This is a genomic window from Mucilaginibacter sp. FW306-07-L (assembly GCF_058782065.1).
In genome coordinates this window covers 784,415-842,085 of the sequence record NZ_JBYSXI010000002.1, presented here as the reverse complement: position 1 = coordinate 842,085, position 57,671 = coordinate 784,415, and the positions used below count along the sequence as shown (strand labels likewise).

Sequence of the window (57,671 nt, the reverse complement as noted above, 5' to 3'; positions counted from 1 at the left end):
CAGTCGAACGAAAATCACTATCAATCACAGTTTAGTTCGATGAAATTTGTAATTGGTACGGTGTCGTATAATGTTAACACAGGGAGACTAAATCCTTCTCTAACTGACAGAAAGACCTTTACAATTAATTTATGCAAAGAGTAGATAATGGATCAATATAATATTTCAACTGTACATTTATCTGTTTATAGAGTAGCATATTGTTTTGTAATAGCTTTCATTATTGGATTGCCTAGTTTCTCTTGGCTTAGCAGCGATTTTGACTTGTTTTTCGATCCTCCACATGCAAGTGTTGCTGGTTTGATCGGACACTTCCCTAAGCATTCATTTTTTGTAATGCTAACTATCTTGAATTTATTCTTTTTTACCGGAATGTTTTTAGGATTTTCTACTAAAATTTCTTCAATATTATTCTCTATAACAGCAATTATAGGTCATAATTTTTGGTATTCATTTGGCAAAGTGGATCATTTGCTATTATGGCTATTAGCACCGATATTTATGTCTTTAGCTGGGTGGGGCGAGCACATATCTATACATAAGAAACAAGAGCTAAGCAAACAAGTAGACAATTCCCTTTATATATTATTGTTTGCTATTTGCATAGCTTTTTCCATGTTTACATCAGCTGTTCAAAAAGCGTGGGGGGGATGGTTGTCTTGGCACACGGAGGCCGTTCGATACCATTTAATTAAAAATTATTTCTCGTTAGATAGAGGAGATCTGTTGGCTCCGTTTTTTCTGCATGTAAAAAATCATCTGCTTTGGAAGTTTTTTGACTATAGTGCGCTTATCTTAGAATTCGGGTTTCTACCGAGCTTATTTAGAAAGCGATATTTTCAAACATTTCTGGCAGGTGGAGTCTTATTTCACATACTTGTGTTACTAATGTTTAACATACCATTTTATTCTAATTTGTTAGCCTATATAGTTTTCGTCAATTGGTCGTCAATAAATAAGCTCTTTAACACCAAAAGATTTAAACTACGTTTACATTTATCTCAGATTTATGGTATCCTCTTTTGCTTCGGAGGAGTTATGGGGATATTTTGGATTATATATCAAATTAATAATCAGCGAATATTTAGATTACCTAGTGTTGTCGATCTTTTTCGAGGTGTTCAACAAGCACCTTCAAATTTGTCGATGTACATATTGTTTGGCCTCGCTTTTTTAATTTTACTCATATGTATAATTGCATTCATTAACGAAAAGTTTCATGAAAAACGCTTGCGAGAATCATAGATCTCAATGGACTTCAGTAGTCTTAATTTTGTTTTGCATTCTATTGCCGCAATTTGGGCAAACACAGGTAAAAACATCATTAATTAGTTTAGATATAAATGTTAATGATAAATATTCCTTTTCTCAAATCGTTGGGGGGAACTTATCGCACTATGGTAACCGAGTTAATAATTGGAATAGTACGGCCTTTTCGCAAATTAAAGATATTGGCATTAAAGATATCAGAACTCATGACATAAAGGTTTTTGATTGGGACTTGATTTTTAAAGATTGGAATGCCGATGAGAATATTGCTGAAAGTTACGACTTCAAAGCAGCGGACTCTGTTATGAGTGGGATAATTAAACTGGGTTTTTATCCTTTTTTTCGTATTGGCGTAAGTTACGGAGTCGCTAAAGCAAATAGAATTATTGGAACAAATCCTCCAAACCCTCAAAAATTTGCAAGGATCGCGGAACGAATCATCGCCCATTATGTCGCCAATTGGGCAAATGGCTTTGAATATCCAATCAAATATGTAGAAATTTGGAATGAACCCGATCTGAAATTTTTCACTGGGACAGACGATCAATTTAAACAGCTGTTTGTATCAACATTAAGATATATTAAGGAAAAACATCCTCTATTAAAAGTTGGGGGATGCGGAGTCGCGAATTTTTCTTTACATGATAATTATGGAGAGAAATTTATCTCTTATTTGTCAAATCCCGATGGTGATAACAGAACTAACGATCGTGTGCCGTTGGATTTTTTTTCATGGCATGTTTATGAACAACGGAAAGGTAGTTATATTTTCATCAAATTTGCCAACATGGTCAGAGCGAGTTTAGATAGAAACGGTTTTAGTGACACGGAAAGCATTTGCTCTGAATGGAATGTGTCCTTGCCGTCGAATTATAACAATTCGATCAATGCAGCTAACGATGTTTTATGTACGCTTATAAATGCGGAGAAATTGATGGTCAGTAGGACTTATTTTTATCCTTTAATTGAAACGTGGGGACTATTTAAAATAAAGAATTTTGGAACCAGTGCTTACTCAAAAAATAACGTAGATTTCTATTGGACCCCAATGGCTCGCGCCTTCGATATGTATTATTCATTCAAAAAGGAAATGTCAAAACCGTTATTGGTTAACTTTAAAAATGACCAGAATTTGCAAGTTTTAGCCGGCACATCCATTGTTGGTAACGTAAATATTCTACTTGCGTATTCTAAAATGGCATCGAATTCCGTATTGTGTATTTTAAAGCTTAAATCGAATACAAAATATAAAGTACTTCAAAGCACTTTAACCGGTGTCGGGCTTCAATCGATACGACATGATGTGATAATTACAGATAAACATGGTTTAGCCAGAATATCATCTTATACTAAAGATGGAAGTGCATTATTGATAAAGATTGTTAAAAGTTCGTAAATATTTACGATCTATTTTCGATTTAAATCGATTGTTTGATTTCAGCGGGTAGAAATCGCTGCAACACCTACCACGTTACCCAAAACCTTAGCTGCAGTGTAATTCTATTTAACTATTTTGTAACATATTTTAAATATCGGATTGCTTAACAACTCTTCTTCAGTAAAATATAATTTTTATTGTTAAACATTTAAGGTTAAAATAAGCAATTCAATTTTAAAAGGGTGCGCATATAGACAATTGTATGTCTTCAATATTTGTATATTATGGCAAACAATACTATCAAATTTTGAAATTTAGCAAATATTTGCCCAAGTTGGTGCATTATTCATGATATTTGCTTGTAATAATTTAGCGTAGAATGGAGCATAAATACAGTCTTTTCATAAAGACAATTAATCTTTCTTTTGATTATATTATTTTAAACGTAAGTATGATAGCATCCTACTATTTGGTCGATCCGTCATATCAATTTTGGTTGAGAAATAAAAGCTATCTACCTGTCGTACTTATATTTAACTTAATATGGCTATTATCTACAAATTTAACAGGTCTTTATGAACAGGTCCTTAATAAGGATTCTGTAAGAACTTTCAAGGGGGTTATTCAAACTTATATGTTTTTTGTTAGTATTATTTGCTTTACAATTATTTTTGTAGTAGGCACCAAATCTTATTATACAACAAGAGAATATTTGTTTTTTTCATTAGCAATTTTTGGAGGATTATTAGGCATATGGAAAATAATCTTTTTAAGTATTAGATATAGCGATCGAGCTTCGCTTATTGAATCACGAAAGGCTGTCATTATAGGCGGTGGTAAGAGAGGAAGAGATCTAAAAAAATTTCTCGATAACAATCCAGATAGAGGGTATAAAATCTTAGGCTTCTTTGACGATGCAAAATATGCTAATTATCAAGATATAAATATTAAACATCTGGGTCAAACTTCAGATTGTCTCGCTTACGCAATCACAAATCAAGTTAGTGAGGTGTTTTGTACTCTTCCAAGTACTGAGCAAGTCATAATTCAGCAGTTGATGATGGAAGCAGATAAGCATTTAATTCGATTTAAGTTCATTCCGGACTATTACGATGTAGGAATCAAACCTACTTTTATCAGCAGTTTTGGACATATGCCTATAATATCTATCAGGCCTGAGCCATTAGAAAACATTCTAAATAGATGTCTTAAACGGACTTTTGATATCGTTTTTTCTTTTTTTGTTATAGTTTTCTTATTTAGTTGGCTTTTCCCAGTTTTAGCAATTTTGATTAAAATGCAGTCAAAGGGCCCTGTCTTTTTTGTTCAAGAGCGCTCAGGGCGAGATAACCAATCCTTTAATTGCTTTAAATTTAGAAGCATGAAAGTAAATGAATTATCAAATAGTAAGCAGGCAACTAAAAATGATGACAGAATTACTCCTATCGGGCGATTTATGCGTAAGACTAGCATAGATGAATTGCCCCAATTTTTTAATGTTTTATTAGGCAATATGTCAGTAGTAGGGCCCAGACCGCATATGATCAAACACACTGAAAAATATTCAGAGTTAATCGATAAGTTTATGGTTCGTCATTTTCTTAAACCAGGAATAACCGGATGGGCACAAGTAAATGGATTTCGCGGTGAAACAAAAACCACTGATGATATGTTAGGTAGAATAGAAGCTGATGTATGGTATTTAGAAAATTGGTCGTTTTTGCTGGATTTGAAAATTGTTTTTCTTACATTCTGGAATGCTGTCAACGGCGAAGAGAATGCATATTAACACTAAAAGAGTTTGTATATGATGATTATGAAAAAATTGTTAATCTTCATTGGTAATGAGTTTCAATCTCTAAATAAGTAATCTTCATTAGGTAGTAATTAAGTCAATGAATGAACTCCCTTAGTAAAGGCCAAGAAATGCATTGGAATGAGGCCTTTTAAAACTTCGCTATCTTAATTAAAATATCCTTTAAAGCGCGCTTGGCGGCATTATAACCGCACATGGCATGTACGCCTCCACCCGGCGGGTTTGATGATGAACAAATATAAAGGCCTTTGGTTGATGTTTTATAAGTCGACCAGCGTCGGGCCGGGCGGATATATAACTCGCCAAGATCAATGATGCCACCGTTATATCGCCGCCAATATAGTTGGGGTTATGCTCATGCATCTGGCCGGTATTAAGGGTATGACATGCCAGTATCCTATCCTTAAAACCGGGCCAAAGCGCTCTACCTGCTTAACAATAATGGACGTCATATCTTTTATGGATTCATTAGGCACATGGCAATACGCCAAACGGTGTGTTTGCCTTCCGGCGCACGTGTAGGGTCGTACAACTTTGCTGAGCCGACAATACGTAAGGTTTTTCACAATGGATGCCTGCCGCTGATGCTTTTTCGAAGATTTCGATTTCTTCTATTGTATCGCCTAAATGCACGGTACCTGCCTTGCGGCAATCTTCGGCGGTAAAAGGTGTACCCCCCTTAGTTCGGACGGGTATTTTATAGACGTATTAATTCAAGAATATCTACACAGTTTAGCCGCTTATATAGGTCTGCCGTCATACCTCCCGATGCTTCATGCGGTCTAGTGTAATTGTAATCTTCCATCCATTCATCAGCTAGTACCTGCACCTGGTTGATGTCTTCAAATAAGTAAGCATCCAGTATGTTTTACCTGAACGTTCTATTGAACCGTTCGATATAGCCGTTTTGCATGGGCTTTCCGGTTTCGTGAATTGCACAGTTATACCTCTACTTTCACACCAATCCTTAAATTCCTTGCTGTTAAAGTCCGGCCGGTTATCCACTCTGATACAGTTTGGTTTACCTTGCTCATGAATGGTTCGCTCCAATATCTGAATTACCCGCACGTCTGGTATAGTATAGGCAGCTTCCACGGCAATAGCTTCTCGATTATAGTCATCGATAATATTCAGCGTTCGGAACATTCTCTTGTTCATCAGCACATCGCACATAAAATCCATCGACCCAGATATCTCAATTCTGTTCAGGCACAACCAATGGCACTTTAACGCGTGCGGGCACGCGTCTGCGCATCTTTTGGCGGCGATTCATGCCTGGCAGCAGGTAAACTCGTCTTACACGCTTATAGTACCATAGCAACCCTTGCTGGCGGATTCGGCTGTAATACAGATCCTGGCCCTCTGTGGGTTGCTTTTCAGACAATTCCAGCACTTATCAATCGTCTCTGAGTCATCTCGACGTTCATGATAATACATGGATTTGGGCAGCTTTACTACCCGGCAAGCCCTACTAATCCTTACTGACGGAACCCTATTAAGTAAGCACATGTCCTTGCGCTGGCAAGGCTTAGAACTTTTTTGAAAGTACGTCTTTTAAAAATGCTATGATCTAAAGCCAGCTCAGCGTACATATGCTTCAGCTTCCGGTTCTCTTCCTCCAGCTCTTTTAGTCGCTTCAATTCTTGGCTGTCCATACCGGCATACTTTTTACGCCAGTTGTAAAATGCAGATTTGTGTACGCCTAATTCGCGGCATACGTCGTTTAGCTCACGGCCACCTTCATACTCTTTGATGGCCTTGACAATCTGTGCTTCGGTAATAATAGAGTTCTTAATCGTTTGACTGTTTAAAGTTAAGACTTTTTGTCCTTTAAACAGTTCGGTTTTTAGGAGGGGTTACGCGACAATTTATACAGTCTTGATTCTTGGAAGCATACTACTGTAATCAGAATGATTAAAGCCAGCTTTTAGGATGAAGAGGTTAGGGTGCTGTAAGGCCACAAAATACAAGCAGCTTTCGAGGCTTGCAAGCGTGATCTAGATGTCGATAAGAGTCACGTAATGAAGGGTAGCAATTGATTTTTAAAACTTTAAAGTTGGTTGCCTGTATTTCATTTTATGGATTCACTACTTTATCGGTTTAGGTAATGAATGTGGCAAGTAGTGTCAAGCGCAAGTAACCTAGAGGTAGAAATCTGGGAGTTATTACGGCATCCATTACTGGATACTTTAGATTTAGATATTGATGATGAACCTGCGGGAGACATTAGTTTAACAATGATTACAGTGACAGGTAATATGACGGCACACTGAACAGCTATGACCAAAAAGAAATTGCCCGCGAAATACAACCTGTATACAAGTGAAGAAAACAATAATTTAACCGGTTCCGAAGGCTTTATTTTTCTATGGGCACAAAACGAAGAAACCACCGTAGTTGAAGTGGTTCCGAACGAAAGCCATTTTGGAATTAAGATAAAGGTGAGTATATTGTTGACATCCAACGGGATGATGAAACTGAAACTTGGTCAATGGTAAACTACGAGCTTGATACTGCCTTGATTCAGGAGATTGGTAGGAAGATCGATGAGATTGGTAGGAAGATCGATGACAAGTTTATATAATAATTAATTATACAGATGAAAATAAAATTAAAACTATTATGTGTTATTACTTGCATTATTTCCTCTTGCGGAAAAAACCACGAAGCACCAAAATATAAAGTGACTGTTGAAGCCTATCTTGACAGTGTGAAAATCAACGCCAATATTGCTTTTCTCCCAGAAACTCAAGCAGCTTTTAACAACACTAAACTTGATTTATCATCGTATTTTACTGATGGTTACAACCCCAGCAATGGTTATAATGTAAGTTCTAGAACCGTAGAATTACAAGCAGGAACTTATGATATTTCCATACAAATTGTAAAGGGCACTTCAAAGCTAGCGGCCGGGACATATGCAGTCAAAAGGATAGCCTTAAACGATACAACTAAAAATTTGACTTATAAGATGCTGTTTGATTCTAATCTTTCTGGAGATAGACAACCTTGGAAAGATCTCGAGCCTTTAGATTAGGTCATCACTATAAAAAAGCTCGATCAATTTACGGTAGCTATTGTTAAAAGATAAACCTGTGTGTGCACGTTACATCCTTTCAGAAAGATATCTTAGAAGCTTATGCTGCTGAGCTTGCCGAGCCTTTTACCCCCGACCATTAGCGCATGGAGAACCGAACCAATGCCGGTAATTACTACTGACGAACGGGATTTAATTTAAATGATGCACTTTCAAAATGCTGAAGCGGAATATTTTGCACTTAAGCGAAAAGTAGTACGACACGTCACAACGCAATAGCCAGTGAGTTAACGAGCCTGATGCACAAGAAAGTTTTAACCAGGTATACAGCTGGTTAATTGAATATAGGGATATTTAGTTATAAAATAAGAAATGTGTATCTTAGTAACTCAAAGTCGGGTTAGATGTCAATTAACCTTTCTAAGATTTAAGCAAAAAGCCCGGCACAGCGAGTGTTCCGGGCTTTTATTTTACTTTAGATACCCAGATGTATAAGTATGAAGGAGGAAAATAACTCAAAATATTTACCTTTACCTCATAATAAGGTTGTTGGGGAACAACCTGGCTAATTTCAATAATGGGAAAGCCCTGGCAGCGAGTGTCCGGGGCTTTATTATTATCAACCTTTAGGCTTTCCAAATCGTTGATTTACGAGAAGTATTATACCGACAATTAGCATTGGCAGCCAAGTGATGTAAGCATAAAAACTAAAGTCTTGAATTTTTGAACTAATGCCCATTCGAATCAAGCGACCAGGAAAAAAAGCAACAGCGTGCAGGCAAACGCCTACTATAAAGATTATGATTCCTAAGACTCTAATGCCACTCATTCAAAACAAAATTACATAATTAAAATATTCTTCCTTCCAGATCAAGACTCAATTTTGCCTCGGAATTCATGTAAGGTTAATTTTGAATATGTATAATTGTGAGAGTAATAAAAAATTTAGTGTGCGGATTACGGCAGCGATTGCTTAGTGACCCTTTTTTAAGAAGAGTGTTTTGAAATTACCTACCTTAGCACCGTAAGATATCCATTCTTACGTGATAAGGTTTAGGTTTGAAAGCCCCGGCAGCAAGTGTTGGGGGCTTTCTATTTTACTTCGAATTAATTTGCACAATTGTATTGATACGAAGGGATTGTTATGCAACTCTACCGTCGGACACCTTGACGGATATATACCCATTCACTTCCACATAACACGCTTTTTGCAGTCTTACTATATGGCTTTTGCTTGTGCCAATTTCATTTTGTAGTTTTACTTCATGGGTTAAGAATTTACTGTAACAGATTCGCGAGGCATAGAATAGACGGTACAAAATATTTCAAGCAGTGGGAAATCATTTGTACTCTCTCGAAGAAGCTATAGTCATTATTCGGAGCTGACATTTCATTCTTTGATAGGATTTGCACTATAGTTTGGCAAAGAGCCATGGTGGCGCCTTATGATTTCAACCTAAAAGAAATCGCTAATTTAATTCGCACACATCTCAACTTTTAGAGATTTTCCTCAACAATCTTTCCAAGTACAATACACCTGGTACCATCTTCAAGATGCTTTAATAAACTCATATCAATATACTATAGATTGTAATTGGCGTTTCAAACTTCCAAGGCTTTTAAAACCTCCCTTAGATTGAATCATAGTCACTTTAAACAATCATAAATGCTATTGGGCTATAATAAAATGGTTCTTTATGGAAAGCTTAAACTATTATTTTTCACTATGATACTTAATCTTTGCGCTCAATTAGTGCAGGGGCAAATCATAAGAGGCAAAGTATATGAATTAGGTACAAAAAATACAATCGCATCTGCCAAAATCACAATAGAACACAAAGTTGAATATACGGACACTGACCGTGTAGGCAGTTTTCAATTGATGGCATCTATTAATGATTTATTTATTATTTCCGCAGCGGCTATAAGCCCGACACTGTACTGCTTTTTAAATTCAAGCAAATTTACTTGCAGCAAATTGAACGTCTGCTTTCAGAGGTAAAGGGTACTGCAAACTACGCATCAAACTTAAACCACTGAAAGATCAAGATCCTGATTTTCATAACCAAACGGTAAAAAAACAAATGGATGATGACGGCAAATATAAAAGGTGAATTGATGTTCCGCGTATGATATTGGAAAAAAGATAAGAAAAAAAAGAAAAAGATTAAAAAAATTATTGACGACTTAGAGACAGATATAGATAAAATATTTTGCAAGGACACGGTGCAAAAATAGATACATGTTGTCGATAAAGAAATTAATAGTTTTATAGACAAAAATAAGCCAAGTTTGGCGGTTTGTAGAGACAACGCGTTCAACATACTGTCTTATTTAAATACCGCCTATAAAAGCTTTAACAGGCTCTCGGCAGAGGAGCGAATGCAATTCAAGGTCTTCTTACCATATAATTACCTGCTGCTTTATCATAAAGGTGGATAGTATCGTCCTTTAAATCTAACCGATATGAGTAATTGCCGCAACACCATTGCGGCCGCGGATGCACTTACCGTTAGGCTTGCGCACCGCGCTGCATAATTTGTTTTAAGATGTGGTGATGTAAGGCGATCTCCGCGGTAAAGATATTCCATTGTATGGTATCATTGAACAAGGTAAGGCTCTCACTGAAAGAGATAGCCTTACTATACAACCAATGTGCTATACCGACTGATTGTTGGTTACATAAGTGTTTGTGCTATTGGCAACATTGATGTCGTAAACTGTAGCGTCAATAAAACTGTTATATGTTATAATCAAACGGTCAACGGCCCTTTTTGACCAAACAACTATTGATACATCTTTAACCGTGTTTCCGCAGAAAAATATATCTTTAGTATTAGTGCTGTCCATTAAAAATGCATTCCCTTTTTTGTTCGCCACTATTACATCACTCATGATCTGGCCGCCTTTATTTGTATCCGGATCGTACGGCTGTGAAGCAACAACTTCTCCACCGTCGAAGGTGTTATCAAGAATGAAGAGTTTTTGCATTAAAGGATCTCCGGAGGTAGATCTGATGGACTTAAATTGAATGGCATAGTAAGGAAAAGTACTGTCCGCGTTGGGATCAGGAATTTCATTATAGTACTGGAAACTATTGCCTGCAATGTTCAGGTTCTCTACCGCAGTGGTAGTGTCAAACGTGATCCCGGTTTGTATAATCCCATTAATTTGGTTATAAAGGATATTGAGGTTATTGATCTTAGCGTAGCTACCAGGAATAGATGGTATGCCTGATTTAATGTAAATAGATCGGCGAGTTGATTTGATATATCAACCTGCACCGGGGTTCCATTTTTATCCAAGCCAGGCAAAATGGTGTGTGCTTAGTATTCCCTTCAATGGTCAAATTGTCAATGTTGTTATCTATTGCCTGCACTACAAGGCCGGCAAAGTACAGAGAAACCATTTGATCTTGCGTATCCTGGATTGGCAGTTTTAGAACGTTGAGTTGGTGATTGTACAAACAGCTACACACTCAAAATACAAGGCCTCATTATAAGTGTTTTTTAACAACAACCTTGTCAATAACAATACCGGTACTTACTATAGCTGGAGTTGGATCTGGAGGGGTGTCACAGGGCACGTAAATGCCATACAGTTGTTTGTAATATCCGGCTGAATAATTCCTGATGTAGCTTTGAGGAATCGTATACGGGTTTGATGGATAGCCGGATCATAACTGACTTAATTACCATCAAGGGTTAGATCTTAAATTCTGACGCCCACGGTACCAGCCGTTACTCTTAGTATTTGGCAAGATTGGGGAATTTGATGCGCCACTGAACATCGTTTTCCTTAACGTAGCTTTACCTTTTATTGTTATAGATCTTCTGATAATTAGGTTCGATACAGAATACATCTTACCATCTGAAAAGATTAAAGTTCCTCCAGCTACTACTGCGTTAAGAGCTCTGTTTATTGCCACGCTGGCTTCATCAGGAGAGGTATTACCGAAAAAGGATCTGATGGATTCGGGATTACCGGGGCATCAAACAACCTACGTAATAGGTTTTGTTTTCAACAATCCGTCGCCAAACGTAATTGTCCGAGTTTTTTAATATAGTTACCTCATTTGCGGTTGTGTTTGGCTCAGGAGATGAGGAGCGTTGCCAAAAGCCTGTTTTACCTGTGTCGGTAGAATAATAAAGGTCTGTTATGTGGTTGCTGCCGTAAGCGCTTTTATCTCGCTTATTGTTGCAGAGGTGATGCATTTGCCACAAATAAGTATTTTAAGTCTAATGATTGTAATGAAATTTATTAATGTTAAAGTCAGATGTAGGCTTATTAAGTTTAATGCCTTTTGGTATTTCAGATTCAGAATAACTGTTGCCAAAAAAGAGCTACCTAATGAATGACTGTCGGTCATACTTAATAGGTTAGCCAAAATCCAAATGCTATATTTCTTTTGCCCTTGTCATCATTGTCGATGGCCTAGACAGACGAATGTCCGCGTACACAGTCAGTGATATTAACCTCTCCGAAAATAGCAGACTTGATGCCTTTGAAGTGCCACCCTAGAAATTCGTCAAAGCTATAAATTTGCTCACTTGCTACGATTTAGCGCCCTTTATAGCTTTATTGCAATCATCCGTCAATACGCCATTTCGGAGCTATGTTATGTATCATTATTCAGAAGTCTAATACACGTGCACCTGAACCGGATATTACCGCTGAAAGCCGTAAGCGAGAATGATAATAATTATTTTTACACAAATACCTAAAAGGTAAATGGAAACAATCGCAATTGCAGGGTTAAGTGTCGCGGTCTGGCTTCAGCAGGATATTGTCCATGTCATCAAGGAGAGCTTGTTTGTATTAATTGATAGTCTATTTGAATTGCATTCCATTCATACAAACACCTAAACTCTCCGATTTTATGTTTGATTATAACATCGCTGGCAACATAAAGAGGGAACCTAAAAATTTTCACCATATAAAAAATTTTATATCACAATATAGATTTAAAAAAATTGAGGATGGGCCAGGCGGCGTGAGGAACCTTTATAACTGCCGCTGCTATTTGCAGTACTCATGAAGCGCTTTAATCTATTTTAAATCGTTGGTATACCTCCTCAATCTTTTTTAATAAAAAACTAACCTTATCTTTCAATAGAATCACAGATTCTTCATCCGCTTTAAACTCGCTTTTGTATCGTGCTTCTGCGTAAACTGACTGAAGTATTGTAAATAATCTTACACCTTCGACGGTATCAAGTTCAAGCACATCTTTGATTTCATCTGTAAAGAGTAAGGTCATCTTTATTTTTCTTGCAAGGCTATGTCCGTTAGTACGGTAGCCAAGTACCGCCATTATAATTCCAATGAGGCTGCTTTCAGCTGCCTGATGTAAACAAAAGAGAGCTAAATTGTAATTTGCATCCTCAATATATGTTACCGCGCCTTTTATAAAAGCTTTACCCTGATTACCCCATCTGTTCCAATTAAGCTGTGCTCGCTCTATCCATACGGTGTTGTTTATGGCATGTACGTCTGTAAGTTCCACATCGGCTGCTCTATAAATATTAATGCTTTTGTGAAGCGTATTATGCCAGAAGCGTCTACCCTTAGTTAATGCCTCTTTAGCACTGGCAAGCTTATGGACTATAGCAAAAACTGATGCTAAGCATCGACAATTATCTTCTATTTTATTAGCAATCTCGTGTTCCGGCGTTTTCTCCTTGTCATCAATTAGTACCAGTAGATAATAAGTAAAGGGATCAGGATGTGTACCAATCAGGTACATCATGGATACCGAAGGCACACGTTCTATAATGAGATTCTTTACTTCCTCAATACCTAACTTTTCAGCTTTCGTCAATTCAGGGTTAATGCCTTTTAAGGGTGAAAGCCCTCCGGCATTAGTTGTAGTAGTCAAACCTTTATCAACTCTGCTTTTCCCTGAAGAATTGTGTGTTATAGTATCATCCGTTTCTCGCTGGTGAATAAGCCAAGCTGCCGAATAAAGCTTACGGATATTATCATAAACGTCTATGATCTTGCCAGCCATCATAGTTTCGTCAGCTGCACTGTTATACAATGCAGCGTGCAGCCATTCCTTCAAATAGTCACGATAATCCTGTGGGCTGATCCTCTTGAAGCACTTTTTGATTACCTTGTATGGATTAATCAGTTCTTTTGCAGAAAGGTTTTTTGGGAAATAGATCCAGTCCTTTTTTTCCTGCTCAATCTGCTCTTCGGTAACATCCTCCAATTTAGGCCACCTGTCACTATTTTTAAGCAATAATAGATGCATGGCTTCAATCAGTTGCACTGTTTGATCGTAGATGAATAACACATGACCAGGGCCGTGCCGGTCTTTATAGAACTTGTCATTTAATACGTAATACCGCCATTCCTTTAAATCCTGACGGTGATCTCTCGGCCAGCCAGAACTAAAGAAGTCGGTGATGACTTTCAATGGATTTACAATCTCACTAAAACGCAAATGTTTGGGATACTGCTCCCATGGTGTGATGGTGCCTAAATACATGGTCATGGTCTTTATGCCGCATTGTTGCTAACAAGACAAATGACCACATGAGCAGATTTCTAACCTATTCTATAGCTTTCTAACGAAGTACATCAGCGGAATAATTTATGCTTGTTTACCCGCATAAAATCAGGTAACTTGAAATTTTAAATTTTCATACATTTGCTTAACCAACCGTTTTGTCATGAGTACAGCTACCGATGCACCAAAAAATATTCACCAAGGCCGCAATGTGAAACGTTTTCGCGAAATGCTGGGGTTGAAGCAAGAGGCGCTTGCTATAGCGATGGGTGATGACTGGAGCCAAAAGAGAGTGTCCTTGTTAGAAGCAAAAGAAACTATAGAGGAAGATATTCTCGCTCAGGTAGCCGCTATACTTAAAGTACCCGTTGAAGCCATCAAAAACTTTGACGAGGAGACAGCTATTCATAACATACAAAATAACTATGATAATGCAGTTATCCACGGTGGTCCTACTGTTAACTACAACTGCACATTCAACCCTATAGATAAACTCATCGAATTATTTGAAGAAAATAAAAGGCTGTATGAGCAATTGTTAGCCAGCGAACGCGAAAAGGTTGAACTTTTAAAAAGCAAAAGTTAGTTTTTATATACGTGTAATTTGGCTTGAGAAATCCTATCAGTTGCCTTTAAGTTTATCAATGCTCAATGTCAGTTCTTCTTCCATTTTATCGCTGTAACCTTCGAATGTCGTTATAATAATCCCGTTTTTATCAATCAAGTATAAATCAGCCGTACCAAGGGTTCTACAGTTTTTTTGAGCTTAATGTCTCCTTTATAATTGGAGACTTAATTTTGTTGTCGTCTATGTAATCGCTGATCTGCTTTGCTTTTTCGTCGGAATAATTGCTAATAATTGTAATTTCAGAAGTTTAGTATTTTTCAGCCAGTCTGTTTAACATGGAAATAGCCAGAGGATTAGCGCCATAAGTGGTGGAGCCGAATTCTATAAGTAATATTATTTTGAATTCTTCAGGTGCAAGTTTTTTACCGGTCATATCACATAGATGGCCGGATCGAAGGAGCGACGCTTCCATTTCAAGCATATGCTTATTCTCCACGTCAAAACCACTCTTATTGAATTTAAATATATCAATGTTAGGGGCCTGACCAATTTTGAAATTTACGAAACGCCTTTCATTGAAAACGTTGACCCTGCCAAGGCTGTAACCACCCTTGCTGGCACTACCTGCACCCAATTCTATGTAGAAACCGGCAACAATGTTTTTTATAAAAGTGAAGTTAAGATGAGTAAAATCGTCATTGTTGTTCTCAACCGTATCATAATTTTGACAAACAAACTGTAGCGAAGCTTATGTCCGATTATAGTATCAGGCCGTTGATTAACCTCATGATTTTTGGAAAAGCACAGACTTAAGTTGTTCCAGATAATCGACTAGGGTACTTACAGTTTTTGGATGGACTTGGAATGAGTAAACACTATCTTCAAAATCGAGTGTGTAAAGCGTGTAGTGAATGAATACAGCAAAAACCGGGTGGCTAAAACAATCAACATTGGTCGGATTTTTGAGCCACAATCTTTTGCTGTGCGTTTCTGGTTAAAAATTCGCTGATTGGAATAACAGCGGTATCCTCATCGCTAAAAATGTTTTCGTTTACTTGTATTAGCTGTATAGCTGATAGAGCGAGCCTTTTCTCAAACCTCGTCAGCACGTTTCAAAAGTGACGCAGAATTTTGCTGATAAGGAATAGCCCGATAATCATTAACAAAAAGCTTCTCATACCGCAATTTATGGAAATAGACATTCCCAATTGACTGATATCGCAAATGTTACCTAAGAAATTAGTTCATTTTTATTTATTAATGAATCCGCTCTTGATAGGATACAAAGATTGGTGGTCATTACATCGCTTATACACCCGGACTTGAAAGAAGGTAAACTGTCAATTGCAACGGCGATCGCCGTTGTTTATATACTCTCTTAAGAAAATTCTTTTTTCATTTTTTCAGTTGTGAAGCATTATTTATCTTCTATTCTTCAACAAGCCTCGTCAAAGGAAATAAGATTTCAGTGGTATTAACTGCGCTGCCATAAAGATCACCCGATGTTTCTTATCTTCCTATTTGCGATCATTTAAAAGAAGTTGCCAGCATTAGTTATGGGTTTGCACAAAGGTGCTGACTACTTGACGTTGCAAACTAATTAGTTGCAGGATATACAATGCAGTCACCCTTTTTTTGCACAAAAGGTCTCTTGTATTATTGTTTGTCGTGTTAGTATGTGTGTAAACTCGGAGAGTTTTCCACATATTAACACGTAGGCGCTTTGCTATCCGGTTCTTTACAACTCTCGCTATGTCCGTTTCTACAACCATCGCCTGATTTGATTACATGCCATATTCTTCTTAATATCTACGGGCTACCTTAACAATTATCTTATTTGGCTGTTTCCTAGCAAGTTTTGATAATAGATTTGCATTGTTGGATTTCTTCTTACAGAAACCAAGGGTGCTTTCAATCAAAATTTCTGATCAAAGTTTTACTTTTATAATTTAGTCCTCTTACCTGTACTATTTCTCCGTGCTGTAATTGCTCGGGATTAATCGCACAAAACTGGCTAACTGATCAAACTTCCGAAACCTCCTTATATTACCAAGTTCAGCAAGTATACCACTAGCAATGATTGGGCGTATTTCAGGTATGGTTATTAGTAATTGAAAATAGGTTATAAAGGACTTGGCTACATACTGCCGAAGCTCCCTATTGATCTCTAACCATTCCTGTCTCATAAAGGTAAAGTATCTAAGTTTACTTTGCAAGCTTGATTTTACCGGTAAAATACTTCCATTCAAGATTACCTAGCCACGTGGTCATCCCCTTGCTCCGAGTAGCGTTGTCAAACTTCAAGGGTAACTTTATGCCGTAATTATAATAGCTCACCTTAATCTGGCTTTTAAGTTTACGCATGACTTTGGCTATGTCGTTCTTCTGCCTGAAAGACTTCTAAATTGCTCCTGCGTGCTCATTAGTATGTAGATTCTGGTCAGGTGACCGGATTGTAACTGTTTGGCCAAATTTCTGCAATCCATCCGATCGTTCTTTTGATCTTTGTTTTAGCACTGGTTGGTAGGTCAAAAGAATTAAGCACTTTAACGTTCCAGCCAGCCTATGTTAATCGCCGATGAGAAATAAAACCACAGCAGCATGCATCATAATAACATTCTACAGGATAGTTATAAAGTGCTGATTCACTTATCCAATTAGCGTATCAGGTTCCGATGACATGTTGAACGTTCTAAGCTCGAAGAGGTCCGTCTTGATACTAACCGCCCAGCTCTTTTTATGAACGTCTATTCCGATAAACAACTGTGGTGTCTGCATAAGCTTAATGTCTGGTTTTAAACAAAGCTACTACATAAATACTTGACGGTTTTCCTGCGTAGCAACCTTTGTGATGGCGGTGCTGTGACCTTTTCGTTATATATGTGCAGGGGCTGGCAAACGTTAATGAGTTACGAATACTCGCTGCGTGAGGGTGGGAGAGACTGATCGCGCAATGAAACCCGGCGCGAAGCGTGGTGCAATGTAGTAATCTGCCGTAGATACAAGGGATGACATTCAAACTTCTACTTACCTGACTTTACCTTTTCCAGCCTTTGCCTAGCCTCTCTTTGTTGCAGGCCGGCTTGATGTGCTTCCGCTTCGGCTGCTCGGATTGCCTGTTGTCTAGCCATAGCCTTTTCTGCTTGCTGTATAAACCCATTGGGGTCTTTAGTTAGCTTCGCTTCAATGGTTTTCGAAACTTGGGGATATAATGCTCGCACCAACCAAAAGTTATAAGCCTCACTGTTTAACCGGCTATTCTGATGATTGAAGTAAAGCGCTATTCCTACAGAACCGGTAGTTATCAAAAAGGCGATCACGACACCAATGATTAAGCTCTTTGACCAGGCACCGAAATGGTGCGTATTCCTGATAGTAATAACCTTGGGCATATTGGCAACTATCTTTGTCACCTCATCTATGTTGGCCTGTATCTTACTTTCATCGTAACGTCGATTTGCAGTTTCTACACGAGCAGCGATATTTTCCAACACATTTAGGTATTGTTCTAAAAAGGTCTTCAGGAATTCTGCCATACCAGTCTCAAGTATGTCCATCCTGCCTACTAGGCCTTGGAATAACTCTTCCATCATCGTTACTTTTCTTCTATTTCTTGGTGTTGCATAACATTTTGTTTAAAGCTGATTGTCTATGTTATTCATTTCAGCCGCGGCCTTTTTGTCTGCTGCTGCCGTTACGGTATTTATAGGCTATTGCAATACCTTGCTTAACCAGCTTTGCTTCCAATTCTTTATAGTTGTTGGCTGTTTTCATAATGTTCCTGTAGTTCTGCCCTTACTGCATCTCGGATGCAGCGGCTCAGGGCTTCGTCGTTTATGATCGTCATGTCGCAAATAAAAGTAATAAAGAGGCGCGGTGATGACCACGCAGGTTTGCGTGGTTAAATTGATGAAGTTTACAGTAAGAAATTATCCCCCTAACAACTTGTGAAAAAAGAACTATAGCTGTTTAGTTCAAGTTAAAGTAAAGCATCACATAAGGCCATATCAAATCCTCCGCTTCTTCGCAGGTACGATATTAAACAGTTGCAAATCTGCTGGTATAGGGGAATACTTCGTCAGCGGCTTTTTTCGGTTTGCAGGAAAATACCGGCGGATAGTTTCGTGATTAATTTCCTTTCCGCCTTCCCGGAAATTTTTAGCAATCATTTTGGTCCACACAATCTCGGTTTGGGAAAAGATCAGTTCTTTACCTTCATCGGGTAAGATCAGTTCGCGCATCTTCTGACATAGGTCTAGGAAGGTTAACACGTACCCATCGGCAATGTTAATGAATTCCTTAGTCTCCAGTTTTCGTGCATCTGTCAATTCTTTTTTCAAGGCTTTGATTTCCAGTGACTGCTGTTGTATCTGGTCATATTGCTCCGCAATAATCTCCGGCAAGGTTTTCTCCGTATGCCAGCGGTCAATGGAGTTCAGGTATTTCTGAAACCTAGTGAGTATCGCGACCAACTCTACATCCAGTGCATGACTGGAATGAAAAGGATCTTTCTGCTCGATAAATTGGATACGTCGCTGCACGATCTGCCAGACGAATGTAAAAAACTCTTGCTCACCGTCCGGCTCCTTGGAAAGGAAGTATTCTAGATGATGCTTGTAATACGACGAATACTCTGGTTCCGGCAAATCCAGAAGTTTGCGGATAAAGAGGTTGTCTTCGTAGCCGCGTTTTAATCCGGTTAATATCCCTATGTCGTATTTGTGCGGATTCAAATCAAACGGTTGGCGTGCTTTGAAATATTGGTTAGGCATACGTAAACGATTATTGGAATAATTAGTAAGTCAAAAAATAGTTTCGTCTTAATTAAAAGGAAATTAGGACATTATTTCTACAACCAGTTAGCTTTACGGGAATCCATAATAACTTGTTTCAATTTTGTAGATATCTTTTTACCTATGGTTTGGTAATAAATTGTTTACATAATTGAAGCGTCTTGGTCAAATTTGAAAATACAAAAGCAATGATATATATTAAGATTATACCATAATAGAACTTAAATTGCATTCTATCACAATTGATTATACTAGACAAATTCATACAAAAGCGTGTTTTCTATATTACCTAGGAAAATACAGATCGACTTCAAATTGAACGTCTAATGACTTTGGTTGAAGGTCACCCGTATTTCAATAATATCACAAACGCCTTTGTAGCCCTTCCCTAGTTCAAATACTGTAGCCTTCGCACTGAACATGAATTTAAAAACAGGCAATCTCGAAAAATTTTTAAAGTTTCGTTAAAATGCCCCCCTGCCAATGCCATGACTGAAAAGAGTCGTAGCAATACAGATAAAAATGGATGAGTAGGATGGCGATACTAATAGCTGGGTAAAGTCGATCACTTTACGCTGCTTGTTCGTTTATGCGTTTGCTTTGAATTGTTCTTAAAATATAACCCTCATTTTCTTTTTCTCGTGAACTCATAAGTCGTTAACTTTTAGGGTCCCGATGTGCAAAAGGAATTGAGGAATGATTGATGCCCTAAAAGCTTTCGGCTAATTCTGGCAACCACACCTAGATTTGTAAATACAAAAGTAGTTACATCAGGATTGCAATTGCTCCGATGCTGTCCGAGTCGGAGTAAATTTTGTCCTATCTCTCGGAATTTGTGCCATCATTTTGAAAGGATAATCGTTGTGAGTTCATCTATAGACACTAATACTAAGCATCATTTACAAACCTTGCATCGATGTTAATTAAGCGTTAACGGCCTCTAAAATGGCATGTCTGGCTTTTTAATGGACAGAGCGGGTTTCGGTGTCGCCTATGTTTGTCTCCAATTGTGTTATTTGAGTCTTATTTCAAACATATTGATCTCAGTTATGGTAACAAGGTTGCCGTTACTTCAACCATATATCTGTCTATATCGTTTTACGCGACTTCGAAAAAGAATTTTGCAACAATGCTTGGAAAATCCACTCACCTCACTTCAAGTTATGACAAAGAAAGTGGTTTACACATTTTATCGGATGATGAATATAAAAGGGCGCCTTCATGTATTTCGGGCTTACGCGGCAAGGAACTGGCTGACATCACGAAAGCGACAGAACTAAGTTGAAGAATGGCGTATTCATTTTTAAAACTTTTTTGCTTCGTGAAAGTTATAAACTGCGATATCGCTGTTAGCTGAAGTAACCGTTTGAAACAAATTAACGACCCGAGAAGCATACGGTTGGTCGTTTTCATGATCAACGTATGTCAGTTTAAATAAGCCGCCGTTTTGGAATTTATCCAGTTTGGCATGATAAAAGACACCAACAGTCGGTACTTCCAAATATTCCTTGGGGTCTTTTTTCAATAATAGTACACGCATGCGCAAATATATAAAAGAACTCAACACAAATACTTAAAAGCACACGTATGACGCGGAGCATATACCGTCATGGGTATTAATTTGTCGCAGTTAGTGAAACAACCGTGAAGATTATTACATTATACTAAAGCATCTGTAAGAGCAGTGGTCACTTAGCTGAAATGATTGATTGACATTATGCCTTGGGCCACTATCATTGTTAAGCTATTAAGGGGTATAAGCTTATACTGAAGCTGCAATACGCCTGCGATCTCATAAATGCAGTACTTATCACGATATTCTTTACCGAAAATATACTTGAGCATATACCATTGACCAGCGATTGGCTTAAATTCCTGAACTGATTTGGCCTGAGTTAACATCGGGTCGATAGTTTTATCGTACACAATACGAGTTCCGACTGGTAACGTCTGCTTATTATTATCAATTGCATACAGAATGTCAGCCAGCCTTGATCCTTCATGGCCAAAAAATAAATAGTTATATGTATAAACGTCTAAATAATAAATTTTGATAAGCAGTGTCGTGTCTGCTGCAACGGCATGGGGCAAGCCCTGAGCTGTTTCTCTGTTGTAGCAAGGCCTTGAACCTAAAGGACACTTATGCCGTAACTGCACACTCGATCGTGTTGATCTTTATTGCTGCCTACTAGTTAGAGCTTGTTTAGCTTTTCTTTTTTCCTTTTTTTTTGATCCGGTATTCGGTTTTATATTGTTTTGAAACCCTGCGAATACGCCCGCTGTTTTTTTTGGTAAATTTCGGTTGATTCCTCTACCTCTTTATCCTTTGCTTCTGATAATATTGTGTTGGAATTGTGGCAGTATAGTAAGTTTATGGGTTCTTTGAGGCGGGATTGAATTTTGGGAAAGCTTAATTCTCGATCAAGAGCCGATCCCTTAATATGCAGAGAACCTTTTTTAAAGACGATGCCTCTTATAAAACCATCTCCTGTTGAAGTTACAAGAGTAAATGAGATATCGAGAGCCGAAAGTTTCTTGCTAAAATCTGGCCAGTCAATAGTGTCTTGAAGCGCAGAGTTGATAGCATCATATAAATCAAGTTTGGTCCGTTCCCAGCCCTTGACAGATTGGCGATTGATTAGCGCTTTACCTTCACCGGGCTGATATCCAAACCGATTATTCATTGCCTGACTTACTTGCAATGCCTTGATCCAGCCGAAAGAATGGCTGATAGTTTTGCCGTCGTTATTTACACGATTGTAAATCAGGTGTAAGTGTGGGTTAATTGAGTCATTATGTCGCACTACTACGAACTGAGTTTGTTGAATACCCAGTTCCCGCAAGTATTCCTTTGCCCTGTCCAGCATAACCTTATCGTTCAATAGCGGCAAATCAGCTAGGTTCCAACTAATGATCAGGTGGCCGACAACTTGATTCAACTCTGGCCGCATGCGACGTTGCAGATTAAAATCTTGGGTGAGGGTGCGTACGCTTTGAATGCGTACGCCTTCCGCGTATAAAATCCGAGCTCCGGTCTTGTTGACCACATAGCGTAGGCAGTTACCAAAATTACTACCGCGTTTAAGCTTGCCGATCATGTTTGATGAATTGATTAAATAAGTCGTTGATCTTAACGATGGTAGAATGACATTTTAGGGCGAAAGATGGTAACGCTGAAGCATCGGCTAAGCGTGCTAGCTGTAGTAACGCGTTTGATAGATCAGACAGTGAACGGAACCAACTTGCTTCCTCCGGTTTTAGCCGGGCAACAATCCTGGTTTTTTTCGCTGATTTACGGATCCATTCACTCTTACTAATTCCGGCATCTTTCGCTTTTTTGGCAATCAGTTGATATTCAAGATCCGTCACATAAAAAACAAGTTTTTTGTGTTTTATGACAGTTTTTTTCGGTCTGCCAGCTGAACGTTTCCGAGCAGGCCCAGCGTATAAATTGTTTGGGTTCATTTCTACCTCCCTGATGTGATGATATTGTCATTGGATCCACTTTTGTGTCTAATTTAATCTCCTTGGTGGAATTCTCTTTTTGTTCATTTGTTCTTGCTTTCATGCATCGCGCAGCTAATTTATCGTGATGCTGTAAAAACCACAAATTAAAGGAAAACGAACTTGTGGATTTGACCACGTAATTTCTCGTGGTCAAATTCATCGTTGATCAATCAATTATTATGAAATGATTTTGCCGAGTCATTATACTACGCAGAGTCGTACCTTGCTCTGGGCTTCATTTTCAGTCAGTTCGGAATGGGAGAATAGTTTATTGGTTAAGATTGTCAGGTATATATGAACTCCTTAAATTTAGAATATACTATGACAGAATACTTTATACAGCCTCACAATACATTCATAATACTAATGAGCTTGGCAAATCATAGTTGAATATGGAGTTGTTACTCGTGCCTTCAGACGCTCGTCGGGTAACAGGTTATTTATAAACTTCTTTGTTTAATATTTGAGGCATTTGTCGCTGGGAGAGTGCTGCGATAATATTGTTTGCAGCTAATATCGACATACGCGTCCTTGCTTCTACAGTTGCGGAACCGATATGTGGTAAAATGCAGACATTGTTCATATGAAGAAGCGGATTGTCAGGAGACATAGGCTCAGGGTTGGTAACATCTAGGCCGGCTCCCCAGATCATTTGCTGTTGCAAGGCGGTAATCAGAGCTCCTTCTTGATGAATGGCGCCTCTGGATGTATTGATAAAGATTGCGTTTCGTTTCATGCTGCGAAAGGCGTTTAAATCAAAGATTTCTCTAGTGTCTTGTGTCAGTGCGCTATGAACACTCAGAACATCACTATTGCCTAATAATTGACGAAATGGCACGAATTCAGCACCAGTTTCCTGTTCCAATGCCTCGTTTCTTGACCTATTATGATAAATCAAATTCATTTGGAAATAAGCTTTACATTTCATAGCCAAGTTACTGCCAATTCTGCCAAGTCCAAATACACCAAGAGTTTTGCCATATAGCTCTTGGCCAAGATTAGCCATTGGCTGGTAAAAGTCCCAACGGCCGTCCTTGATACGCTGATTCATGCAATGTGCGTTTCTGGAGACGGAAAGCAGCAGGAGGAACGCTGTATCGGCAGTAGCATTGGTGAGCACATCTGGAGTGTTACTGACAGGAATACCATACTGTGTTGCCGCATTTAAATCAACCCGGTCATAGCCCGCACTCAAAAGCGCAATTCCTTTTAAGTGCCGGCTTTCATTCAAAAATGTTTCATCAATAACATTCGGACCCGCACTGATTAAACCTTCGCAAGAACGGCAATAATCGACAAGTTCTTTTGCAGTAAGGTTGCGATGATCTGAATGCACGATTGTTTCTATACTTGCTGCGGCAAGCGCACGCATTGCTTCTTCAGCTATGGGTCTAGTTATTAGTATTTTCATATTATTACTTGCTGTATACGCTTTTTACAACGCTAATCGCTAACATAATTTTCTACGGCATCAGTCTTACGCAAACATTATTGTTTTGATTGCCGTTTGCTTAATTTAAATTGATTTTACGATAAGTCCTGTTCATCTTGTTACATAGAATTTAGAGAGCAACATATAAACTATACTTCATCTCAGACTTTCAAAATTACATTTTAGGCGGTGCTTTTCGTTTATCAACGTTCCATAATAATGTGAGAATTTGATTTTTTGCGTGGCAAAAGGGCTAAATTTATTATCGATTCAAACGAGCAATAAGCATTTTTGGGACAAGATATGCTTTAACAGATATTTAAAATATGTTGACCATTAAACTTGCCAAATGTATCAGCGATCTTGTAGTCGGTTAATTACATAACAGCTATTCTGGGCATAGATCAATCAATTCAGCACATTGCATGATTTGAGCATAGCTCATAATTTAAGCATCAGCAACTAGACTTTGCAATTTTACCCTATTTGACGTTCGTTCATTTTTATTATCTTAGCAAACTTTCGAAGCTCAATGAGCTGTTTTATCACAATGGGATTTGAATTGTATGGGCAAAAAAGCATTAATTACAGGTATAACAGGGCAGGACGGTGCTTACTTAACCGAACTGTTACTGAGTAAAGGTTACGAGGTTCACGGTATTAAACGCCGCAGTTCATTATTTAACACTGACAGGATCGATCATCTTTACCAGGATCCGCACGAACTTAACCCTAAAATGGTTTTGCATTACGGCGACCTGAGCGACTCAACCAACTTGATACGCATTGTACAGGATGTGCAGCCTGACGAAATTTATAACCTGGGTGCTATGAGCCATGTTAAGGTTAGTTTTGATACTCCTGAGTATACCGCTAATGCCGATGGTATCGGTACACTGCGTATACTGGAAGCGGTACGTATTTTAGGTTTAACTGAAAAAACCAAGATCTACCAGGCATCAACTTCTGAGCTTTATGGCTTGGTGCAGGCAGTGCCGCAATCAGAAACTACCCCTTTCTACCCACGTTCACCTTACGCTGTAGCTAAATTATACGGTTACTGGATTACGGTTAACTATCGCGAAGCTTATGGTATGTATGCCTGCAACGGCATCCTGTTTAACCATGAAAGCCCGCTGCGTGGCGAAACATTTGTAACGCGTAAAATTACACGCGGTACCGCTAAAATCGCGATGGGTTTACAGGATAAACTTTACCTGGGTAACCTTGACGCGCAACGCGACTGGGGCCACGCTAAAGATTATGTTGAAGCCATGTACCTGATATTACAGCAGGAAACTCCGGAAGATTACGTTATCGCCACTGGTGTAACTACCCGTGTACGTGAATTCGTCCGCATGTCATTCGCTGAAACAGGCATCGAAATTGAATTTAAAGGTGAAGGCGCAGAAGAAAAAGCTTTTGTAGTAAACTGCACTAATCCGCTGTACCAGCTACCTGTTGGTAAAGAGGTTGTAGCGGTTGATCCTAAATATTTCAGGCCTACCGAGGTTGAGCTTTTGATAGGTGATCCTACCAAATCAAACCAGAAATTAGGCTGGAAACCTAAGTATGACCTGCAAGGCCTTGTTAAGGAAATGATGGCTGCCGACGTTGAGTTTTTTGAGCGCGAAAAGCTGCTTAAAGACTCAGGCTACGCTATTAAAAACCAATACGAATAAGCAATCGTATCAACATCTGTATAATTTTAAATGGATAAGAATTCCAAGATCTATATAGCAGGTCACCGCGGCATGGTTGGTTCAGCCATTTACCGTAAACTGCAAAAAGAGGGCTATACCAACATTATAACCCGTACATCAGCCGAGCTTGACCTGCGCGATCAGAAACAGGTAACTGATTTCTTCGCTGCCGAAAAGCCCGACTATGTGTTTTTAGCCGCGGCAAAAGTGGGCGGTATTATTGCCAACAATACCTACCGTGCCGAATTTTTGTATGATAACCTGCAGATACAAAATAACATCATCCATAACGCTCATTTAAATGGTGTTACCAAGCTGATGTTCTTAGGTTCAAGCTGTATCTACCCTAAAATGGCCCCGCAGCCGTTAGAGGAAGATTCCCTGCTTACCGGTCCGCTGGAGCCTACAAACGAGCCTTATGCCATTGCCAAGATAGCGGGTATCAAAATGTGCGATGCCTACCGCGATCAGTATGGTTGTAACTATATATCGGTTATGCCTACCAATTTGTATGGTTATAATGATAATTATCACCCGCAAAATTCGCACGTACTACCGGCATTGATCCGCCGCTTTCATGAGGCAAAGGAGTCTGGTGCGCAAACGGTTACCATCTGGGGTACAGGTTCACCTAAACGTGAGTTCTTGTTTGCTGATGATCTGGCCGAAGCTTGCTATTACCTGATGGAGCATTATAACGAGGCGGGCTTGGTTAACGTAGGTACAGGCGAAGATATTTCTATAAAAGACCTGGCTTACCTGGTAAAGGATATTGTAGGTTTTGAAGGCGAGATCGACTTTGATACCACCAAGCCCGACGGTACACCGCGCAAGCTGATGGATGTTGGCAAATTGCACGGCTATGGGTGGAAACATACCATTGAACTATCCGAAGGCATTAAACTCGCTTACGAGGACTTTAAGAGCAAATTATGATTATTTATAATGATATGAATAGCCTTGCCTGTATACAGGCAAGGCTATTTTGTTTAATACTTGCCGGTATTGAACCGGCTTATTACTTTAGTATTATGGAAGAACAAAACGAAAATCAACTCAATATAGAGCTATCTGAAGAGATAGCAGAGGGTATCTATTCAAACCTGGCTGTTATAACGCATTCAACCTCAGAGTTTGTGTTAGATTTTATACGTGTTATGCCCGGCATACCCAAGGCCAAGGTAAAATCGCGCATCATATTAACTCCCGAACATGCCAAGCGCCTGTTAACCGCTATTGAAGAGAATGTATCTAAGTTTGAAGCCGCCAATGGCCGCATCCGTATCGACGATGATAATGCCGGCTTCCCGCTGAACTTTGGCGGGCCGGTGGGGCAGGCTTAAAGCCAGTGGTCATTGGTCAGTGGTGAATAGTCATTAGGGATACTGGCTTATTATAGACAATAATCACCGTCAGATTTAAAAATAAAAAGGCTCGCTACAATTTGTAGCGAGCCTTTTCTGTATCTGTTTGCCGGATTTTTATTCCCAAAGGTTGGCGGGGTAAGTGCCATTCTCAACCAGTTCAGAAATGCTTTTCTGTACGATAGGCTTGTCCTCTTTGTAAGTAACGCCAAACCATTTGTTGGCTGTAGGGATCACTTTAAATGATGCCGTGCCTGTTTTGATCAGTTCGTCAGCCACCAGCGGAATAAAGAATTCAGCCTTCGGGTTGTTTTCATTTTTATGGGCAAACTCCACGAACATAGGCTCGCTTTGCTTAAATACAGCAGGTGTAAAGCCCCAGAAGTTCATGGATACGCGGGTATCATTTGATAACGGATATTCGCCGCCGCCATCCTCGTAAACCACGCTGCCGTCTTCTTTAAAATATACCTGGGTACGCTCATTGATCTCAACCATGTTGCCATTATCATCAACCTTACACACACCGCGCGATACCGAGCCGTGCTCTGATAGGGTTCTGTCAATCTGGTAACCTACCAGCGAGTAAGTATCATCGCTAACCTCGGTGGTTAAAAATTTCGCCATTTTTTCAAAGGCATCATAACCATAAAAATCATCAGCGTTAATTACGCAAAAAGGCTCGTTAACCTGGTTGCGGGCAGCCAATACCGCGTGGGCGGTACCCCATGGTTTAGCACGCTCAATATCTTTATCAATACCGTATTGTTTAAGGTCGAAATTCTGGAAAACGTAGTCAGTTTCAACACGGCCGTTTAGTTTAGGTTCATATATGGCTTTAAAAGGCTCGGCAAATTCTTCACGTATAATGAAGCTTATTTTACCGAAACCGGCTTTGATGGCATCATATATAGAGTAATCAATAATAGTTTCGCCATTGGGGCCAAAGCCGTCAATTTGCTTCATGCTGCCATAGCGGCTGGCCATGCCTGCTGCAAGTATCAGTAAAGTTGGTTTCATTTTGTTTTATGTTATTGGAATATGTTAATTATTGATGAATGTGATTTTGAGCGTTTGGTTTTAAAAAATTACAGATGTAGTTATTTTACTGTGATATGTTTAACAATTATAGCCACTAATATCCGGAATTATAGGGGATAGCCGGTTTTATTAAAAATTTAATACACTTGGCGCAATAATAAAAAGTATTTAATAATAATCTCATCATTATTTCAAAAAACTGTGCAGCTTAATGGTTTTTATCGCCTTTAGCTATAAGGTTATCCCTTAATGCTATTTTGTACGTAATTTAGCCGCAATGGGTTATTCAAGTTTACAAGCCTGCGTTGCCGACCTTGAGCGCGATGGCCACCTGATACGTATTAAGGAGGAGGTTGATCCGTACTTGCAAATGGCAGCTATACACCTGCGTGTTTTTGAACACGGCGGGCCTGCCATATTGTTTGAGAATGTTAAGGGCAGCAAATTCCCGGCGGTATCAAACCTGTTTGGTACGCTGAACAGGTCAAAGTTTATCTTCAGGGATACCTTAGAAAAGGTTAAAACTTTGGTTGATATCAAGAACGATCCCATCAGGGCTATTAAAAATCCGTTTAAATATGCTAACGTGGGTTTAACCGCGCTATCTGCATTGCCCATGAAGGTTGGCAGGCGCTCGGCCCCAATCAGTTTTGGGCGTACGCAGATCAGCGAAATTCCGCAGGTAGTGAATTGGCCAAAGGATGGCGGGCCCTTTGTAACCATGCCCCAGGTATATACTGAGGATATGGACAAGCCCGGCATTATGAATGCCAACCTGGGCATGTACCGCATACAACTTGCCGGTAACGATTATGTGTTGAACAGCGAGATAGGTTTACACTACCAGTTACACCGTGGCATAGGCGTGCATCAAACCAAGGCTAACGCCAAAGGCCAGCCGCTTAAGGTAAGTATATTTGTAGGTGGACCGCCATCGCACCCGGTAGCGGCGGTGATGCCCTTGCCCGAGGGCTTGTCAGAAATGACGTTTGGGGGCGCGCTGGGTAACCGCCGGTTCCGGTACTTTTATGACAGCGAAGGTTTTTGCATTTCGGCCGAAGCGGATTTTGTAATAACGGGTACTGTGATGCCGCATGATAATAAACCCGAGGGCCCTTTTGGCGATCACCTGGGATATTACAGCTTAACGCATCCATTCCCGCTGATGAAGGTGCATAACGTTTATCATCGGAAGGATGCGATATGGTCGTTTACGGTAGTAGGCCGCCCGCCGCAGGAAGATACCAGCTTTGGCGCTTTGATCCATGAAATAGCAGGATCTGCCTTGCCTAAGGAAATTCCGGGCCTTGTAGCTGTTAACGCTGTTGATGCGGCAGGTGTGCATCCTTTGCTGTTCGCTATCGGCAGCGAGCGTTATACGCCTTACCTGAACGAACGCCATCCGCAGGAAATATTGACCATAGCTAATCATATTTTAGGGAAGAACCAGCTAAGCTTGGCCAAGTATCTGTTCATTGCCGCTAAGGAGGATGACCCGAAATTGGATATACATGATATAGGCGGTTTTCTGAAACATATACTACAGCGTGTCGATCTTACCCGCGACCTGCACTTCTACACCAAAACCACCATTGATACGCTTGATTACAGCGGCAGCGGATTAAACAGCGGCAGTAAAGTAGCCATTACGGTAGCCGGTAACATTAAACGTGAACTTTGGAATGAACTGCCGGCATGGTTTAGTGTGCCCAGGCCTTTTACCGGCTTTAAAATGGCTATGCCGGGTGTGCTGGCTATTGAGGTGCCAAGAAACATTACCACCAGCGATATGCCCCTGATGCTGGAAATACTGGAAGAGGAGTTGGGTGATAAAGAACTTAGCGGCCTGCCGTTAATTATATTATGTGATGATGCAGGCTTTACTGCTGAAAGCATCAACAACCTGGTATGGGTAACCTTTACCCGCAGCAACCCATCGCACGATATTTATGGCATAGGTAGCTTTACCGAGCACAAGCACTGGGGCTGTACCGGTCCGCTGATTATTGATGCACGTATCAAACCCCATCACGCCCCGGTGCTGGAAAAAGATCCGGCTACGGAAAAGCTGGTTGATAAAATGGGTGAAAAGGGTGGAGCTTTATATGGGATAATATAGTTATACTATAAGTTCCTTTTTCATTTCGAACGAGGTACGAGGAGAGATATGTCGCTTAACTATGAAGACAGACGGATTTCTCGCTAACGCTTCGAAATGACATCATAATAAAGAGTAAACTTACCGCTGTACAAAATTGGCCAGCTCGACAGAGGTTTCGTAGCTGGCGTTTTTGTAACGTGTAATTTTTTGGTCGAGGCAAACGGTATCTACGGTGCCATCGGTATTGGTAAGCAATAACTTTACGCGTACATCCGGCTCGTAAGCATTATCTGTTTTGTTCAGGCCTTCAAGCAGGTTTTTTAGTTGAGCAAGCGAATCCTGATTAGTAAGCACCTTGCTGCGCCATTTATCAGCATAATAGGTATCAAACTTTTCGCAGCTTATTTTAAACATGGTTTCTGTTTGAAAAGAGATGGCCTCGATAGTAGCCGATTTTACGTTGATCTCCGGCTTTTTATTTTGACATGCCGCAAATAATATCACAAAACAAATCAGGGTTATAAATACTCTCATCATAGCTGATATTGGTTATCAAAAATAAGCTTTTTGTATTAAGTAAGTATACTTGCGTTACACAGCGTGGCTTAATTAAACAAGAACGCCGCCCTTAATAAGGCGGCGTTCTTGTTTATTATTGATATTGAATATAAACCGGTATCGGTTTGTACTTCATCAGTTCGGCGGGGGTAAGCATGCGCTTAGGCTCCTTTTTAATGTCGTTTTTGTAGAACAGCTTAAAGCCGGTAAACTGCACCGGTTCCGGGTAGATCCAGTGGCGGTAAGTGCCCAGTTTTAATGAAGGCTCGCCCCAGCCATCCATGTCCATTACCACCTGTACCTCGGGGCGGGTTTTAATATCTTTAGTGTTGGTAACCATTTTACGGGTAAAGCGGTGTACAACCAATATTTTAGGCGGCAGGTTATTCTTTTTAACCAGATCAGCCAGGTAGTTGCTTACATAGTTAATATCCGCGGCATCGTAAGTACCAATACGTTTGCCCGGCTTGCTGCCATCTTTCATAGAAAATTCAGGGTCCATGCCAAAATGTACGTTAGGCATGGCCAGGTATTTCTCTAACAGTGGTAGCTCCGTTTTAATATCGCTTAGTGCAACCTGCACATCTAAAAATACCAACGCATCAATTTTTTTAGCCAGATACAACACCGTATCAATTTGCTTGAACGGCATGCGGTAGCGGTATTTGCCATCCTTGCCGCCATCACCCTGTGCTACTACAGCTATGTAGTGCAAGGCGGGTACAACCGGTGTTTTAGGGTCGGCTTTTTCCCAGTTTTTAACCTCGGTTTTTAGCTTGGCCAACATCTGGTCGGCAGGCAATTCACCTAAAATCCCCATCTTTTTAGAGAACAGGTTGCCATAAAAAGCCACTACACGTTTAAACGGCAATACAGCGCCCGGCAAAGGGTAAGCCGCTTTTTTTACCGGCCAGTAACCATTGGTATCGCCATTGGCCAGTTTACGGTTTAATGAATCGTACAATGCGGTGTCAAGTGGCGGGTAGGTTGATTTTTTAGTGGTGTCGCCGCTTTCTTCGCCATCTTTAGCAGCGGTTGTACTGCCTTTTGCAGCCGACTTGCTGTTGCCTGTACAGTTTGAAAAAAGGGTTAATGTTGATAAACTCAGGAATAATAGTAAAAAAAGATGCTTTGCTCTCATGGCAGATATAGGCAGTGTTAATAGTTAGTAATTGGTGTAAATATAGCGGAATGGTTAACTGGTTAAGCTTTTATTTTGCAAAACTTGCCAAACACGCCGAGTGGCAGTTTTGGCCCGGCAGTGGCTTGTAAGTATAGCTCGCCGGTTTCAAAGTTTTGTACCTGCGGATAGGCACTTTTTACCAGGTTTTCAATAATTACCGATGAAAAACCCAGGGAGTACGTGTTCAGTATCAGGAAGTGCTCTTCCGGATCGAGCAGTTGTACTACGTCGCGCATCATCTCTTTAATATGGTCTTCCAGCTTCCATTTTTCGCCGTTGGGGCCATGGCCGTAAGCCGGCGGATCAAGTATAATACCGTTGTATTTTTTACCGCGTTTAAGTTCACGCTTTACAAATTTCAACGCATCCTCAACTACCCAGCGAATATCATTGAGGTTTGATAATTCCTGATTTTCGTTAGCCCAGCTTACCACTTGTTTAATGGAGTCCACGTGTGTGGTTTCCGCACCGGCGGCATTAGCAATTAGCGACGCGCCGCCTGTGTAGGCGAATAAGTTAAGTACTTTGGGGGTAGGTGTTTTAAATTTTTTGATGTTGCTGCTGATGTAATCCCAGTTTACGGCTTGCTCGGGGAAGATACCTACGTGCTTAAATGACGTTAAACCTAAGCGGAATTTAATAGCCGCGTCGGGATTTTTATATTCAATATGCCAGCGATCCGGCGTTTTAGGATTTTTTTTAACCCACTCGCCGGTAGTTGCCGAGCGGCCTTTGAATTTAATGTGGTGCCGCTTTTGCCATTCGCTTTCAGGCAACGCTTTATCCCACACGGCCTGCGGCTCGGGGCGAATAAGTATGGTATCGCCAAAACGCTCCAGCTTTTCAAAGTCGCCGCAATCAATCAGTTCATAATCTTTCCAGTTCGTGGGCGTAAGTAGTTGGATCATTATCAGTGATTAGAAATTTGTGATCAGAGATCAGTATTAACTTTAGCCCGCAAAGGTAATGAATAGTTGAGGGATTAAATACTGTAAGTGTTTCGCTAACGAAAAAACCAATCACTACTCACCAATCACCACTCACTAAACTAAAGCTTCTCTTTAGCCGCTTCCATAAATTTGCTTGCGAACACAAAATCGTTAAGCTCCTGGTTGTCGGTATGGGCAATTTCTTTATTTGAGCCTTCCCACCATTTTTGGCCCTGGTGTAAAAATATGATATGGTCGCCAATACCCATTACGGAGTTCATATCGTGCGTTACAATAACGGTTGTTATTTCATACTCCAGGGTAAGCTCGGCTATCAGCTCATCAATCAGGATGGATGTTTTAGGGTCGAGGCCGGAATTTGGCTCATCCACAAATAAATATTTGGGCTGCATGGATATGGCACGGGCAATGCCCACACGCTTTTTCATACCGCCCGAAAGCTCGGCCGGGAATAGTTTATTTTTATCTTTCAGGTTAACCCGCTCCAAACAAAAGTTGGCACGATCCAACTTTTCGCTTTTTGATTGATTGGTAAACAGGTTAAGCGGGAACATGATGTTCTCTTCAACCGTCATGCTATCAAACAAAGCCGAATTCTGGAAAAGCATACCTATTTCGGTACGGATAGGCACACGCTCCTCAAAACTTAGTTCGGTAAAATTCTGGTCGTTAAAAAATACCTGGCCTTTGGTTGGCTCGTGCAAACCAACAATGCATTTAAGCAGGGTGGTTTTACCGGAGCCTGAACCACCTATGATCAGGTTATTTTTGCCGGGTAAAAATTTAGCGCTTATGCCTTTAAGTACTTCGTTGTCGCCGAATGTTTTATAAATGTCTTTAATCTCGATCATAACATTACGCGGGAAATAATTAAATCAGCAAAAAGGATCATGATACAGCTCCAAACTACGCCCTGGGTAGCCGATTGGCCTACCTCTAAAGCCCCACCCGAAGTATAAAAGCCTTGGTAAGCGCAAACTGAAGTAATAATGAAACCGAAGGTGAATGCCTTTACCAGCGATGCCTGCAAGGTAATGGGCAAAAACCCGTCACGCAGGCCGAGGATGTAATCGGCAGTTGAAATATCGCCGGAAGCGGCGCAGGCTATGTAGCCGCCCGCTAAACCCAGGCATATCGATAGTATATTGAGCATGGGTACCATAGTGATACCCGCCAGTATTTTTGGTGATATAAGATAACCAGGGGCGTTAACACCCATGATCTCGAGCGCGTCGATCTGCTCGGTTACGCGCATGGTACCTATTTGCGAGGCGATGCTTGACCCTACACGACCAGCAAGCACAAGCGCGGATATGGTAGGGCTGAACTCCAGGATGGTTGAATCGCGTGAGATACTGCCTGCTATGGTTGCCGGCACCAGCGGACTGGTAAGCTGAAAAGCTACCTGTATAACCGCTACCGCGCCAATAAACAGTGAAATAATGCTGATGATACCCAGCGAGCCAATGCCGATGGAAACCATTTCACGCATGATCTCGGCCCAGTAAACACTGAATTTCTCGGGCTTTTTAAAACTTAATCGTAGTAAAAGTATATATCTGCCTAAACTGGTAAACATTTGTTACTATTATAAATAGGGTTAAAAGTACATTTTTAATATCAAACTGTTTTGATAACCCATTTTGAGGCGGAGGGATTTATGCAGTTGTACTAAAATTATGTATTAAAGATAAAGAAAGGAAAAATTGTTTGGTAAGGTGCAGAAATTAAATAAAACACTTTTACCTGTAACGAATACAGAGGTAAACAAAACCTATTCCATCCTTTTGATGATCGCATTGTCGCCTTCTTCGGGCACTTCACCGTTTTGGCTGTCGTCTGCGGATTGCCTGGCGGTCATCAACTGGTTCTTGATCATTTCAAGTTCAGTATCGCCTTCAACCAAACCAATCAGGGTGTTAAGCTGCTTCCAGCTTGCTTCTATTTCTACTTTCATGTAATTGTTGTAGCAAAGTGCACGCCAGTTTAATTGTCAAATAGATAGTTAATAAACGTTATAGTTTAATTTTTAGTTACTTTTTTAATTCTTATTAAAACCATTTAATAAGGCGTTTGTTATATTTATAGTATAGCGAAACCACCACGCGCTTATTACTCTGATAACCAAATTTTTAGCTGTTCCCGTTTATAGACTTTGCTGATACGCAATATTGAGCGTGTGATGCTTGCTTGCATTTATAAATCTACCGTATATGAAAGAATTATTGTTATTAAGCGATGGCTCGATCCACAGTGACCGCGCCTTGCGTATGGCCGCCGAAATTTCACGGCTTGCCGGAGTGCCTTTAGTGGTGGCCAACGTGGCCGATGTAAAGGCGGGGGTTAAGGTATTGGTGTCGGGCAAGTTTGAAGAGGCGGGGCTGCAGGAGCCCGAAATAAACTTATACGGCGAAGAAATTGAGGCGAACGGTTTAACCGAAACAGAGCTTGCTCAATTGGTAAACACCCGTGGCGCCTCATTGCTTATCAGCGGGTTGAGTGATAATACCAGCCTGAATTTGCATAAGATACTCGGCCGGGTTAACTGCCCCATGCTGGTATTGCCCGAATATTATACGTTTAAAGGCTTTAAACGCATAGCCTACATGGCCGATTTGCGTTACTGCCAGTTGCCTATTGTAAGATACCTGGCCAACATGGGCAAAGGCAGCAATGCCAGTGTACACATAGCCCATTTACCGGCAAGCGGTTTACCGCGTATGGATGAAAGTTATGCCCTCAATGTATTTAACGAGGGGATATGCCGTTACGTTGATTATGATAACCTGAAATTTAGCAACACAACCGAGCGTGATGTGCACAAGGCTACGGATGTAATTATTAATACCATGAAAACCGACCTGCTGGCCCTGGCCAACCACCAGTATCATTTCAGGGAGGTGCTGCAAGGCCAGCTTAGCCCGAATGCATTGAACGCGCTGCATGTGCCGGTGCTGGTTTTTCCGGGGTAGATTATCGGCTCATAAAGGCAAGTATATCCGCCTCATTCCCCATAAACGCGCCGGATATACCTGCCTTTAAACCAGCCATTGCCGAAGCGAAATGCCCGGCTTGTTCAACTGTAAACCCTTTAGCACGCTTGTAGAGGTAACCTGCCATGTAGGTATCGCCGCAACCGGTAGCATCTTTAAACTCCCGTGGTTTGTAAACCGGGATGTTATAAAATTCGCCATCAGCATAAATTACTGAGCCCTGTGTGCCCAGGGTGATCACCACCTCTTTAACGCCCATATCGCCTAACAGCTTCGCGCCTTCGTGTATATCATCAGTGCCTGAGAGTACGGCCACTTCGTGCTCATTAACTTTCAGGATATCTACATAAGGCAGCAGTGTCATTTTATCTGTCCAATCGGTGGCTACAACATCGGTACCCACTACTTTGCGTAACAAACCCTGAGCATCTAACGAGAGGCTACCTTTTGCTGATAGCGCCTTGAAAATATCCCCGTCTATATCATCAGCCAGCAAGGGGCCTAAATGATAAAAGCGGGCGTTTGTATCGGCAACATCAGCAACGGTAAACGCATCGGCCTTTTGTAATACGCGCTGGGTACGGTGGTCGGAGTTTTCGGCATAGCTGTTTTCAAAGTAAACGGTATGCCGGCTGGGCAACGTGGTAAGGTTAATGCCTGCCTGCTGCAAGCCATCGGCATAAGCCATCTGCTCCTGCGCCAGCGCGGTGATCAGTTTATAACTAACCGGCATTTGCCTGATGGCGTGCGAAAAATAAAAGGCCGTGCCGCCAGGCATGTAAACTTCGTGCTGCGGGTTAACCACCTTATCGTGTGTTATATGGCCAATACAGCATATATCGTAAACAGAAGTTGTGCTCATCAAAATACAGGTGAAAGGGTAAAGGTAAAATTTGTATTAAATTTAAGCTATATCTTAGCCAAACTATTCAACCGAAAACATAAAATAAGTCATGAAAAACGCCATCATTACCGGCGGCACCAAGGGTATGGGCCGCGCCATCACTATAGCACTGGTTAAACAAAACATCAATGTATCCATCTGCTCGCGTAATGCCGCCGAACTGGATGCTTTTAAGGCCGAATTGCTTGCCATCAACGCCCAGATAAAGGTGTTTACCACCGTTGCCGATTGCAGCATCCTCGCTGAACTGAAAAATTTTGCCGTATTCACCGAGAAAAACATGGGCTTCGTCGATATTTTGGTGAATAATGTGGGTATGTTCAAGCCTGCCGCTATACTTAGTGATGATGATGAATCGTACCAAAAACAGATGGATACCAACCTGCGCCCGGCCTATGAATTGTACCGTTTCTTCGGTAAAAGCATGGTTTCTGTCGGTAAAGGCCACATCTTCAATATATGCTCTGTAGCAGGGCTGCACCCTATACCTGAGGCAGGGGTGTACAGCGTAACAAAGTATGCTTTGGTAGGTCTTAATAAGGTAATGAAGCTCGAAATGCAGCCACACGGTGTAAAGGTCACCGCGATAATTCCGGGGTCAACGTATACCGACTCATGGAAAGGCGCACAGGTTGATACCAACCGGATGGTTTTACCCGAAGACGTTGCATCGGCCATTACAAACATATTAAACATGAGTAATGGCGCGAACGTTGACGAGATCATCATCAAACCAACCTTCGGCCAGATTTAGAAACAAACTGACAAAGCAATGGAAAAGAAACTTTATCGCGATGAGCTCCGCAAAAAGGTAGGCGGTGTTTGCGCTGGCTTAGCCGACTACTTCGGCGTTGATGTATCAATCATCAGGGTTATATTTTTGGTAACATTTATTGTAAAAGGCTTTGGCGGCCTCATTTATGTTATCCTGTGGATAGTATTACCAAAACGTAACGTATATTTTGACCCTACAGTTGGCTATACTGTGCCACCGCAGGATCCCTATAACCCTTTTAAAACCGCCCCCGAGCCAAACTTCACCATGCCCAATTTTGAGGCGGGCAAGCCTTTTGGCGCAGTGCCACCGGTAAAGAAAACCTCAAGTGTAGGTATAATAACCGGCGCTATACTTATTATTATAGGCGGTGCCTTTTTGCTGGATGAGTTCAACCTGATACCTGATGTTGATTTTGATGTACTTTGGCCATTACTTTTAGTAGGCGCGGGTATCGCCTTTATACTATCGGGCGCTAAATCACAACCATGGGAGCGTAAAGATTGGAACCAGCATGCCCCTGAACAGCCTGCCGCGACTGAGCCGGAGAAAAAAGAAGAGCAAACTTTTAACGATAACCCTCCAACCGTATAAGCCATGAGAAACGATAAACTAATGACAGGCTTAGTGCTTGTTTTAATAGGGGTAGCGTACTTACTATCGCACTTTGGTTATGTAGATATACATTGGATGAACTTTTGGCGCCTGTGGCCTATATTCCTGGTAATTGCCGGTGTTAACCTGATATTCGCCAACAATAAATCGGGCACGGCAACAGCTATAAAAGCCTTTGTTTTAATAGGCGGCTTGGCAGTAATACTGTTTGCCGATACCAGCGGCCGTAATTTTTGGAACCCACGTAACTTTCGCTACCATTTAGATGATGAAGGCTGGCACCGTAATAACAATGACAACGATAATGATGACGACGACGATAACGATCGTGATATTGTTAAGGTTGAAGGAAACAGCAATTTTAATTATGCCTACTCGCCTGATATTAAATTTGCCGAATTGAATATAAGCGGTGGCGGTGCAACTTATAAGTTGAGTGATACTACTTCATCACATTTATTCAGTGCTTCAACCAAGGAGTTTTTAAACCGTTATGAATTCACTAACAGTAAAAATGACTCGCTGGCTGTATTGAATTTTAAGATGCGCGACAATGGCAAGAATCAAAATTTTAAATGGGACAGCGATCATGCCAACCAGGCGGATTTAAAGTTGAATACACTACCGGTTTGGGATATCAATATAAAAACAGGCGCTGCCGAGATAGATTTTGACTTGTCGAAATTCAAGGTACGTAAACTGAACATCAGCGGTGGCGCGGCATCATTTGATGTTAAACTGGGCCAGCCGCTGGCTACTACCATGGTTGAGGTATCAACCGGTGTATCCGAGATCAAATTGCAGGTACCTGAAGGTGCCGCCTGCAGCATCACTACCGATTCGGGCCTGTCATCAACCAACATCAACGGCTTTACCAAGGTAGATGATAACCGTTATGAAACTCCTGGTTTTGCATCAGCCAAAAACAAAATGTACATTAAAATGAAGGGCGGCATATCCGACTTTAACGTAAGCAAATATTAATTCCTTTTCACAATTGCTCTATAACAATCAAAAGCCGGCCGTAACAGGTCGGCTTTTTTTGTGGGGCAACCGCTGTGTTTAGTTGCAGATAAACTATTTTTGCCGGGTAATTTATCTTGTAAATGAAAACACACCTCGATATAACTGTCACCGGCAAAGTGCAGCATGTTTTTTATCGCGCGTCAACCAAGGCCGTGGCCGATCAGTTGGGCGTAAAGGGCTCGGTACGTAACCAGCCTGATGGTACCGTGTTTATTGAGGCCGAAGGCGAGCAACTGATGCTGGAGATGTTTTTGGATTGGTGCCGCGAAGGCCCCGAGGATGCCGAAGTTGCCGCTGTTGAAACCCATGAGGGCGAATTGAAAAACTATCGTAATTTTGAGGTTGTAAAATAAGCCGGTGCTCAGGCGCGAGGTTAAACACTATAGTCATTGTCAACTGCTAAAAAATTTGCCGGGCAAACCGCTGTTTATGGTTTAAGTACCATCGTATCAAGGTTACTCAATTTTATACTTACGCCTATTTATACGGGTGTTTTTGCTACCAATGTTTATGGTGTATTTACCACCATGTTCAGTTGGGCGGCCATACTAAACCCCTTTTTGGCCTTTGGTATGGAAACCACCTTTTTTCGTTACCTCAATAAGCGTAAGGATGATAAGGAAACGGTTTATAATAACGCGTTCGGCACCATAATCACGTTTTGTTTATTATTCGCGCTAATAGCCATTCCGCTTACTGACCAGATAGCCGAAACCGTGAGCATCGGTAACAAAACCTGGCATGCCGACTATATACTCTACGTAAAATACTTTATCGCCATTGTTATAATTGATGCTATTTGTGTTGTGCCGTTCGCCCGTATCAGGGGTGAGGGCAGGCCGGGCAGGTACGGACTCATCAAGTTACTTAATGTGGCTGCATTTTTAGGGCTCAACCTTATTTTTATTTACCTGATACCTTTTATCCTTAAAAATAAGTTGCCCGGTTGGGAGTGGATAGCCACCTGGTACAAGCCTACTTGGCTGGGTTACGTTTTCCTGTCAAACCTGCTGGCAAGCGCGGTAACTTTATTGATGCTGCTGCCGCAGTTCCTGCTGCTACGGTTCAGGTTTAACTGGCCGCTGTTAAAGGAAATGCTGCTGTACAGTTGGCCGGTAGTTATTGCAAACTTTTCATTCATTATTAATGAGCATTTAGATAAGCTGATGCTGGGTAAGCTGTTGCCTGCCGAAGTAAGCAGCACGGCTGTTGGTATTTATTCGGGCTGTGCCAAAATAGCGGTGTTCCTGAACATTTTTATCCAGGCTTTCAGGCTGGGTGCCGAGCCGTTCTTTTTTAACCATGCGGATAACAAAAATTCGGGGCAAACCTATGCCAAGATCATGAATTATTTTGTGATTGCCATGTGTGTGATATTTATCGGGCTGGTAGCCAATATCCAGCTACTAAAATACTTTATTAACGAACGCTACTGGGCAGGTTTACCGGTGGTGCCGCTGCTGTTGTTTGGATATCTCAATTTAGGCATTTACATGAATTTGTCTGTTTGGTATAAACTTTCTGATCAAACCAAGTATGGCCTGTATATTTCGGGTTTTGGCGCATTGTTCACCATTGCTTTTAATTGGTTTTTCATTCCGTTATATGGTTATATGGCATCTGCCTGGGTATCATTAGGGGCTTACACATTGATGTCGGTACTATCCTACGTTTGGGGGCAGCGCAACTACCCAATCCCTTACAACCTGAAAAAAAATCTGGCTTATATACTAAGTTCGGCGGTTATAGTTTACCTGTCGTTTGTGGTATTTAGCCGTAACATTTTTGTGGGCAATGCCCTTTTGGTTGCTTATAGCGCAACTGCCTTTTATTTTGAACGTAAACAATTATTGAGCATATTTAAGAGATGATCGTAAAAGTGATAAACAAGTCGGCCAACGCGTTGCCGGCTTACGAAACTTTGCATGCTGCCGGTATGGACCTCCGTGCCGATGTGGAAGCACCCGTAACCCTGAAACCACTGGAGCGCCAGTTGATACCAACCGGCCTGCATATTGAACTGCCCGAAGGTTTTGAGGCGCAGATACGCCCGCGCAGCGGCCTGGCCTATAAACATGGCATCGGCATAGTAAACTCGCCGGGTACGGTTGATGCCGATTACCGCGGCGAGATCAAAGTGCTGCTGGTTAACCTCTCTAACCAGGATTTTGTGGTGAATGCCGGTGAGCGCATAGCGCAAATGGTTGTTGCCCGTCATGAAAAGGTAGAATGGCAGCAAGCCGAACTGCTTAATGAAACAAGCCGTGGTGAAGGCGGTTATGGTCATACCGGTAACGGTTAATCCGTTTTAATGAAGAAGCTGTTTATTATTATACTATTGTTGCCCGTAGCGGCCATTGCCCAAAATAAAAAAGGGGCCAAGGGTAACGGCGTGGTAATGGTTGTGGGTAAACCCATGACCTCGTTAGACAGTATAATGGTGAAGCAGCTTTTCTTTTCGGCCATCCGCGAAAAAACTATTGAGAACTTTACCCTGGCGGCAGAACTGTTTAACCGATGTTTACAGATAGACCCGGCGAATGACGCCGCGATGTACGAGCTTGCGGCGCTGCGTAAAGCCCAGAACCGTGAGGCTGATGCGCAGTTTTTGCTGGAACGCGCTGTTACCGTTAACCGCGATAACGAGTGGTATTGGGTAGCCCTGGCCGATAGCTATCAAAAAACCAACGACCTGGATAAGCTGGAAAACGTGTATAATGAACTGACACGCATTAACCAAAAGCCCGATTATTATTTTGATAAGGCCAATGCCTACTTTTTATTGAAAAGATACGATGATGCCCTGGCGGTTTACACCAAACTGGAAGGCATCACCGGGTTAACAGATGATCTGCTGATCAACCGGCAAAAAGTTTATCTCAAGCAAAATAAGCTGGACAAGGCCACAGCCGAACTGGATACCATGATAGCGGCTAACCCGAACGAGTTAAGGTACTACCTGCTTCAATCGGAATTGTATAATTCAAACGGATTTAGCGATAAGGCGTTGAAGGTACTTGAGCAGGCAGCCAAACTTAACCCTGATAACGGCATGCTGCACCTGGCGCTGGCCGAAATTTACCGGGATAAAAAGGATATTGAAGGCAGTTTTAAGCAATTATCCGTAGCGTTTGCCAGTGCCGATGTTGATGTTAACCAAAAGATCAAGATCATTTTAAGTTACCTGCCCAAACTGCAGGACCCCGCCGCACGTGCCAGCGCCCTTGAATTAAGCCGGATACTGGCCACCGCTCACCCCGGCGATGCCAAGGCACAGGCGCTGTATGCCGATATGCTGGTACAGAATGAAAAATATGCCGATGCCAAGCCGCTGTTTAAAAAGGCTATCGGGTTAAGCAAGGATAATTACGCCGCCTTTGAGCAATTGGTACGCATCGAACTATCAGAAAATAAGGTAGATGATGCCATAAGGGATGGCGAAGAGGCCATGACCTACTTCCCTAACCAGGCCTGGATGCATTACTTGCTAGGTACGGCCTACTATCAAAAAAGGAATTACGCCAAAGCGCTGAGTTATCTTAAAAACGCCGCCGCGCTAAATGCGGATGATAATAACCTGGGGGGCTATATTTATTCTGTTTTGGGCGATTGCTTTCACGAATTGAAGAATGATAAGGCATCAGACGATGCTTATACCAAATCACTCACCTATAATCCGGATAATGCCTACACACTAAACAATTATGCGTACTATTTATCGTTAAGAGGAGAGTTGCTTGATAAGGCCGCGCAAATGGCTAAGCGTGCCAATGAGCTTCAGCCCAACACCGCCTCGTTTGAAGATACTTACGCCTGGATACTGTTTAAACAAAAAAAGTATGCCGAGGCCAAAGTGTGGATAGAGAAGGCCCTGGTGCACGATAAAAATAATAGTGCGGTACAAACAGAACATTATGGCGATATAATGTTTTATTTAGGCGATACCGAAGCTGCTGTGCAAAACTGGAAAAAAGCGAAACAAAACGGCAGCAAATCGGCAGTGTTAGAGAGAAAGATCAATGAAAAAAAATACGTGGAATAAGGGGTTGATAATATGCTTCGCCCTGCTTGCCTTTGCAAGTTGTAAATCAAAAAAGCAGGTAGTGGTAAACCGCAATGCCACACCGGCTGTGAAACCGGCAAGCGATGTGGAAACACGTTTAGCCGCAATCCGGGCGAAACAGCTAACCTTCAATACCTTTTCGGCTAAGGCCAAAACACAGCTTAATATTAACGGGAACGATCAGGATGTAACGCTGAATATCCGCATTAACCGTGATAAAAAGATATGGGTATCCATAACCGCCATTTTAGGTGTAGAGGTTGCCCGGGCGTTAATAACGCCTGATAGCATACAAGTGATCAATAAGTTTCAGGGCGTGTACCTGAAAAAGCCATTTAGCTACATCCATAAATTTGCCAGTAAGCAAATAGATTATACCACCCTGCAATCCTTACTGGTAGGTAACGCTATCCCCAAGCTACTTAATGAGGATATCACCTTTGTGCCATCGGCAACCAGCATAACCGGTTCGGGCAAGCTGGATGAATTGGTGTATAAGCTTGTTTTAGGGGCTGATATGCGGGTAACGCAAACCAGTTTGGCTAATGAGCAATTACAGCAATCCTTACAGGTAACTAATAACGTATTTATACAAACGGCAAATAATAAAGTGGTGCCATCGCAAATAGATATTGCTTCTGTTGTGAAAAAACAAAAAATACAAGTTAATTTGCGTTATAATAAAGTTGAGTTTGATCAGCAGCTCGATTACCCGTTCAGTATTCCTGACAAGTATTCGCCCGCGGCCGATTGATCCTTTAAATAAGCTTAATGAAATTTTTTAGACTGATACTGATCTTTATTTGCACCTGCATGGCCGTAAATTCGTTTGCGCAAAGCAGTGCCGAATTAAAGCGCCGCCGCGAAAAGCTTAACGATGAACTTGCCGAGCTTAACCGCGAATATGATAAAGTGAGAAAGGATAAAAGCGTTTCATTAAAGCAACTCAACATCCTGAAAGCGCAAATTAACCTGCGCGAAGATAAAATTACCACCATTAACAGCGAGGTGCGTAACCTGGATAACCAGATTTCAGAAAATACCAACACTGTACATACCCTGCAGGGCCAGCTCGATCAGTTAAAAAAGGATTATGCCGGGATGGTGCTGTTTGCCTACCATAATAAAAGCGCGTATAACAAGCTGATGTTCGTTTTTGCCGCTAACGATTTTAACCAGGCTTACAAAAGGTTAAAATATTTGCAGCAGTTTGGCAACTACCGCCAGCGACAGGCCGAATCGATACAAGGCACACAAAAGGATCTGGGTATCAAGATCAATGTGCTCGATCGTACTAAAAAAGAAAAGCGTACGCTGTTAGAGGATCAGGAGAAGGAAAAAAGAAATTTGGACAAACAACGGTCAGACCAGGTAGTGGTAGTAAGCAAACTATCCAAACAGCAGGGCTACCTTAAGCAGCAGCAGCGTACCAAATCCAAGCAGATCAGCGCTATCAACAGGCAGATATCATCGGCCATCCGTAAGGAAATTGCCGAGGCAAGGCGTAAGGCTGAAGCCGAAGCTCGTGAACGTGCGGCGGCTGAACGTGCAAGGATAGCGGCAGCCGAAAGGGATAACAAACCGGCACCGGTTGCGGCCAATAAACCAAAAGAGATCACCAAAAGCTCAAGCAATAGCGATGTGTTGAATGCAACTCCCGAAGCCGCCCGTTTATCCAATGACTTTTTAGGTAATCGTGGTAGTTTGCCTTGGCCCGTAGCCAGCGGCACAATAACTCAGGGCTTTGGTACGTATTATATAGAAGGCATCAAAACCGAGAATACCGGGGTTGATATACGTACAGGCAGCGGCGCTACTGTACGTGCGGTGTTTAATGGCGAGGTAAGTAACGTAGTTAACGTAAGCGGTACCTACCTGGTAGTTATAAGGCACGGTGAGTATTTTACGGCTTACTCAAACCTGCGCTCGGCAAGTGTATCACGCGGGCAAAAGGTTAGTACCAAGCAAGCTGTAGGTGTTGTAGCTACTGATGGGGCCACCGGCGAAACCGAGGTGCACTTTGATTTGTACAAAGGCCAAACACCGGTTAATCCTAAAATATGGCTCGCGCCTGATTAAATAGGAAACTATATAAGATAGTAATTGTATATATTTGTAAGCTAATTGAATATCATGCACAATTCAGTTTTTTTGTTTTTAAATATTGGTACGGGCGAACTGATGCTGATATTTTTTGTAGCGCTGCTTTTATTCGGCGGCGATAAATTACCGGGCCTGGCCAAAAGCCTGGGCAGGGGCATCCGCGATTTTAAGGATGCATCAGAAGATGTGAAAAGGGAGATCAATAAGCAGATCAATACTTTTGATGATGACCGGGAAACCAAGCCAAAACAAATAGCGGCTGTTGAGCCTGCCACTGAAGAAAATATACCTGTTGCCGAAGAAAATACACCAGTTGCAGAAATAACTGAAAGCAACAACAACCACGAGCCTGAAAATAACGTACATACTGAAACAGAGGTTGCTGTTGTTCATCATGATGATAACAGTGCTGATGAACAGCCTGAAATAAAAAAGCCTGATTTTAGCAGCAGGCCGGCTAACACGTTTGAGTACAAAGGCTAATATTGAACAGAATTATTTATCATACTATAAAATTAAAAGATCATGGGATTAGGAACACCGGAAATTATTGTAATCGTTGTGGTGATCTTGTTGCTGTTTGGGGGTAAAAAAATCCCTGAGCTTATGCGAGGTTTAGGCAAGGGTGTTAAGGAGTTTAAAGATGCGAGCAACAATCCATCTGATGACAATGTTACCGCTACGCATACCAACGAGCATACAACAAACACTACAAAAGCCAATTCATAAGGTTTCGTAAGTTCGCTATCTGCGAAAAAAGGTATTTAAAACTTATCTGTTGAATTAATTATACATTCAACAGATAAGTTTTTTATTTTAGCCCCATGGCTAAATTCTATTCCTCTTTAACTGAAATTAAAAGTAAGTTACAAAGCGGAGAGGCGACGGTTGAAAAGCTGGTTGCCGGTTATCTTGAACAAATTGATACTTACGCGCACCTGAATGCCTTTAACGAGGTGTTTGCTGATGAAGCCGCCGCGCATGCCCGGCAGGTGGATGCCCGCATAAAAGAAGGGGTGGCCGGTAAGCTGGCCGGTATGGTTATCGCCATTAAGGATAATATTTGTTATGAAGGCCATAAGGTATCAGCCTCTTCAAAAATCCTGTCTGATTTTACTTCCATATTTTCATCAACCATAGTTAAGCGTTTGCTTGCCGAGGATGCCGTTATTATAGGCCGTTGCAATTGCGACGAGTTTGCCATGGGTGCCGCTAATGAGAATTCATATTATGGCCCTGTACACAATTTCGCGGATACTACCCGTGTTTCGGGGGGATCATCAGGCGGTTCGGCAGTAGCTGTGCAGGCCAATATGTGCCATGCCGCTATTGGTACTGATACAGGCGGCTCGGTACGCCAACCCGCGTCATTTTGCGGGATGATAGGCTTTAAGCCTACTTACGGACGTATATCACGCCACGGCATTATCGCGTACGCATCGTCTTTTGACCAGGTAGGGCCGATCACCCGTTCGGTTGAAGATGCTGCCTTGTTATATGAGATTATGGCCGGTGTTGACGAATACGACAGCACACTATCGCGCAAAGCGGTTAACGCTGCCCCTGTCGTAGCCGATTCATCTAAAAAGCGCATCGCTTATTTGCAGGAGGCTGTAACCAGTGAGGGGGTAGATACTGAAGTTAAAGCCGCATTAGTAAACACTATTGACAAGCTGCGTGCCGAAGGGCATACCGTTGAGCCTGTCAGTTTTGAATACCTGGATTACCTGGTGCCTACCTATTATATACTGGCCACGGCCGAGGCATCATCAAACCTGGCACGGTATGATGGCGTACATTACGGCTACCGCAGTCCGGAAGCTACCGATTTGCAATCCACCTACAAAAAATCACGTTCTGAGGGTTTTGGTAAGGAAGTTAAACGCCGTATTATGCTGGGCACCTTTGTGCTTAGTGCCGGTTATTACGATGCCTACTATGCCAAAGCGCAAAAAGTACGTCAGCTTATCCGTACCAAAACAGAAGAAATACTCAACCAATACGACTTTCTATTAGTGCCAACCGCGCCCGAACCCGCTTTTGAGATAGGCAAAGGCGAAACAGACCCGGTACGATCTTACCTGGCGGATATATTTACCGTACAGGCATCGCTGGCGGGCGTGCCGGCTATTTCGCTGCCGGCAGGCAATAATAGTAAGGGATTGCCGTTAGGGTTACAATTGTTAGCCAAGCACTTTGCAGAGCAGGAGCTATTCAACTTCGCTGAATATTTCCTCAAGCTATAAAAATTTAATACCTTAGTATATTGCGTAACCATGCGCATTGCTAACCGTATAAAAATCCCCTAAGGAATGAAGAGATTATTTACGTTTTTTATCTGCGTTTTAGCCATACAGCTTGTTAAAGCAAATTCACTCGACTCCGGCAGATACAAATTTTTAAGGATAGCCGCTACGTCAGGCTTTCAGCAACAAAAAGACACCATTATCGTGCCAATAGCGGCACAGGTAATTCCCCCGGCCAACCAGGAGTTCAGCATATTTAAACGCCGGTTAGACTCTGTACAAAAAGATATACAGCTTGATTACAACGAGTATGTACAAAGCTATATCGATGCCTATACCCGCCGCAGGGGTGGTATGGCCGAGGTAATAGGCAAATCACAATACTATTTCCCTATCTACGAAAAAGCATTTCGTGATATGGGAGTGCCTGAGGAGATCAAATTCCTTTCTATTGTAGAATCAGAACTTAACCCTAACGCCGTGTCGCGTGTGGGCGCTACCGGTCCGTGGCAATTCATGTTCGCTACGGCACGCCTGTACGGTTTATCAATGGATAATTATGTAGACGACCGCAAGGACCCGATACAAGCGAGCTACGCCGCCGCGGCTTACCTGCGCGATGCTTACCAGGAGTTTGGCGACTGGCTGCTGGCCATTGCCTCCTACAACTGCGGTAAGGGCGCGGTAACCAGGGCCATTGAAAAAGCGGGGGCTAATGATTTTTGGTCGATACGCCCGTACCTGCCTGCTGAAACCCGTGGCTACGTGCCCGCGTTTATCGCCATGGCTTATGTAATGAATTATTATAAACACCACAACATAACGCCGCAAGCCTGCAACTTCTCCGTAAAAACAGATACGGTGATGGTAAACAAGTTTGTACCGCTGCAAGGCATTGCCAAAGTGCTTGATGTGGATATGAAAGAACTTTGCCTGCTGAACCCGGCATACAAAAAGCAAATTGTTAATGGTACGGCACAATTGCCACGCCGCTTAGTGATACCGCAGGCCGCTAAAGAAAATTATGCTGCCTTGTACGAAGCGCTTAATGGCGCGGGCTTTAACGCCCCTGCTAAGGTTCGCTTTGCCTCAAACAGAAGTACTGAGGGTGGCGAAGATGCCGAAGCGCCGGTAAGTAAGGCAACACGCCATAAAGTTCGCCGTGGCGAAACACTGGGTGCCATTGCCGACCGTTATGGCATTGAAGTGCAGGATTTAAAAGTGTGGAATAACCTGCGCGGCAACAGGGCTGTTACCGGCCAAACACTACGTTTAAGTGCGCCGCAGGAAGTTGAAGTTCCGGCTAAATCAGCTAAAAAAATTAAGGAATCCATTACCTACAAAGTAAAGCGCGGCGATACGCTTAGTGAAATTGCCGCCAAGTTTGAGGGTGCCTCGGTTGAAAAAATAAAAGAACTTAACGGTTTACGCAAAGGCCGCATTCAACCCGGAATGACGCTTAAAATAAGCGGCGTATAAAATATAATCGTCTCATTATCAACAGGTGGTAATTATACTTGCAGTGCTTGCTAAAAGTATTGTAATTTTGACCTGTTGACCTTTAATTTGAGATGATGAATAAACCCAACCGTAAACAGGATGCCCTTGATTACCATGCCAAGGGCCGTCCCGGTAAAATACAGGTAGTACCCACCAAGCCTACCAACTCTCAGCGCGATCTTACTATGGCTTATTCGCCCGGCGTTGCCGAGCCATGCCTGCGTATAGCCGAAAATACCGATGACGTTTATAAGTATACCGCCAAAGGCAACCTGGTTGCGGTAATAAGCAACGGTACCGCCGTATTGGGTTTGGGCAATATTGGCCCCGAGGCCAGCAAGCCGGTTATGGAAGGTAAGGGTTTGCTCTTTAAAATATATGCCGATATTGATGTGTTCGATCTGGAGTTGAACGCGAAATCGGTTGATGAATTTGTAAATATAGTTAAGGCGCTTGAGCCCACTTTTGGCGGCGTTAACCTCGAAGATATATCGGCCCCGACCTGTTTTGAGATAGAGCGCAGGCTTAAAGCCGAGATGAACATCCCGGTAATGCACGATGATCAGCATGGCACGGCCATCATATCCGGTGCCGCGCTGATGAACGCCTGCGAGATACAGGGTAAAAAGCTTGATAAAATAAAGATGGTAGTGAACGGCGCGGGTGCCGCGGCCATTTCCTGCTCAAAAATGTACCTGTCGCTGGGGGTTAAAAAAGAGAACTTGGTGATGTTTGATATCAATGGTGTGCTAACGCCAGACCGTACTGATCTTGACGAGATCCGCCTTGAATTCGCTACTGACCGTAAGGATATTAAAACATTGCCCGATGCCATGAAGGGTGCTGACGTATTTGTCGGCCTTTCGGCAGGTAACGTGGTTACGCCGGATATGCTGAAGGTAATGGCCAAGAATCCCGTGGTATTTGCCATGGCTAACCCGGAACCCGAGATCAATTTTGACCTGGCTGTTGCCGCCCGTAAGGATATTATTATGGCTACAGGCCGCAGCGATTTTCCTAACCAGGTAAACAACGTACTGGGCTTTCCATACATTTTCCGCGGCGCGCTTGATGTGCGCGCGACCGCTATTAACGAGGAGATGAAGATTGCCGCGGTACACGCCATTGCCGAGATGGCTAAAAAGCCGGTACCGGAAGAAGTGAACCTGGCTTACAACATCACCAACCTGAAATTCGGCAGGGATTATATTATCCCTAAGCCGATGGACCAGCGCCTTATTACCGAGGTATCGGCGGCGGTGGCTAAAGCGGCTATTGAATCCGGCGTTGCCCGGAAAACAATTACCGATTGGGATGCTTATGCCGAGGAACTGCGTACCCGCTTAGGCGGTAATGATAAACTGCTGCGTAACCTGACCAGCAAGGCCAAGCAAAACTCAAAAAGGGTGGTATTTGCCGAGGCCGATACTTACAAAATCTTACGTGCCGCGCAGATAGTGAAAGACGATGGTATTGCCCAACCGATACTGCTGGGTAATATCGACAAGATAAAGAAGATCATCCGCGAGAATGACCTTGATCTGGATGATGTGCAGATCATTGATCCGCGCGAGGGTAAGTGCGAACGGTTTGAAGAGTATGCGCAATACCTTTATAAAAAACGCCAGCGCCGCGGGGTAACTTTGCTCGAAGCCCGTAAGATGATAACCGACCGTAACTATTACGGTGCCTGCATGGTGCAGTTTGGTGAGGCCGACGCGCTGATATCCGGCCTGACTAAAAATTACGCGACTACCATAAAACCTGCTTTACAGATTATCGGTATTGAGGATGGCGTTAACCGTGTAGCCGGTATGTACCTGATGATCACGCCGAAAGGCCCGGTATTTTTTGGGGATACCACCGTTAATGTTGACCCAACGGTTGAAGAACTGGTAGATATTACCGTGCTTATTGAGCGCACCGTACGCCAGTTTAGTGTTGACCCGAGGATAGCGGTTCTGTCTTACTCAAACTTTGGATCAAATGATGGTGATGTGCCCGAAAAAAGTCGTAAGGCGGTAAAAATGCTACACCAAAAATATCCGCAAATGGTGGTTGATGGTGATATGCAGGCCAACTTTGCCCTGAATGCCGACCTGCTGGCTGATAATTTCCCGTTTTCAACCCTTAACGGCAAACCTGCCAACACGCTTATCTTCCCTAACCTCGAATCAGGCAATATCGCTTACAAGCTATTGCAGGAACTGGGTGGAGCCGAAGCTGTGGGCCCGATATTGCTGGGCATGAAAAAGCCGGTACACGTGCTGCAGTTAGGCAGTTCGGTAAGGGAAATCGTCAACATGGTTACCATCGCCGTTATTGACGCGCAGGAGAAAGAAAAAGCAGCTCAAATCTTATCAAAACGCAAATAAATGTACGCTTATATAAGTGGCAAGCTGGCCTTTAAAAACCCGGCCTATGTGGTAATTGAAACCGGGGGGGTGGGTTATCATATCCATATTTCGCTCAATACTTTCTCACAACTGAATAGTGAGGCCGTTAAACTTTTTACGTGGCTCCACGTAAAAGAGGATGCCCATACATTGTATGGTTTTGCTGAAGAGGGAGAAAGGCGTTTGTTTTTGCATTTAATTTCCATATCGGGCATAGGGCCCAACACCGCGCGCATGATGCTGTCGTCCATCACCCCTGATGAGATACAGGCGGCTATAGTTGATGGTAACGTTTCACTTATACAGCGTATTAAGGGCATAGGCCCAAAATCCGCGCAGCGCATTATATTGGAGCTGCAGGATAAGCTGCGTAAGGAAGGCCCTGATACCCTAACCCGTGTTGTAGTGAACAAAACCGTAAAGGACGAAGCGCTTACCGCGCTGGTAACCCTTGGTTTTACCCGCAACGTAGCCGAAAAGGTATTGGATCAGGAAATTAAGCGCAGCAGCGAAGAGCTTACGGTTGAGCAGTTGATCAAGTTCGCGTTAAAAAGTTTATAATAGCGCGGGCTATTTGGTAGCCCGCTTGCTTATGTTTTATCTCCCTGATAAAGTTAAACCCGCAACAATATTTATGGGTATGAATACTTAGTGTGATTTAAAAAGTACATAAATTACCCATTATTTAAGTTTTGCTTTTGAAAGGAATTTTTACCGGAAAATTTTTTCTTCGTGTTGCTTTGTGCTGCCTTTTATGGGGGTTGGGCAATGCGTTTGCGCAGCAAAAACCGGTAAAAAAGGATAGCACTAAAGTGCGTGTTCCTATCAAGGCACCTCAATCGCGCAGCCAGCGTTCACGTGAAGGGTATTTTTTGCCTGATCCGCCCAACCTGGATCGCAGCGTGGAGTATGATCCGGTAAGCAATCAGTATGTACTTATTGAGCGGGTTGGTAATTTGCTGCTGCGCCCGCCGCGTTATATCAGCTTTGCTGAATACCTGCGCCTGACGCAAAAAGAATCTATCCGGCAGAACTTCCGTTCGTCTGCGGATCAATATGCTTATGATTCACAACAGGAAGGTTTTGTGCCGCGCATAAAAGTTCGGGGACGAACGTTTGAAAAGATCTTTGGCAGTAATGAGATCAGCATCAAGCCACAGGGTTCTGCCGAAATGATCCTGGCCGGGCAGATCAACAAAAATCAAAACCCGCTTTTTAATTCGCGCCAGCGCAGCCAGTTCAACTTTAATTTTGATCAGCGTATACAATTAAACGTTACCGGTAACATTGGCGACCGGCTCAAGATAACCACCAATTACAATACCGATGCCCAGTTCCAGTTTGATAACCAATTTAAACTGGATTATACGGGCAGGGAAGACGATATTATCCAAAAAATAGAGGCCGGTAACGTAAGCATGCCGCTCAATACCTCGCTTATTACAGGTAGCCAGGCATTATTCGGTGTAAAAACCAAGCTACGTTTTGGCCGGTTGGATGTTACGAGCATTTTTTCGCAGCAGCGTTCGCAGTCGCGCACCATAACCATTACTAACGGGCAGCAGCAGGGGGAGTTCAGGGTTACCGCTGCCGATTATGAGGCCAACAAGCACTACTTTTTGGCGCAGTATTTCCGCAATAATTATAACAACGCGCTGCGTAACCTGCCGCTTATCAGCTCCAATATCAACATTACTAAAATTGAGGTTTGGACAACCAACCGCACTAATAATACCACTGATTCGCGTGATATTGTGGCCTTCCTCGATTTGGGGGAGAACAGGCCGTACAACACCACCATTGTGCAACCCGGCACATCCGGCTTGCCGGCGGCTTTCTCCGGTCCGGGGTTTCCGCAGCAATCTAACAACCTGTTAAGCCAATTACCTGCATCGGCACGGCAAACCAACTCCAATGATGTAGCCAACCTGTTCCGTAGTACCGGTAATACCGATAACTTTGCCAAGCTTACCTACGCCCGTAAATTAACCGACAGGGAGTTTACGCTGCACTCACAGTTGGGCTATATATCCCTCAATTATCCTTTAAATAATGACGAGGTGCTGGCCGTAGCCTATCAATATACCTATAACGGCCAAACTTACCAGGTGGGGGAGTTTTCCAGCGATGTATCTGTTGACCCGAATACGCCCCGGGTATTGTATGTAAAGCTGTTAAAGAACGAACTCCTGAAACCCCGGCTGCCATCATGGGATCTGATGATGAAAAATATTTACTCGCTGGGCGCTTTCCAGATCAGTCCGACAGATTTCAGGCTGCGCGTTGCCCGTTTGGATGATAAGAGCAGTGTTGAAGAGTATGTGGCCGATGAAGGGCAGAACCTGAACCAAAAATTGTGGCTGAGTATTACCGGCCTCGATAACCTGAATATACAGAACGACCGTGAGCCCGATGGGTATTTTGATTTTATTGAGGGTGTTACCATTGATTCGCAGCAGGGGCGGGTGATGTTTCCGCAGGTAGAGCCCTTTGGCAATGACCTGGCCGCTAAAATATTGCCCGGCGAAACAGATATATCCCGGCGTTACGTTTACCAGCCACTGTATGATTCTACAAGAACCATCGCGCAGCAATACTTTCCGCAGCTTAACCGCTATATTATAAAAGGTACCTATAGTTCGCAGGGCGGATCAGAGTATTTGCTGAATGCCACCAATATTCCGCAGGGCTCGGTAGTGGTAACTGCGGGCACGCTGGTACTTACCGAGGGTACTGATTACACGGTTGATTACAGTGCCGGGCGTTTACGCATAATAAACCAGGCACTGCTATCATCAGGGCAGCCTATCAATATCAAGCTGGAAAACAATGAGCTTTTCGGCGTACAGCAAAAAACCTTGTTTGGTACCCGTTTAGATTACTTTGCGAGTGATAAGCTGGCTTTGGGTGCTACCATGATGCACCTTACCGAGCAACCCATATCGCAAAATGAGGCGGTAGGGTCGGAGTCGATCTCCAACACCATCTGGGGTTTTGATGGCAATTATTCCTCAAAATCACGACTGCTTACCCGTTGGGTTGATAAAATACCCTTCATCAATACCAAAGAGGAATCATCTTTTAACGTGAGCGGCGAATTTGCGCAGTTATTGCCCGGCGCACCCGGCGCGCTCACTTATGCGGGTTCAAAAAACGGTACTTCGTACCTCGATGACTTTGAGAACAGCAAATCAGTGATCGATGTAAAAAGTTATATTAACTGGCAGATCTCGGGCACGCCGCAATTGTTCGGCGAATCGGAGTTTAACGACGACCTGCGCTATGGTTACAACCGTGCCCGGCTGGCGTTTTATAATATCGACCCGATATTTTATAACAGCGCGGGCTCACTTAATGTTACCCGTGCCGAGCTATCTAACCATTATGTAAGGCAGGTTTTAGAAACCGAGGTGTTCCCGTATCGGCAATCGGTAACCGGGCAGCCCTTGCTGTTGCCAACCTTTAACCTGGCTTTTTACCCTAATCTGCGCGGGCAATACAACTACACTACAACCGGCATTAATAACGACGGTACGCTGCAAAATCCACGCTCACGCTGGGGCGGTATTTTCCGCAAGCTGGAAACTAACGATTTTGAATCGCTCAACGTAGGCTATATTGAGTTTTGGATGCTCGATCCGTTTATCTATAAACCAAATTCACCCGGCGGCGATTTGTATTTCAATCTCGGCAGTATCTCCGAAGATATATTGAAGGATGGTCGCAAAAGTTTAGAGAATGGTTTACCGGTGGATAATGATTTTACCAAGGTTGATGAAACCGCCTGGGGCCGCGTAACCCGGCTACAACCGGTAATTAACGCCTTTGATACTGACCCCGCCGCCCGTACCCGCCAGGATGTAGGTTTGGATGGATTGAACGATGGTGACGAGCGTAATAAGTTTGCCACCGTAGTACAGCAGGTAAACGGCCAACTAAGTACCCAGGCCGCCACCCAATATGCTGCCGACCCGTCATCCGATAATTTTCAGTACTATCAGGGGCCGGAGCTTAACCAGGCATCGGTGCCTATTATGGATCGTTACCTGAAGTTTAACGGTACCGAGGGCAACTCCAAAACTACCGAGCAATCGCAAAGCGAACTGGGTGTTACCACCTCGGCATCAACCCCGCTGCCTGACGGGGAGGACATTAACCGCGATAATAACATGAGCCAAACGGATGAATACTTCCAGTACCGGGTATCATTACGCCCGGCGGATATGCTGGTTGGCCAGAATTTTATTACGGATAAAGTAACCTCGCAGGTAAAGCTGGTTGATGGCAACACGCAGGCGGTAACCTGGTACCAATTCCGGATACCGATCAATGAATATGAGCAGGCCGTAGGCAACATTCAGGATTTTAAGGCTATCCGTTTTATGCGTATGTTCCTCACCAACTTTGCCGATACCGCGGTGATGCGTTTTGCTACTCTGCAACTGGTACGCGGCGAGTGGCGGGCGTTTAACCGCGAGAATAATCCGCTGAATATTATTGCCGACCCCGGCATCGCCAACCCCACGCCGGATAACCGCATAATTGATGTACAGGCCGTAAACCTGGAGGAGAACGGTAACCGTACGCCGATACCGTATGTAGTGCCGCCGGGCATCAACCGTCAGCGTAATTATAATAACTTAAAAACCAATACGCTGCTGAACGAGCAGTCGCTATCCTTACATGTTGACCGCCTGCGCGATGGTTACTCAAAGGCGGCGTTTAAAACTTTTTATAACGATTTGCGCTCATACAAAAAACTGCAGGCATTTGTACATGCCGAGGGTGATCAGTTAAAGGATAATGACATCAGTGCTTTCATCCGTTTAGGCGTTGATTACCAGGATAACTATTACGAATACGAAGTGCCACTTAAAATTACCCAGCCCGGCACCCGTGACCCCGGTGCGATATGGCCCGAACAAAACCAGATAGACCTGGAACTGGCCCTGCTTACCCGTGCCAAGCTGGCGCGTAATAATGCCGGGGTACCGCTTAACACGATATATACTTATGTGGAGAACGGCAAAAAGGTATTGATCAAAGGGCAGCCGGATCTGAGCCGTTTGCGCACTATCATGCTGGGCATCCGTAACCCGTTAAAAACAAACGATAACGATGACGGCCTTGATAAAACCGCCACCTTATGGTATGATGAATTGCGTTTAACCGATTTTGACCAGCGTGGGGGATGGGCTGCTGCCGTGCGCTTTAATGCCAAGCTGGCCGACTTTGCCGATGTAACCGTATCGGGCAGTAAGAGCACCATTGGTTTTGGCGCACTGGATTCGCGGGTGAGCGAGCGTAGCCGCAGCGATAACCAGTTGCTTGATGTAGCCGCCAATGCCGAACTGGGCAAGTTCTTTCCGGATAAGAGTGGGATACGCATACCGGCTTACATCAATGTATCGACCCAAAAAGGCACACCGCAGTTTGACCCTGCCAGCGGTGATATTGAACTAAAAGACAGGCTGGCCGCCGCCAAAAGCGAACTACAGCGCGATTCGATACGCAAGGTGTCTGAAAATTATACCGTTCGTAAAAGCTTTAACTTTACCAACGTACACAAGGCCCGCACCAATCCATCGGCAGCGGTACGTATATGGGATGTGGAGAACTTGAGCGTGAGCTATGCCTATACCGAGTATCAACATCATGATTACGTTACCGAGCTCGATCTGCAAAAAACCTACCGGTTTGGCCTGGCTTATAATTACAGCAATCAGCCTAAATATTACGCGCCTTTTGAGAAGCGTATCAAAAGCAACCTGCTGGCCCTGTTTCGCGATATTAACTTTAGTTTACTGCCGTCAAGGTTGAACTTCAGTATCAATTT

At 42.5% G+C, this 57,671-nt stretch carries 51 protein-coding genes (1 of these 51 cut by a window edge); 27 read left to right on the top strand and 24 right to left on the bottom strand.

What is annotated here, in order from left to right:
• Positions 1-147: 147 nt before the first annotated feature.
• The 3 genes from AC3WJC_RS13915 (at position 148) to AC3WJC_RS13905 (ending at position 4,436) form a co-directional block, all read left to right on the top strand.
• Positions 148-1,245 (top strand): HTTM domain-containing protein, encoded by a 1,098-nt coding sequence (locus AC3WJC_RS13915; protein ID WP_492399715.1) that lies wholly within the window; start codon positions 148-150, stop codon positions 1,243-1,245.
• Complete coding sequence (locus AC3WJC_RS13910) at positions 1,220-2,665, top strand: GH39 family glycosyl hydrolase (protein WP_492399714.1); 1,446 nt, start codon at positions 1,220-1,222, stop codon at positions 2,663-2,665. The genes AC3WJC_RS13915 and AC3WJC_RS13910 overlap by 26 nt, the downstream gene beginning before the upstream one ends.
• Before the next feature lie 361 nt (positions 2,666-3,026).
• Complete coding sequence (locus tag AC3WJC_RS13905; protein ID WP_492399713.1) at positions 3,027-4,436, top strand: undecaprenyl-phosphate glucose phosphotransferase; 1,410 nt, start codon at positions 3,027-3,029, stop codon at positions 4,434-4,436.
• Between the two features lie 724 nt (positions 4,437-5,160).
• Here the strand turns inward: AC3WJC_RS13905 and AC3WJC_RS13900 are convergent.
• The 4 genes from AC3WJC_RS13900 to AC3WJC_RS13885 form a co-directional block, all read right to left on the bottom strand.
• On the bottom strand, positions 5,161-5,292 hold the full coding sequence (locus AC3WJC_RS13900; protein WP_492399712.1) for an integrase core domain-containing protein: 132 nt from the start codon (positions 5,290-5,292) through the stop codon (positions 5,161-5,163).
• Positions 5,280-5,645 (bottom strand): DDE-type integrase/transposase/recombinase, encoded by a 366-nt coding sequence (locus AC3WJC_RS13895; protein ID WP_492399711.1) that lies wholly within the window; start codon positions 5,643-5,645, stop codon positions 5,280-5,282. The genes AC3WJC_RS13900 and AC3WJC_RS13895 overlap by 13 nt, the downstream gene beginning before the upstream one ends.
• Before the next feature lie 13 nt (positions 5,646-5,658).
• A complete protein-coding gene (locus AC3WJC_RS13890) occupies positions 5,659-5,856 on the bottom strand; it encodes a hypothetical protein (RefSeq protein ID WP_492399710.1) in 198 nt (65 codons plus the stop codon).
• Between the two features lie 85 nt (positions 5,857-5,941).
• Positions 5,942-6,244, bottom strand: a complete 303-nt coding sequence (locus AC3WJC_RS13885) for a transposase (protein WP_492399922.1) — start codon at positions 6,242-6,244, stop codon at positions 5,942-5,944.
• Positions 6,245-6,742: 498 nt separating this feature from the next.
• On the opposite strand from AC3WJC_RS13885, the gene AC3WJC_RS13880 reads away from it, so the two are divergent.
• On the top strand, positions 6,743-6,961 hold the full coding sequence (locus AC3WJC_RS13880) for a hypothetical protein (protein WP_492399709.1): 219 nt from the start codon (positions 6,743-6,745) through the stop codon (positions 6,959-6,961).
• A 101-nt stretch (positions 6,962-7,062) separates the two neighbouring features.
• Positions 7,063-7,500 (top strand): hypothetical protein, encoded by a 438-nt coding sequence (locus AC3WJC_RS13875; protein ID WP_492399708.1) that lies wholly within the window; start codon positions 7,063-7,065, stop codon positions 7,498-7,500.
• Between the two features lie 2,658 nt (positions 7,501-10,158).
• Here AC3WJC_RS13875 and AC3WJC_RS13870 read toward each other — a convergent pair.
• Positions 10,159-10,491: a hypothetical protein gene (locus tag AC3WJC_RS13870; RefSeq protein WP_492399707.1), complete on the bottom strand. Its 333-nt coding sequence runs from the start codon at positions 10,489-10,491 to the stop codon at positions 10,159-10,161.
• 2,053 nt (positions 10,492-12,544) lie between these two features.
• Positions 12,545-13,993 (bottom strand): HEPN domain-containing protein, encoded by a 1,449-nt coding sequence (locus tag AC3WJC_RS13865; protein WP_492399706.1) that lies wholly within the window; start codon positions 13,991-13,993, stop codon positions 12,545-12,547.
• Positions 13,994-14,177: 184 nt separating this feature from the next.
• On the opposite strand from AC3WJC_RS13865, the gene AC3WJC_RS13860 reads away from it, so the two are divergent.
• The gene (locus tag AC3WJC_RS13860; protein ID WP_492399705.1) at positions 14,178-14,600 is read left to right on the top strand and encodes a helix-turn-helix transcriptional regulator; all 423 of its coding nucleotides are present in this window, start codon (positions 14,178-14,180) and stop codon (positions 14,598-14,600) included.
• Between the two features lie 289 nt (positions 14,601-14,889).
• Here AC3WJC_RS13860 and AC3WJC_RS13855 read toward each other — a convergent pair whose 3' ends face one another.
• From AC3WJC_RS13855 to AC3WJC_RS13810, 10 genes are all read right to left on the bottom strand, one after another.
• A complete protein-coding gene (locus AC3WJC_RS13855) occupies positions 14,890-15,216 on the bottom strand; it encodes a hypothetical protein (protein WP_492399704.1) in 327 nt (108 codons plus the stop codon).
• A 1,333-nt stretch (positions 15,217-16,549) separates the two neighbouring features.
• Positions 16,550-16,768, bottom strand: a complete 219-nt coding sequence (locus AC3WJC_RS13850; RefSeq protein WP_492399703.1) for a transposase — start codon at positions 16,766-16,768, stop codon at positions 16,550-16,552.
• Between the two features lie 837 nt (positions 16,769-17,605).
• Positions 17,606-18,175: a hypothetical protein gene (locus AC3WJC_RS13845; protein ID WP_492399702.1), complete on the bottom strand. Its 570-nt coding sequence runs from the start codon at positions 18,173-18,175 to the stop codon at positions 17,606-17,608.
• A 414-nt stretch (positions 18,176-18,589) separates the two neighbouring features.
• The gene (locus AC3WJC_RS13840; RefSeq protein ID WP_492399701.1) at positions 18,590-19,354 is read right to left on the bottom strand and encodes a hypothetical protein; all 765 of its coding nucleotides are present in this window, start codon (positions 19,352-19,354) and stop codon (positions 18,590-18,592) included.
• Between the two features lie 474 nt (positions 19,355-19,828).
• Positions 19,829-19,918: a YWFCY domain-containing protein gene (locus AC3WJC_RS13835; RefSeq protein WP_492399921.1), complete on the bottom strand. Its 90-nt coding sequence runs from the start codon at positions 19,916-19,918 to the stop codon at positions 19,829-19,831.
• A gap of 760 nt (positions 19,919-20,678) precedes the next feature.
• A complete protein-coding gene (locus AC3WJC_RS13830) occupies positions 20,679-20,915 on the bottom strand; it encodes a hypothetical protein (RefSeq protein WP_492399700.1) in 237 nt (78 codons plus the stop codon).
• 152 nt (positions 20,916-21,067) lie between these two features.
• Complete coding sequence (locus tag AC3WJC_RS13825; RefSeq protein WP_492399699.1) at positions 21,068-21,466, bottom strand: hypothetical protein; 399 nt, start codon at positions 21,464-21,466, stop codon at positions 21,068-21,070.
• Between the two features lie 155 nt (positions 21,467-21,621).
• A complete protein-coding gene (locus AC3WJC_RS13820; RefSeq protein WP_492399698.1) occupies positions 21,622-22,473 on the bottom strand; it encodes a relaxase/mobilization nuclease domain-containing protein in 852 nt (283 codons plus the stop codon).
• Positions 22,457-22,840 (bottom strand): plasmid mobilization protein, encoded by a 384-nt coding sequence (locus AC3WJC_RS13815; protein WP_492399697.1) that lies wholly within the window; start codon positions 22,838-22,840, stop codon positions 22,457-22,459. The genes AC3WJC_RS13820 and AC3WJC_RS13815 overlap by 17 nt, the downstream gene beginning before the upstream one ends.
• A gap of 478 nt (positions 22,841-23,318) precedes the next feature.
• Positions 23,319-24,293 carry a 2-hydroxyacid dehydrogenase gene (locus AC3WJC_RS13810; RefSeq protein ID WP_492399696.1) on the bottom strand — a complete coding sequence of 325 codons (975 nt, stop codon included), beginning with the start codon at positions 24,291-24,293 and terminating at the stop codon, positions 23,319-23,321.
• A gap of 587 nt (positions 24,294-24,880) precedes the next feature.
• Between AC3WJC_RS13810 and gmd the strand changes: the two genes are divergently transcribed.
• The 3 genes from gmd (at position 24,881) to AC3WJC_RS13795 (ending at position 27,360) form a co-directional block, all read left to right on the top strand.
• Entirely contained in the window at positions 24,881-25,996 is a 1,116-nt protein-coding gene (gene gmd / locus AC3WJC_RS13805) for a GDP-mannose 4,6-dehydratase (protein WP_492399695.1), read from the top strand.
• A gap of 30 nt (positions 25,997-26,026) precedes the next feature.
• Complete coding sequence (gene fcl / locus AC3WJC_RS13800; RefSeq protein WP_492399694.1) at positions 26,027-26,953, top strand: GDP-L-fucose synthase; 927 nt, start codon at positions 26,027-26,029, stop codon at positions 26,951-26,953.
• 95 nt (positions 26,954-27,048) lie between these two features.
• Complete coding sequence (locus AC3WJC_RS13795) at positions 27,049-27,360, top strand: DUF3467 domain-containing protein (protein ID WP_492399920.1); 312 nt, start codon at positions 27,049-27,051, stop codon at positions 27,358-27,360.
• A 138-nt stretch (positions 27,361-27,498) separates the two neighbouring features.
• Here the strand turns inward: AC3WJC_RS13795 and AC3WJC_RS13790 are convergent, their stop codons facing one another.
• Positions 27,499-28,401 carry a nucleotidyltransferase family protein gene (locus AC3WJC_RS13790; protein WP_492399693.1) on the bottom strand — a complete coding sequence of 301 codons (903 nt, stop codon included), beginning with the start codon at positions 28,399-28,401 and terminating at the stop codon, positions 27,499-27,501.
• Between the two features lie 298 nt (positions 28,402-28,699).
• Here AC3WJC_RS13790 and AC3WJC_RS13785 point away from each other — a divergent pair, with 298 nt between their 5' ends.
• Positions 28,700-30,541, top strand: coding sequence for a UbiD family decarboxylase (locus tag AC3WJC_RS13785; protein WP_492399692.1), 1,842 nt, complete (start codon positions 28,700-28,702; stop codon positions 30,539-30,541).
• A 120-nt stretch (positions 30,542-30,661) separates the two neighbouring features.
• On the opposite strand, the gene AC3WJC_RS13780 is transcribed toward AC3WJC_RS13785, so the two are convergent.
• The 6 genes from AC3WJC_RS13780 to AC3WJC_RS13755 form a co-directional block, all read right to left on the bottom strand.
• Positions 30,662-31,060 (bottom strand): hypothetical protein, encoded by a 399-nt coding sequence (locus AC3WJC_RS13780; RefSeq protein ID WP_492399691.1) that lies wholly within the window; start codon positions 31,058-31,060, stop codon positions 30,662-30,664.
• 115 nt (positions 31,061-31,175) lie between these two features.
• Positions 31,176-32,222, bottom strand: coding sequence for a hypothetical protein (locus tag AC3WJC_RS13775; protein WP_492399690.1), 1,047 nt, complete (start codon positions 32,220-32,222; stop codon positions 31,176-31,178).
• A gap of 62 nt (positions 32,223-32,284) precedes the next feature.
• Entirely contained in the window at positions 32,285-33,172 is an 888-nt protein-coding gene (locus tag AC3WJC_RS13770; RefSeq protein WP_492399689.1) for a class I SAM-dependent methyltransferase, read from the bottom strand.
• Between the two features lie 140 nt (positions 33,173-33,312).
• Positions 33,313-34,065, bottom strand: coding sequence for an ABC transporter ATP-binding protein (locus tag AC3WJC_RS13765; RefSeq protein WP_492399688.1), 753 nt, complete (start codon positions 34,063-34,065; stop codon positions 33,313-33,315).
• On the bottom strand, positions 34,062-34,793 hold the full coding sequence (locus tag AC3WJC_RS13760; RefSeq protein WP_492399687.1) for an MlaE family ABC transporter permease: 732 nt from the start codon (positions 34,791-34,793) through the stop codon (positions 34,062-34,064). Before AC3WJC_RS13760 ends, AC3WJC_RS13765 begins: the two co-directional genes overlap by 4 nt.
• Positions 34,794-34,988: 195 nt before the next feature.
• Positions 34,989-35,171: a hypothetical protein gene (locus tag AC3WJC_RS13755; protein WP_492399686.1), complete on the bottom strand. Its 183-nt coding sequence runs from the start codon at positions 35,169-35,171 to the stop codon at positions 34,989-34,991.
• Positions 35,172-35,427: 256 nt separating this feature from the next.
• Here AC3WJC_RS13755 and AC3WJC_RS13750 point away from each other — a divergent pair, with 256 nt between their 5' ends.
• Entirely contained in the window at positions 35,428-36,186 is a 759-nt protein-coding gene (locus tag AC3WJC_RS13750) for a universal stress protein (protein ID WP_492399685.1), read from the top strand.
• 1 nt (position 36,187) lies between these two features.
• Here the strand turns inward: AC3WJC_RS13750 and AC3WJC_RS13745 are convergent, their stop codons facing one another.
• Entirely contained in the window at positions 36,188-37,069 is an 882-nt protein-coding gene (locus AC3WJC_RS13745) for a PfkB family carbohydrate kinase (RefSeq protein WP_492399684.1), read from the bottom strand.
• A 91-nt stretch (positions 37,070-37,160) separates the two neighbouring features.
• On the opposite strand from AC3WJC_RS13745, the gene AC3WJC_RS13740 reads away from it, so the two are divergent.
• The 16 genes from AC3WJC_RS13740 to sov all read left to right on the top strand — a co-directional run.
• Positions 37,161-37,865: an SDR family oxidoreductase gene (locus tag AC3WJC_RS13740; RefSeq protein ID WP_492399683.1), complete on the top strand. Its 705-nt coding sequence runs from the start codon at positions 37,161-37,163 to the stop codon at positions 37,863-37,865.
• 18 nt (positions 37,866-37,883) lie between these two features.
• A complete protein-coding gene (locus tag AC3WJC_RS13735; protein WP_492399682.1) occupies positions 37,884-38,480 on the top strand; it encodes a PspC domain-containing protein in 597 nt (198 codons plus the stop codon).
• Between the two features lie 3 nt (positions 38,481-38,483).
• Positions 38,484-39,485 carry a toast rack family protein gene (locus AC3WJC_RS13730; protein WP_492399681.1) on the top strand — a complete coding sequence of 334 codons (1,002 nt, stop codon included), beginning with the start codon at positions 38,484-38,486 and terminating at the stop codon, positions 39,483-39,485.
• 122 nt (positions 39,486-39,607) lie between these two features.
• Positions 39,608-39,880 (top strand): acylphosphatase, encoded by a 273-nt coding sequence (locus AC3WJC_RS13725; protein WP_492399680.1) that lies wholly within the window; start codon positions 39,608-39,610, stop codon positions 39,878-39,880.
• A 36-nt stretch (positions 39,881-39,916) separates the two neighbouring features.
• Positions 39,917-41,398 (top strand): lipopolysaccharide biosynthesis protein, encoded by a 1,482-nt coding sequence (locus tag AC3WJC_RS13720; RefSeq protein WP_492399679.1) that lies wholly within the window; start codon positions 39,917-39,919, stop codon positions 41,396-41,398.
• Positions 41,395-41,829, top strand: coding sequence for a dUTP diphosphatase (dut, locus tag AC3WJC_RS13715; RefSeq protein ID WP_492399678.1), 435 nt, complete (start codon positions 41,395-41,397; stop codon positions 41,827-41,829). The genes AC3WJC_RS13720 and dut overlap by 4 nt, the downstream gene beginning before the upstream one ends.
• A 9-nt stretch (positions 41,830-41,838) precedes the next feature.
• A complete protein-coding gene (locus AC3WJC_RS13710) occupies positions 41,839-43,569 on the top strand; it encodes a tetratricopeptide repeat protein (protein WP_492399677.1) in 1,731 nt (576 codons plus the stop codon).
• The gene (lolB1, locus tag AC3WJC_RS13705; protein ID WP_492399676.1) at positions 43,547-44,344 is read left to right on the top strand and encodes a lipoprotein insertase outer membrane protein LolB1; all 798 of its coding nucleotides are present in this window, start codon (positions 43,547-43,549) and stop codon (positions 44,342-44,344) included. Before AC3WJC_RS13710 ends, lolB1 begins: the two co-directional genes overlap by 23 nt.
• A 17-nt stretch (positions 44,345-44,361) precedes the next feature.
• A complete protein-coding gene (locus tag AC3WJC_RS13700; RefSeq protein ID WP_492399675.1) occupies positions 44,362-45,669 on the top strand; it encodes a murein hydrolase activator EnvC family protein in 1,308 nt (435 codons plus the stop codon).
• A 54-nt stretch (positions 45,670-45,723) separates the two neighbouring features.
• Positions 45,724-46,176 carry a Sec-independent protein translocase subunit TatA/TatB gene (locus AC3WJC_RS13695; RefSeq protein ID WP_492399674.1) on the top strand — a complete coding sequence of 151 codons (453 nt, stop codon included), beginning with the start codon at positions 45,724-45,726 and terminating at the stop codon, positions 46,174-46,176.
• Between the two features lie 42 nt (positions 46,177-46,218).
• The gene (locus tag AC3WJC_RS13690) at positions 46,219-46,422 is read left to right on the top strand and encodes a Sec-independent protein translocase subunit TatA/TatB (RefSeq protein ID WP_492399673.1); all 204 of its coding nucleotides are present in this window, start codon (positions 46,219-46,221) and stop codon (positions 46,420-46,422) included.
• A 95-nt stretch (positions 46,423-46,517) separates the two neighbouring features.
• A complete protein-coding gene (gene gatA / locus AC3WJC_RS13685; protein ID WP_492399672.1) occupies positions 46,518-47,939 on the top strand; it encodes an Asp-tRNA(Asn)/Glu-tRNA(Gln) amidotransferase subunit GatA in 1,422 nt (473 codons plus the stop codon).
• Positions 47,940-48,005: 66 nt separating this feature from the next.
• Positions 48,006-49,418 (top strand): lytic transglycosylase domain-containing protein, encoded by a 1,413-nt coding sequence (locus AC3WJC_RS13680; RefSeq protein WP_492399671.1) that lies wholly within the window; start codon positions 48,006-48,008, stop codon positions 49,416-49,418.
• Between the two features lie 95 nt (positions 49,419-49,513).
• Positions 49,514-51,814 carry an NADP-dependent malic enzyme gene (locus AC3WJC_RS13675; protein ID WP_492399919.1) on the top strand — a complete coding sequence of 767 codons (2,301 nt, stop codon included), beginning with the start codon at positions 49,514-49,516 and terminating at the stop codon, positions 51,812-51,814.
• A complete protein-coding gene (ruvA, locus tag AC3WJC_RS13670) occupies positions 51,815-52,396 on the top strand; it encodes a Holliday junction branch migration protein RuvA (protein ID WP_492399670.1) in 582 nt (193 codons plus the stop codon).
• Positions 52,397-52,533: 137 nt separating this feature from the next.
• Positions 52,534-57,671 carry the 5' portion of a T9SS outer membrane translocon Sov/SprA gene (gene sov / locus AC3WJC_RS13665; protein WP_492399669.1) on the top strand. The gene runs 1,882 nt beyond the window's last position, so 5,138 of the gene's 7,020 nt are visible here — the first part of the coding sequence; it begins with the start codon at positions 52,534-52,536; its stop codon lies beyond the right edge, outside the window.

Excerpts from the sequence above, each read along its gene's own strand:
- AC3WJC_RS13695 (WP_492399674.1), top strand. The coding sequence starts at position 45,724 with ATGCACAATTCAGTTTTTTTGTTTTTAAATATTGGTACGGGCGAACTG.
- AC3WJC_RS13850 (WP_492399703.1), bottom strand. The coding sequence starts at position 16,768 with ATGAGACAGGAATGGTTAGAGATCAATAGGGAGCTTCGGCAGTATGTA.
- AC3WJC_RS13755 (WP_492399686.1), bottom strand. The coding sequence starts at position 35,171 with ATGAAAGTAGAAATAGAAGCAAGCTGGAAGCAGCTTAACACCCTGATT.
- AC3WJC_RS13795 (WP_492399920.1), top strand. The coding sequence starts at position 27,049 with ATGGAAGAACAAAACGAAAATCAACTCAATATAGAGCTATCTGAAGAG.
- AC3WJC_RS13915 (WP_492399715.1), top strand. The coding sequence starts at position 148 with ATGGATCAATATAATATTTCAACTGTACATTTATCTGTTTATAGAGTA.
- AC3WJC_RS13775 (WP_492399690.1), bottom strand. The coding sequence starts at position 32,222 with ATGAGAGCAAAGCATCTTTTTTTACTATTATTCCTGAGTTTATCAACA.
- AC3WJC_RS13875 (WP_492399708.1), top strand. The coding sequence starts at position 7,063 with ATGAAAATAAAATTAAAACTATTATGTGTTATTACTTGCATTATTTCC.
- AC3WJC_RS13675 (WP_492399919.1), top strand. The coding sequence starts at position 49,514 with ATGAATAAACCCAACCGTAAACAGGATGCCCTTGATTACCATGCCAAG.
- AC3WJC_RS13840 (WP_492399701.1), bottom strand. The coding sequence starts at position 19,354 with ATGCCTAACCAATATTTCAAAGCACGCCAACCGTTTGATTTGAATCCG.
- AC3WJC_RS13860 (WP_492399705.1), top strand. The coding sequence starts at position 14,178 with ATGAGTACAGCTACCGATGCACCAAAAAATATTCACCAAGGCCGCAAT.
- AC3WJC_RS13895 (WP_492399711.1), bottom strand. The coding sequence starts at position 5,645 with ATGGATTTTATGTGCGATGTGCTGATGAACAAGAGAATGTTCCGAACG.
- AC3WJC_RS13725 (WP_492399680.1), top strand. The coding sequence starts at position 39,608 with ATGAAAACACACCTCGATATAACTGTCACCGGCAAAGTGCAGCATGTT.
- gatA (WP_492399672.1), top strand. The coding sequence starts at position 46,518 with ATGGCTAAATTCTATTCCTCTTTAACTGAAATTAAAAGTAAGTTACAA.
- AC3WJC_RS13730 (WP_492399681.1), top strand. The coding sequence starts at position 38,484 with ATGAGAAACGATAAACTAATGACAGGCTTAGTGCTTGTTTTAATAGGG.
- AC3WJC_RS13870 (WP_492399707.1), bottom strand. The coding sequence starts at position 10,491 with ATGCAAAAACTCTTCATTCTTGATAACACCTTCGACGGTGGAGAAGTT.
- fcl (WP_492399694.1), top strand. The coding sequence starts at position 26,027 with ATGGATAAGAATTCCAAGATCTATATAGCAGGTCACCGCGGCATGGTT.
- AC3WJC_RS13700 (WP_492399675.1), top strand. The coding sequence starts at position 44,362 with ATGAAATTTTTTAGACTGATACTGATCTTTATTTGCACCTGCATGGCC.
- AC3WJC_RS13770 (WP_492399689.1), bottom strand. The coding sequence starts at position 33,172 with ATGATCCAACTACTTACGCCCACGAACTGGAAAGATTATGAACTGATT.
- AC3WJC_RS13740 (WP_492399683.1), top strand. The coding sequence starts at position 37,161 with ATGAAAAACGCCATCATTACCGGCGGCACCAAGGGTATGGGCCGCGCC.
- gmd (WP_492399695.1), top strand. The coding sequence starts at position 24,881 with ATGGGCAAAAAAGCATTAATTACAGGTATAACAGGGCAGGACGGTGCT.
- AC3WJC_RS13865 (WP_492399706.1), bottom strand. The coding sequence starts at position 13,993 with ATGTATTTAGGCACCATCACACCATGGGAGCAGTATCCCAAACATTTG.
- AC3WJC_RS13780 (WP_492399691.1), bottom strand. The coding sequence starts at position 31,060 with ATGATGAGAGTATTTATAACCCTGATTTGTTTTGTGATATTATTTGCG.
- ruvA (WP_492399670.1), top strand. The coding sequence starts at position 51,815 with ATGTACGCTTATATAAGTGGCAAGCTGGCCTTTAAAAACCCGGCCTAT.
- AC3WJC_RS13880 (WP_492399709.1), top strand. The coding sequence starts at position 6,743 with ATGACCAAAAAGAAATTGCCCGCGAAATACAACCTGTATACAAGTGAA.
- dut (WP_492399678.1), top strand. The coding sequence starts at position 41,395 with ATGATCGTAAAAGTGATAAACAAGTCGGCCAACGCGTTGCCGGCTTAC.
- AC3WJC_RS13690 (WP_492399673.1), top strand. The coding sequence starts at position 46,219 with ATGGGATTAGGAACACCGGAAATTATTGTAATCGTTGTGGTGATCTTG.
- AC3WJC_RS13680 (WP_492399671.1), top strand. The coding sequence starts at position 48,006 with ATGAAGAGATTATTTACGTTTTTTATCTGCGTTTTAGCCATACAGCTT.
- AC3WJC_RS13820 (WP_492399698.1), bottom strand. The coding sequence starts at position 22,473 with ATGATCGGCAAGCTTAAACGCGGTAGTAATTTTGGTAACTGCCTACGC.
- AC3WJC_RS13905 (WP_492399713.1), top strand. The coding sequence starts at position 3,027 with ATGGAGCATAAATACAGTCTTTTCATAAAGACAATTAATCTTTCTTTT.
- AC3WJC_RS13760 (WP_492399687.1), bottom strand. The coding sequence starts at position 34,793 with ATGTTTACCAGTTTAGGCAGATATATACTTTTACTACGATTAAGTTTT.
- AC3WJC_RS13745 (WP_492399684.1), bottom strand. The coding sequence starts at position 37,069 with ATGAGCACAACTTCTGTTTACGATATATGCTGTATTGGCCATATAACA.
- AC3WJC_RS13735 (WP_492399682.1), top strand. The coding sequence starts at position 37,884 with ATGGAAAAGAAACTTTATCGCGATGAGCTCCGCAAAAAGGTAGGCGGT.
- lolB1 (WP_492399676.1), top strand. The coding sequence starts at position 43,547 with ATGAAAAAAAATACGTGGAATAAGGGGTTGATAATATGCTTCGCCCTG.
- AC3WJC_RS13765 (WP_492399688.1), bottom strand. The coding sequence starts at position 34,065 with ATGATCGAGATTAAAGACATTTATAAAACATTCGGCGACAACGAAGTA.
- AC3WJC_RS13710 (WP_492399677.1), top strand. The coding sequence starts at position 41,839 with ATGAAGAAGCTGTTTATTATTATACTATTGTTGCCCGTAGCGGCCATT.
- AC3WJC_RS13815 (WP_492399697.1), bottom strand. The coding sequence starts at position 22,840 with ATGAACCCAAACAATTTATACGCTGGGCCTGCTCGGAAACGTTCAGCT.
- AC3WJC_RS13830 (WP_492399700.1), bottom strand. The coding sequence starts at position 20,915 with ATGCGTGTACTATTATTGAAAAAAGACCCCAAGGAATATTTGGAAGTA.
- AC3WJC_RS13810 (WP_492399696.1), bottom strand. The coding sequence starts at position 24,293 with ATGAAAATACTAATAACTAGACCCATAGCTGAAGAAGCAATGCGTGCG.
- AC3WJC_RS13750 (WP_492399685.1), top strand. The coding sequence starts at position 35,428 with ATGAAAGAATTATTGTTATTAAGCGATGGCTCGATCCACAGTGACCGC.
- AC3WJC_RS13910 (WP_492399714.1), top strand. The coding sequence starts at position 1,220 with ATGAAAAACGCTTGCGAGAATCATAGATCTCAATGGACTTCAGTAGTC.
- AC3WJC_RS13790 (WP_492399693.1), bottom strand. The coding sequence starts at position 28,401 with ATGAAACCAACTTTACTGATACTTGCAGCAGGCATGGCCAGCCGCTAT.
- AC3WJC_RS13785 (WP_492399692.1), top strand. The coding sequence starts at position 28,700 with ATGGGTTATTCAAGTTTACAAGCCTGCGTTGCCGACCTTGAGCGCGAT.
- AC3WJC_RS13845 (WP_492399702.1), bottom strand. The coding sequence starts at position 18,175 with ATGATGGAAGAGTTATTCCAAGGCCTAGTAGGCAGGATGGACATACTT.